This is a genomic window from Mycolicibacterium xanthum (assembly GCF_019710635.1).
GTDB lineage: Bacteria > Actinomycetota > Actinomycetes > Mycobacteriales > Mycobacteriaceae > Mycobacterium > Mycobacterium xanthum.
Window position 1 is genome coordinate 57672 of sequence record NZ_JAIFZS010000027.1, and the last position, 57400, is coordinate 115071.

Below are 57400 nucleotides of genomic sequence, written 5' to 3' on the forward strand. Positions count from 1 at the left end.
CCTGGGTGGCCGCCATCGCCTCGATACAGGTTCGGGCCACGTTGTTGAACGGATCCTGCGCAGTCAACGACCAGCCCGAGGTCTGCGAATGGGTACGCAACGACAGCGATTTCGGGTTCTCGGCGCCGAACTCGGCGACCAGCTCGCTCCACAGCAGCCGGCCCGCGCGCAGCTTCGCGACCTCCATGAAGAAGTTCATCCCGATACCCCAGAAGAACGACAGCCGGGGGGCGAACTTGTCGATGTCCAGGCCGGCGTCCTGCCCTGCCTTGAGGTACTCGACGCCGTCGGCCAGCGTGTAACCCAGCTCGAGATCCGCCGTCGCGCCGGCTTCCTGGATGTGATAGCCCGAGATGGAGATGCTGTTGAACTTCGGCATCTTGGCGCTGGTGTAGCCGAAGATGTCGGAGATGATCCGCATCGACGGCTTCGGCGGGTAGATGTAGGTGTTGCGGACCATGAACTCCTTGAGGATGTCGTTCTGGATGGTCCCGGCCAGTTTCTCCGGCGGCACGCCCTGTTCCTCGGCGGCCACCACGTACAGCGCGAGGATCGGCAGCACCGCACCGTTCATCGTCATCGACACGCTCACCGCGGACAGGTCGATCCCGTCGAAGAGCTGGCGCATGTCCAGGATCGAGTCGATGGCCACGCCCGCCATCCCGACGTCACCGGCGACCCGCGGGTGGTCGGAGTCGTAGCCGCGGTGGGTGGCCAGGTCGAACGCCACCGACAGGCCCTTCTGTCCCGCCGCCAGGTTGCGGCGGTAGAAGGCGTTGGACTCGGCGGCCGTGGAGAACCCGGCGTACTGGCGGATGGTCCACGGCTGGTTGACGTACATCGTCGGGTACGGCCCGCGGATGAACGGCGGCTCCCCGGGGAAGCTGTCCAGCGGATAGCCCTGCGCCACCGCCTCGTCACGGTCGGCGGCGGTGTACACCGGCTTGACCTCGATGCCCTCCGGGGTGACCCAGTCCAGCTGCTCGGCGGTGTAGCCGTGGGCCGCGGCTGCGGCGGCGGTGAGATCGGCGACGGCTTCGGCCGTCGGTGCATCGGGCGCGGGCCCGCCCTGCAGGGGCACCTCGGCGAAGCTGGCGATCCCGGCCGGGGTGCCGGTCGGAGCCACACCGGCGGCGACATTGGATGCCGGAGCCGCACCGGCGGCGACATCAGATGTAGTCATATGGATCACGCCCCCAATCGGGTGAGCAGGGTCGACAGCGCATCGACCGCGTCGATCTTGGCGGTCAGATAGCCGTCCGGTTTGGTGGCGGCCGCTGCCACGGACTTGTCGGGTCCGGCCAGGTAGACCTGTTCGACCCCGGCGTCGTAGGCGGCCGCGACGACGTCGGAGGCTTCCGCGCCGTAGCGGGTGTCGGTGCCGCAGATCACCGCGATCTTCGGCCCGCCGGCGGCGGCGACCGCGGCGGCCACCCCGGCGACATCAAGCGAGCCGGGGTTGACCGCCTCGATGCCACCGGAGGCCAGCAGGTTGGCGGCGAACGTCGCACGAATGTTGTGCTCGGCCAACGGGCCCAGCGGCAGCAGCAGCACCGCGGGCCGGGCGCCGTGGGCCGCCAGATAGGCGTCCGAGCGGTTGCGCAGCTCCTCGAAGGCCGCCGCGTAGAACTTCACGTCCGGTCGGGTGTCCGTCTGTGCCAGCGGCGGTTCGGACAGATTCGGAAACTCGTTGATCCCGGTGACGGCCGTGCGGCGGTGTCTGATGTCGGCGTCCCGAGCCGAGGCCACCGCCGCGATCTCCGCGGTGAGGAATCCGGTGGCCGCCGAGAACCCGCCGCGCGACTCGATGGCCTGGAAGTTCCTCCACGCACCCTGCGCCAGCTCGGCGGTGAGATCCTCGATGAACCAGGAGCCCGCTCCCGGGTCGAGGACCCGTCCCAGATGCGATTCCTCCAGCAGCAACAGCTGGGTGTTGCGGGCGATCCGGCGGGAGAAACCGGCCGCCATGCCGGCCGCACCGTTGGGGATCGCGGCGTCGAACGGAACCACCTCGACGGTGTCGGCTCCGCCGACCCCGGCACCGAAAGCCGCCAGCGTGCAACGCAGCATGTTCACCCACGGGTCACGCTGGGTCATCATCGGCCAGGCAGTCGTCGCATGGACGGTGGCCGCACCGGCCTCCGGAGCCCCGGCGACCTCGGCGACCCGAGCCCAGAGTTGGCGGGCCGCACGGAATTTGGCGATCGACATGAACTGGTCGTCATCGGCGGCGAACCGGAAGCTGATCTGGCGCAGCGCATCGGCGACGTCCAGGCCGGCGGCGGTCAGCACACGCAGGTACTCCACCCCCGCGGCGATCGCCCCGGCCAGCTCCCAGGAGGCGTTGGCACCCTGCCCGTTGAGGAGCGGACCGTCCACGGTGATGGCCCGCACCCCGCCGCCGAACCCGGTGAGTTCGGTCGCGAGCCCGATGACCTCGTCGAGCGGCGGCGAGGACGTCGCCGCGTCCAACCCGGAGATCAGTGGGTCGGCGCCGAAGTCGATCGACAGCCAGGCCCGTTGATCGGCATCCAGCCCGGCCAACAGCGACAGCACGGTATCGGCCGCGGCGCGGTAGTCGGCGCCGGCCGCCAGCACGATCGGCACGAGGTCGAGGTAGACGCCCTCGAGTAGCGCCCGGAGTCCGGACACGTCGACCCCCGCGGCCCCGACGACGAGCCGCAGCCCACTCACTCCGTCGGACAGCGCGCCGAGGACCGCGGCGTTGTCCCGTTCATGGAGGTCCGTACCCGCCGGGAAGCTTTCCACGACCTTCCAGCCCGACAGCACGTCGCGGGTGGCGTCACCGCCGCGGGTGAACGGAAACCGACCGGGCAGCGGAAGCTCGGGCCGGGCATCCAGCGCGGTGTAGAGGGGACGCACCGCGAAGCCTTCGTAGGTGGGGGTGTCGAGCAACCGTTCGGGCTCGGCGGGCAGATCCGCGGGGTCGCGCCGGCTGCTCTTCGCCAGCACGCCGGCCACTGCGGAGCGCCAGCGCTCGCGATCGGATTCAATGACGCTCGAGGACACTCGCGACTCCTGGTTATCGCCTTGTCTGACCAAGTGTGACTAGACCACCCAAGACATGAGGCTAAATGATCGCCGTCGCGCCAGTGCGCGGTGGTCGTCACGCCGATGCGTCGTAGTCACCGTGATGTTTGACCACGCCACCGGGGGCCACGGCCACGCCCCGTACTGTTGTGAGGCGTGAAAGCCGTCGTCAGCTCGCTGCGCACCGTTCGGGCGGCGGTGACGACCACCCTCAGGTCGGTTCCGCCGACCCGGCTGGCGGCGGTGACCACCGCGATTGTGATCCTCGTCGCAATCGCGGTGTTCGTACCGCTTCCCACCGCGGTGCAACTGCGGGACTGGGCCACCTCGGCCGGGGCGTGGTTCCCGCTGGTCTTCTTCGCGGCGCACGTCGTGATCACGGTGTTCCCGTTCCCCCGGACCGCGTTCACGCTCGCGGCGGGTCTGCTGTTCGGCCCCTATCTGGGCATCCCGATCGCGGTGGCGGCCAGCACGGTGAGTGCACTGATCGCGGTGGTGCTGGTACGTGCGGCAGGGTGGCAGCTCAGCCGCTGGATGCACCACCCGCGCATCGAGGCGATCGACGCCCGGCTCCGCGCCCGGGGCTGGGCGGCGGTGCTGGCCACCCGGCTCATCCCCGCGGTGCCGTTCTCGGTGCTCAACTATGCGGCGGGCGCCTCGGCGGTGCGGATCCTGCCCTACACGCTGGCCACCGTCGTCGGCCTGCTCCCGGGTACCTCGGCGGTCGTGATCCTCGGCGACGCGCTGACCGGCAACGTCAGCCCGCTGCTGTTCGTGGTGTCACTGGGCACCGCCAGCCTCGGAATCGCCGGGTTGATCTACGAGATCCGCAGCCACCGCCGCGACACGCGACACCACGCCGATCAGATCGAGTGCGCGCCGCCGCTTCGCTCGGGCGGGGGCGGCGGTACCGGCGGAGCACCGAGTTGTGCCGTCGGCGCTGCGGGCGTCGACGACGACAGGTAACCCGGGCCTGCGACGGGTGTGCGCGCCTCGGCTTCGGCCTTGGCCACCGCCTGCGCGATCGCCGGGTCGGTCTCGGTGGAGAACCAGTCGGCGACCTCGTCGGAGTCGTCCTCGGGCCGGGCCAGATCCTGCTCGACCGGTGACGGGGTGTAGCGGAACACGCCGTCTTCGCCGGGCGCACCGAGCATTTTGGTGAAGCCCTGCAGCGCCGCGCCGAAGTCGCTGGGCACCAACCACACCTTGTTGGCCTCGCCCTGGGCCATCTGCGGCAGGGTCTGCAGATACTGGTAGGCCAGCAGCTCCGGCGTCGGGCGGCCGGCCTTGATCGCGGCGAAGGTCTTCTCGATCGCCTTGGCCTGCCCCTGCGCCTGCAGGTAGGCCGCGGCGCGCTCACCCTGCGCCCGCAGCATCCGGGACTGCCGGTCGGCCTCGGCGGCCAGGATGGCGGCCTGCTTTGCGCCCTCCGCGGCCAGGATCTGGGCCTGCTTCTGCCCCTCGGCCTGTTTGATCGCGGCCTCGCGATTGCCCTCGGCGGTCAGGATCATGGCGCGCTTCTCGCGGTCCGCGCGCATCTGCTTCTCCATCGAGTCCTGGATCGACGGCGGCGGGTCGATGCTGCGCAGCTCGACGCGAGCCACCCGCAGCCCCCACCGTCCGGTCGCCTCGTCGAGCACCCCCCTGAGCTGATTGTTGATCGAGTCGCGCGAGGTCAGGGTCTGCTCCAGCGTCATGCCGCCCACCACGTTGCGCAGCGTCGTGGTGGCCAACTGCTCGACGCCGACGATGTAGTTGCTGATCTGGTAGACCGCCGCCTGTGGGTTGGTGACCTGGAAGTACACCACCGTGTCGATGTTCACCGTCAGGTTGTCCTCGGTGATCACCGGCTGCGGCGGGAACGACACCACCCGCTCGCGTAGGTCCACCCGCGCCCGGATCTTGTCGACGAACGGCAGCAGCAGCGTCAGCTGCCCCGACACCGTCTTGCTGTAGCGGCCCAGCCGCTCGATGACGGCGGCCTCCGCCTGTGGGATCAGGGCCACCGACTTGGCGACCACCACCACAGCGAACAACACCAGGACAGCCAGCAGCACCAGTCCTGCGACTGCACCCTCCATGACGGGCTCCTTCCTCGGCGAACTCGGGCTAGACGATCTTGGACACGACCGCGGTGGCCCCATCGATATGCACGACGGTCACCTGATCGCCGGGTTCGTAGACATCGTTCTCGTTGAAGGGCCTCGCCGTCCATACTTCGCCGTCGAGTTTCACCTGCCCTTCATGGCGGGCGACCCGGTCGAGCACCAGCGCGCTCTTGCCCTCCAGCGCCCTGGCCGGCTCCGGCATGCCCTTCCCGGACAACATCCGCCGGCGCAGCGCCGGACGGACACCGACCAGCAGCAGCACCGAGGCCAGCAGGAACACCACCCCGTCGACCACCAGATTGTCGAACACGAAGCTGGAGCCGACCGCGGCCAGGGCACCGCCCGCCAGCATCAGCAGGAAGAGGTCGCCGGTCAGCGCCTCCGCGCCGGCCAGCGCCAGTGCCGCGATCAGCCAGATCAACCAGACGGGCATGCCATCACCCTATCGTGCAGCCGACTGGACGAGCTGCGAACAACTACACTGCTGCCATCATGTGGAGTCCCAGTGTTTCGCTGTCGGTGTGGGCCAACGCCTGGCTGGCCGGAGCCGCCGCGCCCGATGACGTTCTCGACGCGTTATCCCAGTGGACAGCAAGACATTCGGTGACGGCCTACGATTCGGTGGCCGCCCGGCGCACCGGGCTTCCGTGGCCCGATCTCGACGACGCGGGCCCGGTGGCGCTGCTGCAGACGATGCGCACCGCGGCGGGTCCGGCCGGGTCGCACCCGATCCTGGCGCTGGTGCTGCCGGTCCCCGGCGACACCCGGGGCCTCCCGCCGGGCACCCAGTTCGGCAGGGACGCGATCGCCGCAGGTGAGGCGATAGTCGTCGGACGGCCGGACGCCATGGTGGGCCTGGTGCCCGACTTCGAGTACCCGGACGGCGATGCCGAGTCCGGCCACGCCGAGACCTTCGATCCGCAGCTGTGCTCGCTATCGTGGACGGTGTATTCGCTGGACTCCGCGCCCACCGCCGAACATTTCGACCTCGGCGAGGCGGAGTACGCGTTGCGCGATGCCGTCCGCTCGGCCGCCGATGCGCTCGGTGCGCTGCGGGCCGGCGCCACCGGTGGCGAGATCGCCGACCCGCGCAGGCTGGTGGAGCAGGTACTGGACTCCACGCTGGCACATCGGCTTCCCGATCACGCTCCGACCCGCGCGGTGCGGGTGCTGGAGAATGCGGCGCACGTCGACGCGATCATCACCGTCAGCGCGGGATTGATCCCGAGCGGGCTGCAGAGTTCCTCCGAGGTCGAGCTGGCCAGCGACGCGCTGCGCCCGCTGACCGCCGTGGTGCGTTCGGCCCGGCTTGCCGCCGTGGATTCGATCCTACAATCCGCCTGGCGCGGTTAGGGATTCAGACCGAGCAGGCCGGCGTGCACGGTGTGCCGTTGATGCTGGAGCCGAACCCGGGGACCGGATCCTGCGCCACGATCCGCGCGGCCGGCCGGCCCAGCCGGACCTCGTCGAGCAGATCGAGCACCAGCCGGGCGAACCGCGGCTGGGCGTTGGGTGTCGACGCTCGCGCCATCGCGATGCCGTACCCGGCCGCCTGCGCTGCCAGCTCGTTGTCCAGATCCCACACCACCTCGATGTGGTCGGCGACGAAACCGACCGGGCAGACGATCACGGCCTCGGTCCCGCCCTGCGCCAACGCATCCAGGTGGTCGCCGATGTCGGGCTCCAGCCAGGGCACCTGCGGCGGGCCGGACCGCGACTGCCAGACCTGGTCGTAGTCGGCGTAGCCTGCGGCAGCGGCGACCAGCCGGCAGGTGTAGCCGACCTGACGCTGGTAGAGGTCGGGACCGCAACGCGAGGCGGCACGCAACGGGATCGAGTGCGCGGTGAACACCAGCCGCGCCCGCTCGCGCAGGTGCTCGGGCAGCGTGGCCGCGGCGTCGCCTATCGCCTCGGCGAACATCGCGATCAGCAGGGGGTGGTCGAAGTACTGCCGGAGCTTGATCAACTCGGGCGCCTCCGGCCCGGCTGCCGCCCGTCCCCGTGCGATGTCCTCCTGATACTGGGCGCATCCCGAGTAGCCGCCCCAGGCCGACGTGGTGAACACCGCGGCTCGCCGAATCCCGTTGTCCCGCATGTGCACAACCGTTTCCTCGACGTAGGGCTCCCAGTTGCGGTTGCCGAAGTAGATCGGCACGGCCTGGCCGCGGCGCGCCAACTCGGCCTCGATCTCGATGATCAGGTCGCGATTGATCCCGTTGATCGGCGACACGCCGCCGAAGTGCAGGTAGTGCTCGGCCACCGATGCCAGCCGCTCGGCGGGGATGCCGCGTCCGCGGGTGACGTTCTGCAGGAACGGCATGACCTGCTCGGGCCCTTCGGGACCGCCGAACGACAGCAGGAGCAGCGCGTCGATGCGCGTCACAGCAGCTGGGTGCTGGCGCCGCCGTCTGCGTAGATGATCGTGCCGGTGGTCGCGGGCAGCCAGTCGGACAGCAGCGCACACACCGTCTTGGCGACCGGGGTCGGGTCCTTCATGTTCCAGCCCAGCGGGGCGCGCTGATCCCAGCCCTCCTCGAGCAGCTGCATCTGCGCTCCGGCCTCCTCACCCAGCGCGCCACCCACGATGGCGCTCATCGCCAGCGTCCGGATCGGTCCCGCCGCAACGAGGTTGGAGCGGACACCGACCTTGCCCGCTTCCCGCGCGACGAATCGGTTCACCGACTCCAGCGCGCTCTTGGCGACCGTCATCCAGTTGTAGGCGGGCATCGCGCGTGTCGGGTCGAAGTCCATGCCGACGATGCCGCCGCCCGGATTCATCACCGGCAGTACGGCCTTGGCCAGCGATGCGTACGAGTAGGCCGAGATGTGGATGCCTTTGGCGACATCCTCGTAGGGCGCATCGAAGAAGGGGTTGATGCCCATGCCGGTCTGCGGCATGAAGCCGATGGAGTGCACGACACCGTCGAGCTTATTACCCTCCCCGATCTCGGCGGTGATCCGGTCGGCCAGCGTGTCCAGATGCTCGGTATTCTGCACGTCGAGCTCCAGCAGCGGCGCCGGGTTGGGCAACCGGTCGGCGATCCGGCGGATCAGCTTCATCCGGTCGAACCCGGTCAGCACCAGCTCGGCGCCGGCCTCCTGGGCGACCTTGGCGATGTAGAACGCGATCGACGAGTCGGTGATGATCCCCGTGACGAGGATGCGCTTGCCTTCGAGAAACCCTGTCATTTCAGTCCTTTGCTCCTAGTGAGGCGGTGCCGTCTGGGGTCTGGTGAGCCGGTGTCGTCGGGGGCCTGGTGGCCCTGTGCCTTCTGGGGCCTGGTGGCCCTGTGCCTTCTGAGGGCTAGTGGCCCATACCCATGCCCCCGTCGACCGGGATCACCGCGCCGGCGATGTAACTCGCATCCTCGGAGGCGAGGAAGCTGACCGCCCCGGCGACCTCTTCGGCGGTGCCGACGCGCTTGGCCGGGATGAAGTCCAGCGCCCCGGCCTGGATCCGCTCGTCCAGCGCGCGGGTCATCTCGGTGTCGATGTAGCCGGGGGCGACCACGTTCGCGGTGACACCGGCCTTGGACAGTTCCCGGGAGATCGAGCGGGCCATGCCGATCAGACCGGCCTTGGCGGCCGCATAGTTCGCCTGGTTGCCGATGCCCCACATACCCGACACCGAACCGATGAAGATGATCCGGCCGAACCGCTTGCGCTGCATGCTGCGGGAGGCCCGCTGGGCCACCCGGAACGCTCCGGTGAGGTTGGCGTCGATGACGTTCTGGAACCTCTCCTCGGTCATCCGCATCAGGAATGCGTCCTGGGATATGCCGGCATTGGACACCAGCACCTCGACCGGCCCCTGATGCTCCTCGACCTCCTTGAACGCGCGGTCGACGGCAACGCTGTCGGTCACGTCGCAGACGACGCCGAACAGACCCTCCGGGGCGCCGGAACCGCGGTGGGTGACCGCCACCTTGTGACCGTCGGCGGCCAGGCGCTGCGCGATCGCCAGGCCGATCCCCCGGTTGCCGCCGGTCACCAGCACCGAACGGGAGACGAACGGGGGCCGCCCGCCCACTTTCGCCTCGGCGGTGTCGGCGGAATTGTCGGTCTCAGCGTCCGCAGTGGTCATGCCGCCAACTTAGTGCCTGGCGATCATTCTCAATAAACCGCCTTGGCCTCAGTTGGGCAGTCGCCGGTTGATCAGCAGAGCCCCCAGCGCCGCGATGGCCAGCACCAGCGCGCCCAGACGCAACCAACCCACGCTCGCGTCGCCCCTGATCGTCTCGTAGCCGATCTGCTCCTGCAGGTTGGTGAACACCTGCTTGAGCTGCTCGAGGCTGGCCGCGGTGAACGCGTCCCCGCCGGAGAGGTCGGCGATCTTCTTGAGCATCTCGTCGTCGACCGGGACCGGCTGGCGCTGATCGTTGATCTCGACGTAGCCGTACGGGGTGCCGAACGACACTGTCGAGATCGGCACGCCCTGGTCCTTCGCCGTGCGCGCCGCGGTGAAGGCGCCCTTGGGGTTGTCCGGGTTGGACGGCACGGTCTCCTTGCCGTCGGACATCAGCACGATGCGCGCGGGCGGCGGCTCGTCGCCGCCCCCGATCACCGCACCCACGGTGGCGATGGCCTGCAGCGCGGTGAAGATCCCCTCACCGGTCGCGGTGCGGTCGGCCAGCTGCAGCTTGTCGATCGCGTTCTTGGTCGCCTCCCGGTTCGTCGTCGGCGACACCAGCACCGTCGCCGTGCCCGCGTACGCGATCAGGCCCAGGTTGATGCCGGGGGTCAGCTGACCGGCGAACTGCTTGGCGGCCTCCTGCGCGGCCACCAGCCGGTTCGGCGCGACGTCGGTGGCCCGCATCGACTGCGAGACGTCCATCACCAGCATCACCACCGCACGGTTGCGCGGAATGCGGACGTCGTGGGTCGGACCGGCCATCGCGATGGTGAACAGCACCATCGACGCCACCAGCAGGATCGCCGGCAGATGGCGCCAGCGGCTGGGCCGGCTGGGGGCGACGCTCTCCAGCAGCTCCATGTTGGCGAACCGCAGTATCCGCTTCTGGCGGGCCGCCTGCACCACGACGTAGAGCGCGATCAGGCCGAGGATCACCAGGAAGAACAGGAAGAACCACGGATGTTCGAAGCCGGTCAGCGACATCGGCCCGAGCAACGGTAAAGTCATGTGCTACTTGTCATTTCGTGTTTTCGCTCATGGTCTGGGCAGCTCATCGGGGCCTTCTGCTCTTCGCGCAAGCGCTCATCGCCGCCTTCTGCTCTTCATCGATGGCTCCTCGCCCGAGGGCTCGTCACGGCGCAAGCGCTCCTCGCCCGAGGGCTCGTCACGGCGCAAGCGCTCATCGCGCCGCCGCCAGGGCACCGCGGCGGCGGCTCGCGACGAACCGGACGACGTCGGCGATCCAGTCCCGGTCGGTCCGCAGGGTCAGCAACGGCGCGTCGCACCGACGAAGGGTGCGGGCCACCTCGGCCCGGTGTGCGGCCGCGGCCCTCTCGAAGTCGGTCCGGAGCTGCTCGTCGATGCTGAACTCGCGGGTGCGGCCCGTCTCGGTGTCCTGCAGGATGACGTCGCCCACCGCGGGCAGCTCGATGTCCCGCGGATCGAGGATCTCGATGCCGAGCACCTCGTGCCGCCCGGAGATCGCGCGCAGCGGGCGCATCCAGTCGATCGGCCCGAGGAAGTCGCTGATGATGACCGCCATGCCGCGGCGGCGCTCCGGCCGGCGCAGAGCGTCGATCGCCGCGGCCAGGTCCCCGCGCACGCCCGTCGGTGCCCGCGGCGTCGTCGCGATCGCCCGCAACAGCTCTTGTTCGTGCATCCGCCCGGACAGCGCGGGCACCCGGCGCATGGTGTCGCCGTTGGAGATGACCGCCCCCAGCCGGTTGCCGCCCCCGCTGTTGAGGAACGCGATCGAGGCCGCCGCGGCGACGGCCAGGTCACGCTTCTCGCATCCGGTGGTGCCGAAGTCCAGGCTGGCCGACATGTCGACCACCAGCCAGGTCTCCAACTCGCGGTCGGCGATCATCTGGCGCACGTGGGGTGCGGTCGTACGGGCGGTCACCGACCAGTCCATCCGACGCACGTCGTCGCCGGGCTGATAGATCCGCGACTCGCCCGGCTCTGTGCCGGGACCGGGCAGCAGCCCGAGGTGGTCGCCGTGCAAGACGCCGTCGAGCTTGCGGCGCACCGTCAGCTCGAGCTTGCGCAGCGCCGCCGTCAGCGCCGGGTCGCGGATCTCCCCGCGCTGCAGTGACGGCAGGTCGACGTTGTGGCTGGACCTGTTCGGCCCGGGAGAACCTGTGGGTGATCTCACGAAGTGCGCCCGCTACCGGCTCAGCGCCCGCCCGCCGCGGCCGCCGCCGGGACGGCCGGGGGCGCCGCAGGCCCCTGCTGCGGAATGGCGTTCACCTGCGGCAGCGCCACCGTCTGCATGATGCGGTTGACCACGGTCTCCGAGGACACCTCGTCGGCCAGCGCGTCGTAGGTCAGCACCAGGCGGTGCCGCAGCACGTCGGGGATGACCTCGACGACGTCCTGCGGGATCACGTAGTCGCGACCGCGGACCAGTGCCAGCCCGCGCGCAGCGGCGATGATGCCCAGCGACGCACGCGGCGACGCGCCATAGGCGATCCACGCCCTGGCGTCGGGCATCCCGAACTTCTCCGGCTCGCGGGTGGCGGTGACGATGCGGACCACGTAGTCCACCAGCGCGTGGTGCACGAACGTGTTGGCGGCGACCTCCTGCAGCCGCTGCAGGTCGTCGGTGGTCAGGATCGCCTTGGGCTCCGGCGGCTTGACGCCCATCCGGTAGATGATCTCGCGCTCCTCCTCGGGCGAGGGGTAGTCGACGTTCAGCTTGAACAGGAACCGGTCACGCTGGGCTTCGGGCAGTTGGTAGACGCCCTCCTGCTCGATCGGGTTCTGCGTGGCCATCACCAGGAACGGGCTGGGCAGCGGGAACGTCTTGCCACCGATGGAGATCTTGCGCTCGGCCATCACCTCGAGCAGCGCGGACTGCACCTTGGCGGGTGCACGGTTGATCTCGTCGGCGAGCAGGAAGTTGACCACCACCGGGCCGAGCTCGATGTCGAATTCCTCGCGGCCCTGGCGGTAGATGCGGGTGCCGATGATGTCGGTGGGCACCAGGTCCGGGGTGAACTGGATGCGTGCGAAGGTGCCGCCGACGACCTTGGCGAACGTCTCGACCGCCAGCGTCTTGGCCACCCCGGGCACGCCCTCGAGCAACACATGCCCCTTGGCGAGCAGGCCGACCAGCATCCGCTCGACGAGCTGGTCCTGGCCGACGATGATGCGCTTGACCTCGAAGATCGCCCGCTCCAGGGTGTGCACGTCGTGCTGCAGGCCACCGTTGGACAGCGCCGAACCGGCCGGTCCGGAGTTCGGGGCGGCGTGCGCACCGGTATACCCCAGCGCCGGAGCCTGCCCGGGAAATCCTCCAGGACCCTGCGGCGGCCCACTCGGTGCGGTCATCAACGTTCCTTCCACATGCGCGGTACCAGCTGGTGTGTGCGGCGCCGGCCCGATCATGGCCGTGCGCTCGCCGTCAACTATTCCAGGCGCCCCGAGATCCGTCGACGTCGCCCGGGGTTGGCCGGGGCGCGCGCCACCATTCACCAATTGTGCTCAGGTTTAACTCAGATCACACTCAGGTTCGATGATGCGTGCCGCATTCAGGATTCGATGATGCGGACCGCGTACGGCTGTAGGCCGGCGGTCCGCACCGCGCTCACCGAGACCTTGCCCGCGCTGCTCGCGGATTCGAGCATCTTGCCGCCACCGAGGTACATCGCCACGTGCTGGCTACCACCAGGGCCCCAGAACAGCAGGTCACCCCGCTTGGCCTGGGACACCGGAACCTTGCGGCCGGTGTCGTACTGGTCGCCGGAGTACTTCGGGATCAGCACGCCGACCCCGGCGTAGGAGAACTGGGTGAACCCGGAGCAGTCGAAGCCGACGGTGTTGGCGCCCGAGTCGACGCCGCGGCTGGGGCCGGACGGCTTCCCGCCGCCCCACGAGTACGGCACGCCCATCTGGCTGCCGCCGCGCCGGATGGCGTATTCGATGGCCGCCGGACCACGGACGCCACCGGGGGCGACGCTGGTCGCATCCTTCGGCGCCAGCCCGATGCTCTGCAGGAACTTGTGGCCCAGGTTCATCGTCACCTGGGTGGCCTGCGCGGTCGCGGCCAGCGACGCGTTGGCGATGGCCAGCGGATCACCCGGCGCGCCGGCACTGATCAGCTTCGGCAGCGTGGGATCCCACTGCCCGGCGTCGGGCTGGGCAACGGCCGGCGCCGCCGAGCCGATGAGCAGCCCGACGGCGGTGAGGACCGCGCCGACGACGCGACGCAGCCTCATCACCACTCGATCATCCGGGTCACGTACGGTGTCATGCCGCTGGTGCGCACCGGCGAGATCTTGACCACCGAACCGGTGTAGGGCGCCTCCAGCATCTGTCCGTTGCCGAGGTACATCGCCACGTGCTGACTGGCGTTGGGACCGTAGAAGATCATGTCGCCGCGGCGCATCTGCGACGACGGCACCTTGCGGCCGGCGTTGTACTGCGAGCCCGAGTAGTGGTCGAGCTTGATGCCGACGCCGGCGAACATGTAGAGCATCAGGCCCGAGCAGTCGAAACCGACGGTGCCTGCGCCCTGGTCGATGCCACGGCTCGGTCCGGACGCGTTGCCGCCGCCCCAGGAGTACGGCACGCCCAGCTGCGACATGCCGCGCCGGATCACCAGCTCGGTGGCCTGTGATCCGTAGACGGGGGGAATCGCGCCGTTGGTGATGCCGGTCTCGGTGGGCAGCAGCCCCAGGCTCTGCAGGAACTTGCGACCGAGATTCTGGGTGACCTCCACCGACGTGTTGATGATCGTCAGCACCGCGTTGATGATCTGGATCGGGTCGCCGCTGGCGAACGCGCCCGGAATCTGGGGCAGCGTCATGTCCCAGGCGGTGTCACGGTTGCCGGTGGCGGGGTCGACGTCCCAGTCCGGGTTCACCCCGCCCGGCGACGGGGCGGCCGCCGACGAGCGGCCGGCTCCGGGTGCGGCTCCGGTCGGCTGCGCGGGTACGCCCCCGGGCTCGGGCGCGGCCAGCGTGCGCGCCTCCGCCAGCTTGGCCTGGGCCTGTTCTCGCTCGGCGACCAGCCGATCGAGCTCGGCCTGCTGCGTCTTGAAGGTCTCCTGGGCGCCGGTCAGCGCCGCGACCGCGTCCTGCTGGCTGTTCTCGGCGGCGGCCACGGCGTCGTCGGCCTGTTGCTTGGCCAGCCGGGCCGCGGACGCCTTGTTGACCTGTTCGGTGCGGGCGCGCTGAAGGTCACCCATCACCTTCTGGGAGCTGATCGACAGCGTCTGTGCGGTGGCCGCGGTGTTGAGGATGTCGGCGGGATCCCCGGCGGTCAGGTAGGAGCTCGACGGGCCGTTGACGTACATCGCCGACGCGAAGGTGTCGAACCGCTCCTGCGCTGCGGCGATCGCGGTGTTGGCATCCTCGACCCGGCGCGCGCTGGTATCGACCTCCTGGGCGGCGGCCGCCGCGTTGTCACGCGCGGTCTTCACATCCAGGATCGCTTTGTTGACGCTCTCCTGCTTCGACTGGATCGCCGCGCCGAGGTCCTGCAGCTTCTGGTTGACGTCGGCGACCTCGGTCACCAGTTCGGCGACGGTGTCGGGGCTGGCAGGCTGCGCGTGGGCGAGGCCCGGCTGCAGATTCGGGACCGTCATCAACATGCCGAATGCCAGGGACACCGCGCCCAGCCGCGAAGCGGAGGCGCCGCCAGGGGTGCGTCTCATCGGACTCGAAATCTCCTAAGGCTCCACGCGAACGTGCCGGCAGATCTTCCGGCGCCTCCGGACAGAAGAGCACAAAGCCACATAAAGCTCATCTGTAACAACAGGCACCGAGTGCACCGTATGTCACATCTGACGCTAATGAAACTTTAGTAACAAATTACAACGATGTAATTGGCGATAGCGTTATCAAAAGGAGATATTTGAATTTGCGAGAGACGCGCGCATCGCTCAATCAATGCTGCCAGAAGGCGATTCCGAAGCAGCCGCCCGTTTGCCCCAATTCTGCAGCAGGCGCGTTGCGACCACCGCCGACAACACCCCGATAACGACGACAATCGTGAATGGCGTCCAGGCAAAGTGCGGGTCGTTCAACTCGCCGAGAAAATTCTCCGCGGACTGCAGCGGGTTTCCGGTCTCCGCGATGTCCTCCCCCGCCTCGAGCGTCACGCGGTCGAACGCGGTGCTGTAGGTGCCGGCGAAGGACGGGCTCATCGCGAGCACCGTCGACCCGGGGTTGGCCTGGCCGACCTCGGTGGCGATGTCGCGCAGCGGGGTGTCGATCGGCGGGTTGAAATCGATGGCCACGATCTTGAGGTCGACGCCCTCGGCGCGCGCCTGGTCGACCACCTGCAGCAGCCCCGGGATCTGATCCTGGTAGATCGGTGCGACGCTGACACCGTCCTCGGCGACATCGGCCTGCACCTGGTTCATGTCGATCTCCGGCGGGATGTACGCCGGCAGGAACGGGATGAACTGCGGTCCGATCACATGAGCACGGTACGCGACCGGCCCGTCGCCGACGGCGACGACACGGTCACGACACGGTCGCCCGACGGTGACGACGCGGTCGGTCGGGAATGCGGGTACCCGTTGAGGTGGCAGTACGGGCGACCACCGACAAGACTGGTAGGACACCCTGGGTTATCTTGCAGGACAAGCGTACTGTTAGGGTCGGAAACCGCCGCCGACACAGCCCGTCGCGGCGACGAATACAGCCGGGAGTTGATGTGAGCAGCAAGAATTCATCCCTGAACTCGTTCGGAGCGCGCGACACGCTCACGGTCGGAGACAACAGCTACGAGATCTACCGCCTCGACGCGGTTCCCGGCACCGAGAAACTCCCCTACAGCCTCAAGGTGCTCGCGGAGAACCTGCTGCGCACCGAGGACGGCGCGAACATCACCAAGGACCACATCGAGGCGATCGCGAACTGGGACCCCGGCGCCGAACCGAGCATCGAGATCCAGTTCACCCCCGCCCGCGTGCTGATGCAGGACTTCACCGGCGTGCCCTGCATCGTCGACCTGGCCACCATGCGCGAGGCCGTGGCGACCCTCGGAGGCGACCCGGAGAAGGTCAACCCGCTCTCGCCCGCCGAGATGGTCATCGACCACTCGGTGATCCTCGACGTGTTCGGCCGCGCCGACGCCTACGAACGCAACGTCGAGCTCGAATACGAGCGCAACGGCGAGCGCTACCAGTTCCTGCGCTGGGGCCAGGGCGCGTTCGACGACTTCAAGGTCGTCCCCCCGGGCACCGGCATCGTGCACCAGGTGAACATCGAGTACCTGGCCCGGACGGTGATGGTCCGTGACGGGGTGGCGTACCCGGACACCTGCGTCGGCACCGACAGCCACACCACGATGGAAAACGGCCTCGGTGTGCTGGGCTGGGGCGTCGGCGGCATCGAGGCCGAGGCGGCGATGCTGGGCCAGCCGGTCTCGATGCTCATCCCGCGGGTGGTCGGCTTCAAGCTGACTGGCGAGATCAAGCCCGGCGTGACGGCCACCGATGTCGTGCTCACCGTCACCGACATGCTGCGCAAGCACGGCGTGGTCGGCAAGTTCGTCGAGTTCTACGGGCAGGGCGTGGCCGAGGTGCCGCTGGCCAACCGCGCCACCCTGGGCAACATGAGCCCCGAGTTCGGCTCGACTGCGGCGATGTTCCCGATCGACGAGGAGACCATCAACTACCTGCGGCTGACCGGGCGCACCGAGGAGCAGCTCGCCCTCGTCGAGGCCTACGCCAAGGAACAGGGCATGTGGCACAACCCGGATCGCGAGCCGGTGTTCTCCGAATACCTCGAGCTGGACCTGTCCACCGTGGTGCCGTCGATCTCGGGTCCCAAGCGCCCCCAGGATCGCATCGAGCTCTCCGACGCCAAGAACGCGTTCCGCAAGGACATCCACAACTACGTGGAGGAGAACCTCCCGACACCCGAGACCAAGCTCGACGAGGCGGTGGAGGAGTCGTTCCCGGCCAGCGACCCGGTGTCGCTGTCGTTTGCCGACGACGGGGCGGTCGACGTGATGTCGGCGGCCAACGGTGCCGACGGCAGGCCGAGCAAGCCCGTGAAGGTGGTCTCCGAGGAGCGCGGTACGTTCGTGCTCGACCACGGCGCGGTCGTCGTCGCCGGCATCACCTCGTGCACCAACACCTCCAACCCGTCGGTGATGCTCGGCGCGGCGCTGCTGGCCAAGAAGGCCGTCGAGAAGGGGCTGACCACCAAGCCGTGGGTCAAGACCAACATGGCCCCCGGCTCGCAGGTCGTCACCGACTACTACAACAAGGCCGGACTGTGGCCCTACCTGGAGAAGCTCGGCTACTTCCTGGGCGGCTACGGGTGCACGACCTGCATCGGCAACACCGGGCCGCTACCCGACGAGATCTCCAAGGCCATCAACGACAACGACCTTTCGGTGACCGCGGTGCTGTCGGGCAACCGCAACTTCGAGGGCCGCATCTCCCCCGACGTGAAGATGAACTACCTGGCCTCCCCGCCGCTGGTCATCGCCTACGGCATCGCGGGAACCATGGACTTCGACTTCGAGAACGATCCCCTGGGCTTGGATAGTGAAGGCTCCGAGGTCTATTTGAAGGACATCTGGCCGACCCCGGCCGAGATCCAGGAGACCATCGCCTCGTCGATCAACCGGGATATGTTCACCGACTCCTACGCCGACGTGTTCAAGGGCGACGAGCGCTGGCGCTCGCTGCCCACCCCGGAGGGCAACACCTTCGCCTGGGACGAGGCCTCGACGTATGTGCGCAAGGCGCCCTACTTCGACGGCATGCCCGCCGAACCGGAGCCGGTCACCGACATCAAGGGCGCCAGAGTCCTTGCACTGCTGGGCGATTCGGTGACCACCGACCACATCAGCCCGGCCGGCAGCATCAAGAAGGGCACCCCGGCCGCCCAGTACCTGGAGGCCAACGGCGTGCAACCGAAGGACTTCAACTCGCTGGGGTCGCGGCGCGGCAACCACGAGGTGATGATCCGCGGGACGTTCGCCAACATCCGGCTCAAGAACCAGCTGCTCGACGATGTCTCCGGCGGCTACACCCGGGACTTCACCCAGGATGGCGGGCCGCAGTCGTTCATCTACGACGCATCGGTCAACTACAAGGCGGCCGGCATCCCACTGGTCGTGCTCGGCGGCAAGGAGTACGGCTCCGGCTCGTCGCGCGACTGGGCGGCCAAGGGCACGGTGCTGCTCGGCGTCAAAGCCGTCATCACCGAGTCCTTCGAGCGCATCCACCGCTCCAACCTGATCGGCATGGGCGTCATCCCGCTGCAGTTCCCGGCGGGTGAGTCGGCGGCCTCGCTGAAGCTCGACGGCACCGAGGTCTACGACATCACCGGGATCGAGGAGCTCAACGCCGGCAAGACGCCCAAGACGGTGCACGTGACGGCCACGAAGGAAGACGGGTCGAAGACCGAGTTCGACGCGGTGGTGCGCATCGACACCCCGGGCGAGGCCGACTACTACCGCAACGGCGGCATCCTGCAGTACGTGCTGCGCAACATGCTGAAGTCCTGAGAAAAGTTCAGTCGGGCGACGAACGCTTGCGTGGGGAGGGTGTGACCCGATGCCCCGGGTGACCGACGATCATCTGGCGGCTCGCCGCCGCCAGATCCTCGACGGTGCCCGGCGGTGTTTCGCCGAGCACGGCTACGACCGGGCCACCGTGCGGCGCCTCGAGCACACGATCGGGCTGTCGCGTGGGGCGATCTTCCACCACTTCCGCGACAAGGACACGCTGTTCTTCGAGCTGGCGCGCGAGGACGCCGAGCGGATGGCCGAGGTGGCGGCGCGGGAGGGGTTGATCCAGGTGATGCGCGACATGCTCGCCGCCCCGGAACAATTCGACTGGCTCGCCACCCGGCTGGAGATCGCCCGCAAGCTGCGCAACGACCCGGCGTTCAGCCGGGGCTGGGCGGAACGGTCCAAGGAGCTGTCGGCGGCCACCGCCGAACGGTTGCGCCGCCAGAAGCAGGCCGGGTTGCTGCGCGACGACGTTCCCGCCGAGGTGCTGCGCACCTATCTGGAGCTGGTTCTGGACGGCTTGGTGGCGCGGCTGGCGTCCGGTGACGATCCCGAGAAGCTCAGCGCGGTGCTCGACGTCGTCGAGGCATCGGTCCGCCAGGAGTGACGTCAGGGCCTGCGGCGGTGATTGGGGCCGCCCCTGCTGCGCATCGTGGTGCCCGACTCTCGCAGCATGCTGTGGATCGAACCGTAGGACCGGCCGGTGGACGCCGCCAGCGACCGGATGCTCGCCCCCCGCTCGTACGCGCTGCGGAGCTCGGTGAGCAGCTGGTCTCTGGTCTCGGTGTTCTTCATCGGCGCCTCCCACGTTGTGCACCGACCTCATACCCAGCCTAGCGGGCGTTGACACCCCTCAGGCGAGCTCGATCAGATCCCGGTACTCCTCGGACCAGAAATCCTCGGTCGCGTCGGGCAGCAGGACCACCCGCTGCGGATCCAGTGCCTCGGCGGCGCCGGGGTCGTGGGTGACCAGCACCACCGCGCCGACGTAGCTGCGCAGTGCGTCGAGAACCTGCTCCCGGGATGCCGGGTCGAGGTTGTTGGTCGGCTCGTCGAGAAGCAGCACGTTCGCCGTGGAAGCGACCAGGCCGGCCAGCGCCAGCCGGGTCTTCTCGCCGCCGGACAACGTGCCGGCCGGCTGGTCGAGCTGTGGTCCGGTGAACATGAACGCCCCGAGCAGACCACGCAGGTCCTGTTCGCCGGTGTCCGGCGCGGCGTGCCGGATGTTCTCCCAGACCGTAGCGCCGTTGTCCAGGGTGTCGTGCTCCTGGGCGAAGTAGCCGATCTTGCATCCGTGCCCGGGCTCCAGTCCCCCCGCGTCGGGGGTCTCGACACCGGCCAGCAACCGCAGCAGCGTGGTCTTGCCCGCACCGTTGAGGCCGAGCACCACCACCCGCGAGCCGCGGTCGATGGCCAGATCCACCCCGGTGAACACCTCCAGCGAGCCGTAGGTCTTCGTCAGGCCCCTGACCACCAGCGGGGTCTTTCCGCACGGAGCCGGCGTGGGGAACTTGATCCGCGCCACCTTGTCGGCCACCCGCTCGGCGTCCAGCGCCGCCATCATCCGGTCGGCGCGGCGGAGCATGTTCTGCGCCGCGACCGCCTTGGTCGCCTTGGCGCCCATCTTGGCGGCCTGGGTGCGCAGCGCGGCGGCCTTGCGTTCGGCGTTGGCGCGTTCGCGCCTGCGCCTGGCCTCGTCGGTGGCCCGGGCGTCGAGGTACTTGTGCCAGCCCATGTTGTAGACGTCGGCCTCACCGCGCACCGCGTCGAGGAACCACACCCGGTTGACGACGTCGGCGAGCAGGTCGACGTCGTGGCTGATGACCACCAGTCCGCCGGCGTGGTTCTGCAGGAAACCGCGCAGCCACCCGATCGAGTCGGCGTCGAGGTGGTTGGTGGGCTCGTCGAGCAGCAGCGTGGTCGCCGAGCCCGCGGCGCCGCCCGCGTCCTCACTGGCGGCGAACAGGATCCGGGCGAGTTCCACGCGGCGGCGCTGACCGCCCGAGAGCGTACGCAACGGTTGGGTGAGCACCCGCTCCGGCAACCCCAGGCTGGCGCAGATACGGCCCGCCTCGCTCTCGGCCGCATAGCCGCCGAGGGCCGCGAAACGCTCCTCGAGTTGGCCGTAACGACGCACCGCCTTGTCCAGGGCGGAGTCGTCGGCCACCTCGGCCATCAACACCTGCTGCTTTTCCAGGTCCGCGAGCAGCGTGTCCAGGCCGCGGGCCGAGAGCACCCGGTCGCGGGCCAGCATGTCGAGGTCGCCCTCACGGGGATCCTGGGGCAGATAACCCACCTCCCCGGTGCGGGTGATGGTGCCTGCGTACGGTTCGCCTTCGCCGGCCAGGATCCGCATCGTGGTCGTCTTGCCTGCGCCGTTGCGGCCGACCAGGCCGATCCGGTCACCCGGCTGCACCCGCAGCGCCGAGCCCTCGATGGACAGCAACGTGCGCGCGCCGGCGCGGACCTCGAGGTCCGTTGCGGTGATCACGCTCGTCTTCCCTGCCTACTTGTCGTCGGTGAATTCCGGTGTCCGGTTCTGCGCGCGCGCAGCGACCGCTTCTTCGAAGTTGCCGGTGAGCAAACGAATGAAAAGCTGTCCCAGACCCTCGGCCTGCATGTGCCCTTCCAGGCTAGCGGCGTCCAGTCCACTCCATAGTGTGCGCTTGGTCAACTCGACCCCCGGCCGGGAGAACGACGCGATGCGCTCGCCCATCTGCAGGCAAACGTCGAGCAGGTCGGTGTCGGGCACCGTACGGGACACCAGCCCGATCCGTGCGGCCTCCTCGGCGTCGACGTCCCGGCCGGTCAGCATCATCTCGAAGGCCCGCGATGTGCCGATGGCCCGCGGCAGCAGATACGACAGCCCCAGCTCGCTGGCCGTCAGCCCGTTGTTGATGCCCGCAGCGCGGAAATAGGCGCCGGCGGCGGCGACCCGGATGTCGCAGGCCAGCGCGAGACACAGCCCGCCGCCGATGGCCGCGCCGTTGACCGCGGCAATGACCGGCTGGTGCATCCGGCGCAGGCCCAGGATCACCTCGTCGAGCACCCTCATGGAGCGCAGCGCGAAGGTCGGCCTGGTCAACCCTTCGACGTGTGGCACCGCTCCGGCCGACTTGTGGTCCGCGCCCGATGAGAAGCCGCGGCCCGCGCCGGTCAGCACGACCGCGCGCACCTCGTTGTCGTAGCTCAGCTCACCGAGCACCTGCTGCAGAGGCACCATCACGTCGAAGGCCATCGAGTTCATCCGCTCGGGACGGTTGAGCGTCACCAGCGCGACGTGCGGTGTCGGTCGGTCGACGAGAACGAAGCGGGAATCCCCGGTGTGCGTGGTCACGGCAGCACGCTATCGCGCGCTCACCCCGCGATGAGGCCGTCAGGCCTGTTCGGGTTCTCCCTGCGCGGCGATCGCGGCATCGATGTCGAACTCCTTGATCTTGGCCACCAGGTCCTCCAGCGCCGCCGGCGGGAGGGCACCGGCCTGGTTGAACACCAGCTTGCCCTTCTTGAACGCCATCAGCGTCGGGATCGAGCGGATGTCCGCGGCGGCGGCGAGCTGCTGCTCGGCCTCGGTGTCGACCTTGGCGAACACGACGTCGGGGTGATTCTCCGACGACTTCTTGTAGGTCGGGGCGAACGCCCGGCACGGACCGCACCACGACGCCCAGAAATCGACCAGGACGATCTCGTTGTCGTTGATGATGTCGTTGAACTGCTCGGCAGTGATGTCTTGGGTAGCCACGTAACTGCCAACGTCGCCGGCCGGTGCTGTGTTCCCCGGGTCCTCCGGTGGCCGGGACGATCAGCCGGGCGACGCGGCGAGGTCGGCGTTGGCCAGCAGCCGGCGTTGCCGCCCGGGCCACCAGAGCAGCTCCGCCGCAAGCGCTGTGAGGTAGATCCCCGACGCGACCAGATCGCCCCATGAACCGAAGACGGCATCCCATCCGGCGGCCGCCACCGCGACGACGAGGACGACGAGCAGCAGCCACCGCAGCGGGCGCGCATCGTCGGCGGCCTCGTGCAGTCCCCGGGCGCACTCCGCAACCGACGCCGAGAGCCGGGCGTCCGGGACGCGTTCGCCGCGGCGGGCGGCCCGCACCACCGCCACCCGTTGCGCAGCGCTCAGGCGCGCCGATCCCGGCCAGTACCGCGTCATCCGCCGAGACATCAAGAGACCGAAGCACCCACCGACGATCACGGCCACGATCAGCCCGCCGACGACGAACCCCGAGTCCAGCCAAGCGAGAACGCCCACGGTCAGACCGCTTACCGCACCGATCGTCAGCGCGCGCCGTACCCCGCCACCCCGCCACACGACGGCGGGAAGGGTGACCACGAACGAGTCTTTCCCGGCCGCGGCGCGGTTACCGGTACTCGGGGTTGACGAAGTCGTACCGGCACCCGGCATCCCAGCCCGATCTGAGGTTGCCGTACGCGGGCATCCCGCCCGCCGACTTGAGCATGCGGGCCAGGTGCATCAGGTTCCACGTCATGAACGTGGTGTTGCGGTTGGTGAAGTCGTTCTCCGGCCCGCCCGAGCCGGGATCCAGATAGGACGGCCCCGGTCCGGCCGCCCCGATCCAACCCGCGTCGGCCTGCGGCGGGATCGTGTAGCCGATGTGCTGCAGCGTGTAGAGCACGTTCTGCGCACAGTGCTTCACACCGTCCTCGTTGCCGGTGATCAGGCAGCCGCCCACCCGGCCGTAGTACAGATACTGTCCGTCCGCGTTGAGCAGATGCGACCCGCCGTAGAGCCGCTCGTGCACCTTTTTCATGACCGAGCTGTTGTCGCCCAGCCAGATCGGGCCGGCCAGCACCAGGATGTCGGCGGCCAGCACCTTGTCGAAGATCGCCGGCCAGTCGTCGGTCGCCCAGCCGTGCTCACGCATGTCCGGCCACACGCCGGTCGCGATGTCGTGGTCGACGGCCCGCACCACGTCGACCCCGACACCGTGCTTGGCCATGATCCCGGCGCTGATCCCGATCAGCCCGTCGGTGTGACTCATCTCCGGTGAGCGTTTGAGGGTGCAGTTGATGAACAACGCACGCAGGCCACTGAAGTCGACATCGATATCGATATCGGTCACGGAGCGCTCCTGTCCAATTCACCTCTGCCGCGCCGGAAGAACTCCGCGACGTCCGACGTGAGCGCGTCCACGTCGTGCGCCGGATCCAGGGCGAGCAACGCCCCGAACGGGGCGTTCCAGAAAGCACCGTTGCGCTGCTTCCACGGGCCCACATACGCATACGGCCCGGGGTGGTGGTCGTCGCCGGCCGAGACGCCGTAGTTCACCTCGTCGGCGCTCACCGCGACGTCGAAATGCTCCGGCCAGAGGATCGGATGCTGTTCGGGCAGAAACTGTTTCAGCGCGTAGCCACCGGCGTACAGACTGCGGTAGAGCAGCTCGGCGGCCGCGGCGTCGATATCGAGGATCGCGCCGTCGGGCAGTGCGTCGACGATCTCGTAGACGCCTTCGGGCGGGCCGGGATCCACCCCGGACGCCCGGGCCAGCTCCACGACCGGCCCCGCGAGCGGCGCCGACCCGTCCGGCCACACCAGCGCGCGGCCGCGGACCGACATCGGCAGTGCGGTGCCCGAGAAGCCGTCTGGGCGAACAGCCAGCCTGATGGTCCCCGCCGAGCGGTATTGCGGGCCGGCGATCAGGCTCTCGGCGACCCCGCGCAGCTGTCGGCGGGTGTCGGCGTACACGTGCTCCCAGCCCTGGGCCATCCCGGCTCCTCTCCGGCGTCTGGGTCTGCAGTGCCGCGACCGATGCACAGCGTTACACGGATGACCCCGCCCGCACGTGGAGATGCGATCCTTGACGACGTGAATCGCCCGTCGGTCCTCGTCTTCGATGTGAACGAGACGCTCATCGATATCGAGGCCCTCGCACCCGGATTCGAGGCGCTCTTCGGCGATCGCTCGGTACTGCGCGAATGGTTCGCACAGCTGGTGCTGTACTCGATGACGGTGACGCTGTCCGGCCAGTACGTCGACTTCGTCACCCTCGGCCGGGCGGTGCTACGCATGATCGGCGACATCCACGGCGTCGTGGTGACCGACGAGGATGTGGATCGACTCGCCCGCCGGATGCGGACCCTGCCAGCACACCCCGACGTCGCCGAGGGCCTGGCCCAGTTGCAGTCGCACGGCTACTGCCTGGTCACGCTGACCAACTCACCGCCCACCGCCGCGGGGGCGACGCCGCTGGAGAGCGCAGGCCTGGCCGGGTTCTTCGAGCGTCAGTTCAGCGTCGACGCGCTGCGGGTGTTCAAACCGTCCCCGCCGCTTTACACCGGGGTCGCCGCCGAACTCGGGGTCGCTCCGGCGGACTGCATGATGGTCGCCGCGCATGTCTGGGACACCATCGGCGCGCAGGCAGCGGACATGTCGGGCGCGTTGCTCACCCGGCCGGGAAACGCGGTGTTGCCGGTGGCCGAGCAGATGCGCCCGACGGTCGTCGCCGCCGATCTCGTCGAGCTGGCCGAGCTGCTGAAGTAGGCGGTGCGCCCAGCGTGAACGTACTGCGAGAATCCGGGAGGAGTTTCGCAGTGTGTTCACACTCGGCGACATCTAGACGGTGAAGCCGAGCGCCCGCAGCTGCTCGCGGCCGTCGTCGGTGATCTTGTCCGGACCCCACGGCGGGTTCCACACCCAGTTGATCTTGATCTCGTTGACCAGACCCGCACCCACGAGCGCGGTCCGGGACTGATCCTCGATGACATCGGTCAGCGGGCAGGCCGCCGATGTGAGGGTCATGTCGATCAGCGCGACCGGCCCGGCGTCGCCGTTCTCGACGCCGACGCCGTACACCAGACCCAAGTCGACGACGTTGATCCCGAGCTCAGGGTCCACCACGTCGTGCATGGCCTCCTCGATCTCGGCCAGCAACTCGTCGTTCGGTGCAGCGTTGTCACTCATGAACTCTCCTCCGAAACCTCTGCCCCCGATGCGCCGGCCTCCGCCAGCGCCGTACCCGATGCGCCGGCCTCCGCCAGCGCCGTGCCCGATGCGCCGGCCTCCGCCAGCGCCGTGCCCGATGCGCCGGCCTCCGCCAGCGCGGCCTTGAACGCGGTCCACCCCAGCAGCGCGCACTTCACCCGCGCCGGATACTTCGCCACCCCGGCGAACGCGATGCCGTCGCCGATCACGTCCTCGTCACCCTCGACCCGGCCCCGCGACGACACCATCTCCGAGAACGCCGCCACCGTCTTCAGCGCATCCCCGACGCTCTGCCCGATCACCTGATCGGTGAGCACCGAGGTCGCGGCCTGGCTGATCGAACAGCCCTGCCCGTCATAGGACACGTCGGCGACGGTCTGGCCGTCGTCGGACAGTGTGACCCGCAACGTCACCTCGTCGCCGCACGTCGGGTTGACGTGGTGCACCTCGCCGCCGAACGGCTCGCGCAGGCCGCGGTGATGAGGATGCTTGTAGTGATCGAGGATCACTTCCTGATAGATCTGCTCGAGCCTCATCCGTCCCTGCCGAAGAACTCCACCGCCCGGCGCACCCCGGAGACCAACCGGTCCACCTCGTCGAGGGTGTTGTACACCGCGAAGGACGCCCGGGCGGTCGCGGCGATGCCGAACCGGCGGTGCAGCGGCCATGCGCAATGATGACCCACCCGCACGGCGACGCCCTCGTCGTCGAGCACCTGACCGACGTCGTGGGCGTGGATGCCGTCCACCACGAACGACACCGGCGAACCGCGGTCGGCCATCGAGGCGGGTCCGACGATGCGGACCCCACCGATCTCCGACAAGCCCGCCAGCGCGGCGGCGACCAGTTCCCGCTCGTGGCCCTCCACCGCCGGCATGCCCAGCGCGCCCAGGTATCGGGCGGCCGCCGCCAGGCCGACCACCTGTGACGTCATCGGGGTGCCCGCCTCGAAACGCTGTGGTGCGGGCGCGTAGGTGGAGGCCTCCATCGTGACGGTCTCGATCATCGAGCCGCCGGTCAGAAACGGCGGCAGCGCGTCGAGCACCTCGCGCCTGCCGTAGAGCACGCCGATGCCGGTGGGTCCGAGCATCTTGTGTCCGGAGAACGCGGCGAAGTCGACGTCGAGGCCGTGAAAGTCCACCGGCTGATGCGGCACCGACTGGCAGGCGTCGAGCACGGTCAGCGCCCCGACCGCCCTCGCCCGCGCCACCAGCTCGGCCACCGGCGCCACCGCGCCCGTCACATTCGAATGATGGCTGAACGCAACGATCTTGACCCGTTCGTCGAGGTCGAGCGACTCAAGGTCGATCCGGCCGTCAGGGGTCACCCCGTACCAGCGCAGCGTCGCCCCGGTCCGCCGGCACAACTCCTGCCACGGGATCAGATTGGCGTGGTGCTCCAGCTCGGTCGTGACGATCACGTCGCCCGGCCCGACGGCCCGGTCGAACCGGGAATCGCCGACGGTATAGGACACCAGGTTGATGGCCTCGGTTGCGTTCTTGGTGAACACCAGCTCATCGGGGTCCGCGCCGACGAACGCCGCGATGCCCTCGCGGCCCTGTTCGTAGGCGTCGGTGGACTCCTCCATCAGCTGGTGCGCCCCGCGGTGCACCGCACCGTTGGACGTGATCAGGAACTCGCGCTCGGCGTCGAGGACGGCCAGCGGCTTCTGCGATGTGGCACCCGAATCCAGATACGCCAGCTGGTTGCCACCGCGCATCACTCTGCTCAGGATCGGGAAATCCGCCCGGATCCCGGTGACGTCCAACGTTTGTGCGGCGGTCACGTCAGGCTCCAGCGGCGGCGGCCTGCGTGAAGCGCTCGTAGCCGTTCTCCTCGAGTTCGTCGGCCAGCTCGGGGCCGCCGGACTCGATGATCCGGCCGTCGACGAAGACGTGGACGAACTGCGGCTGGATGTAGCGCAGGATGCGGGTGTAGTGGGTGATCAGCAGCACGCCGCCGTCCTCTGCCTCGGCGTAGCGGTTCACGCCCTCGCTGACCACCCTCAGCGCGTCGACGTCCAGACCGGAGTCGGTCTCGTCGAGGATGGCGATCTTCGGCCTGAGCAGGCCCAGTTGCAGGATCTCGTGGCGCTTCTTCTCGCCGCCGGAGAATCCCTCGTTGACGCTGCGTTCGCCGAACGACGGGTCGATGTCCAGGTCGGCCATCGCGGCCTTGACCTCCTTGACCCAGTGCCGCAGCTTGGGCGCCTCACCCCGCACGGCGGTGGCGGCGGTGCGCAGGAAGTTCGACATCGACACCCCCGGCACCTCGACCGGGTACTGCATCGCCAGGAACAACCCGGCGCGGGCGCGTTCGTCGACGCTCATCTCCAGCACGTCCTGGCCGTCGAGGGTGATCGAGCCCGACGTCACGGTGTACTTCGGATGGCCGGCGATCGCGTAGGACAGGGTCGACTTGCCGGACCCGTTCGGGCCCATCACGGCGTGGGTCTCCCCCGACTTCACCGTCAGGTTGACCCCCTTGAGGATCTCTTTCTCCTCGCCCTCGGGCGTGTGCACCGAGACGTGCAGGTCTTTGATCTCCAGAGTGCTCATGGTCAGAAAGTTCTCGATTCGGTAATGGCTAGTTCTCGTTCAATTGCTTCGGTCAGGCGCTCCCGTACCGCGGGCACGGCGATCTTGGCGATGATCTCGCCGAAGAACCCGCGCACCACCAGCCGGCGGGCCTGCTCCTCGGGGATCCCGCGGGCACGCAGATAGAAGATCTGCTCGTCGTCGAAACGTCCGGTGGCACTGGCGTGCCCGGCCCCGACGATCTCGCCGGTCTCGATCTCCAGGTTTGGCACCGAATCGGCCCGGGCACCATCGGTGAGCACCAGATTGCGGTTGACCTCGAAGGTGTCGGTCCCGGTGGCTTCGGCGCGGATCAACACGTCGCCGATCCAGACCGTGTGCGCGTCGGGCTTCTTCGAATCCGGATCACCCTGCAGCGCCCCCTTGTACAGCACATCGGACTTGCAGTTCGGGTGCGCATGGTCGACCAGCAACCGGGACTCGAAGAACTGGCCGTCGTCGGCGAAGTAGGTGCCGAGCAGCTGTGCCTGCCCGCCGGGCGCGGCGAACCGCACCGTCACCGAGGTGCGCACGACGTCGCCACCGAGGGTGACGTTGACATGCCCCAGTACCGCGTCGCGGCCCACCTTCGCGTGATGGGCACTGACGTGGACCATGTCGTCGGCCCAGTCGGCGATCCAGATCACGCCCAGGCCCGCGGAGTCACCGACGATGATCTCGACGTTGTCGGCATACGTCCCACTGCCGCGCAGATCCACGACGACGATCGCGCGGGCGAACTCCTCGACCCGGATCTGCAGGTGCCCGTAGGCCACCGCCCCCTCGCCCGGACCGGTGACGGCGATCTCGATCGGCTCGGCGACCTCGGTCTCACGGGCCACCGTCACCACGGTGGCCGAGTCGAACGACGAGTAAGCCTGGGCCGCAACACGATCGGTGGGCACTCCACCCTGGCCGAGCCGCTCGTCGTGGCGGCCGACGGTCTGCACCGTCACCCCGGGGCGTTCGGTGACCGTGATGCCGGCGGCACCGGTCGCGACGGCCGACCCGTCGTGCAGCCCGCGCAGCCGCTTCAGCGGGGTGAACCGCCACAGCTCGTCACGGCCGCCGGGGACCTCGAAGGCGTCGACGTCGAACGAGGCGAACAGCTCGCCCTTGTTCAGGTTGAGCGCCGAGCCGCCCTTTGCCGCACCCTCGGCGGCTTCGGTCAGATTCGAACTCACTAGCCCACCGCGCCTTCCATCTGCAGCTCGATCAGGCGGTTGAGCTCCAGTGCGTATTCCATCGGCAGTTCCTTGGCGATCGGCTCGACGAAGCCGCGCACCACCATCGCCATCGCCTCGTCCTCGGTCAGGCCGCGGCTCATCAGATAGAACATCTGGTCCTCGCTGACCTTGGACACCGTCGCCTCGTGACCCATCGTGACATCGTCCTCACGGATGTCGACATACGGGTAGGTGTCCGAGCGGCTGACCGTATCGACAAGCAGCGCATCGCATTTGACGCTCGACCTGGACCCGTGTGCACCTTTGTTGACTTGGACCAGGCCACGGTACGACGCCCGTCCGCCGCCTCGGGCGACCGACTTGGACACGATGTTGCTCGACGTGTGCGGTGCCAGGTGCAGCATCTTGGCACCGGTGTCCTGGTGCTGCCCCTCGCCGGCGAAGGCCACCGAGAGCACTTCACCCTTGGCGTGTTCGCCGGTCATCCAGACCGCCGGGTACTTCATCGTGACCTTGGAGCCGATGTTCCCGTCGACCCACTCCATGGTCGCGCCTGCCTCCGCGCGGGCGCGCTTGGTGACCAGGTTGTAGACGTTGTTCGACCAGTTCTGGATCGTCGTGTAGCGGCACCGCCCGCCCGCCTTGACGATAATCTCGACAACCGCCGAATGCAGCGAGTCGCTCTTGTAAATGGGAGCAGTGCAGCCCTCCACGTAGTGCACATACGCACCCTCGTCGACGATGATCAGGGTCCGCTCGAACTGGCCCATGTTCTCGGTGTTGATCCGGAAGTAGGCCTGCAGCGGGATGTCGACGTGCACGCCGGGCGGCACGTAGATGAACGAACCGCCCGACCACACCGCCGTATTGAGGGCCGAGAACTTGTTGTCGCCGGCCGGGATCACCGTGCCGAAGTGCTTCTTGAAGATCTCCGGGTGTTCGCGCAGCCCCGAGTCGGTGTCCAGGAAGATGACGCCCTGGGCCTCCAGGTCCTCACGGATCTGGTGGTAGACAACCTCCGACTCGTACTGGGCGGCGACCCCGGCCACCAGTCTCTGCTTCTCGGCCTCCGGGATGCCGAGTCGGTCGTAGGTGTTCTTGATGTCCTCGGGCAGGTCCTCCCAGGACGCGGCCTGCTTCTCGGTCGAACGCACGAAGTACTTGATGTTGTCGAAGTCGATCCCGTCGAGGTCCGAACCCCACTTCGGCATCGGCTTCTTGTCGAACGTGCGCAGCGCCTTGAGGCGGATGTCGAGCATCCATTCCGGCTCGTTCTTCTTCCCCGAGATGTCGCGGACCACCGCCTCGGACAGCCCCCGCTGAGCGCTGGCGCCCGCGACGTCCGAGTCCGCCCAGCCGTAGCCGTACTTGCCCAGGGAGGCGATCGCCTCCTCCTGGGTCAGGACCTCGGCTGCGGTCCCGGCCTCCGGTGTGAGTGTCATTGCGACACACTCCTTCTGCTGTCGTGGTGTCTCCGGTGCGGGCTGTGCGCCGGAGGATCGTTCTCGGTCGCGCGCGTGTCGGTCGTCACCGCCCCGCCGGACTCAGCGGGACGTGGGTGGTGCAGGCACAGTCGCCGTTGACGATGGTGGCCAACCGCTGCACGTGGGTACCCAGGACCTCGGCCATCGCCTGCTGCTCGGCCTCGCACAGTTCGGGGAACTCCTCGGCCACATGCGACACCGGGCAGTGATGCTGACAGATCTGCACGCCGCTCGCCGGACCGCCCACGCGCGTCGTGGTGGTCGCGTATCCGGCGTTGCTGAGTGCCCCGGCGATCCGGTCGGCGGCCGCCTCGACGTCGTCGTCGGCGTCCGATGCCGGCTCGACACCGGAGAGGATGGCGTCGATGCGCCGGCGGGCGAAGGTCCGGATGGCCTCCTCCCCACCGATCTCACGCAGCTGACGCATCGCCGCCGAGGCGAGATCGTCGTAGGTGTGCTCCAGCTTCGCCCGGCCTGCAGCGGTGAGCTGGTAGCGCTTGGCGGGCCGGCCCCGGCCCTCCTGCTGCCAGGCGGCCGCGGCGTTGGCCTGCGCGTCACCGGCCTCGATCAACGCATCGAGGTGGCGACGCACACCGGCGGCCGACAGGCCCAGTTGTTCGCCGATGCGGCCCGCGGTGGTCGGCCCGGACTCCAGCAGCAGCTGGATGATCGCGCCCCGGGTGTGACCGTCGGCAGCGTGCGCCGGCGCCGGGGTGGGCACGGCCGATCGCTGCTCGCCGATTTTCACAACACCAGTGTGACGCAATTCCGCAGACGGGTCCAGGAAGGGCACCCTTAGCGGTTGAGTCGGATTGCTCACATCGACTTGTCCGGGATTGGCGGGCAATTCCGGCAGCTACGCTGCCAACGTGGCAGCCCGCCTCCGTTCCCTCAGCACGTCGATCGCCGGCTGGCACGGCGACGAACGCGCGGTCGGGACGCCGCTGAACGACGCCGAGCTCATCGCGATGCGCCGGACCAGGCTCTTCGGCGCGACCGGCACGGTGCTGATGGCGATCGGGGCGCTGGGCGCGGGTGCGCGGCCGGTCATCCAGGACCCGACGTTCGGGGTGCGGCTGCTCAACCTGCCGTCACGAATCCAGACGGTGTCGTTGACGATGACCACCACCGGTGCGGTGATGATGGCCCTGGCCTGGCTGATGCTGGGCCGGTTCACCCTCGGCAGGCGCCGGATGACCCGGGGCCAACTGGACCGCACGCTGCTGCTGTGGGCGCTTCCGCTGCTCATCGCGCCGCCGATGTACAGCAAGGACGTCTACTCCTACCTGGCACAGAGCGAGATCTCGCTGCAGGGCAACGACCCCTACCGGGTCGGCCCCGCCCCCGGTCTGGGCCTGGACCACGTGTTCACACTGTCGGTGCCCAGCCTGTGGCGGGACACGCCGGCACCGTATGGACCGCTGTTCCTGTGGATCGGTCGCGGCATCTCGGCGATCACCGGCGAGAACATCGTCGAGGCGGTGCTGTTCCACCGGGTCGTGGTACTCATCGGCGTCGGGCTGATCGTATGGGCGACGCCCCGGCTCGCGCGTCGCTGCGGGGTCGCCGAGGTGAGCGCGCTGTGGCTGGGCCCCACCAATCCGCTGCTCTTCATGCACCTGGTCGCCGGGATCCACAACGAGGCGCTGATGCTGGGCCTGATGCTGACCGGCACGGAGTTCGCACTGCGCGGCATCGCCGGCCTGCGGGCAGGCAACCCGCTGCTGCCCCGGCCGCCGGCGTGGCCGCGCTCCCGCGAGCAATGGCGGCCCTGGTACCCGCTGGGCATGTTGCTCGCCGGCACGGTGCTGATCACGATGTCCTCGCAGGTCAAGTTGCCCTCGCTGCTGGCGCTGGGGTTCGTGGCGATGGCACTGGCCTGCCAGTGGGGCGGCACCCTCAAGGCCTTCATCACGGCCAGCACGTTGCTCGGCACGGTGTCGCTGGCGGTGATGGCCCTGATCGGCTGGGCCAGCGGCCTCGGCTTCGGCTGGCTGTTCACCCTCGGCACGGCCAACGTGGTGCGCAGCTGGATGTCGCCGCCCACGCTGCTGGCGCTGGGCACCGGGCACGTCGGCATCCTGCTGGGCCTCGGTGATCACACCACCGCCGTGCTGGCGCTGACCCGCGCCATCGGCGTCATCCTGATCGCGGTCATCGTCACGTGGTTGCTGCTGGCGGTACTGCGCGGCCGACTGCACCCGGTCGGCGGGCTCGGCGTCGCCCTCGGCGCCACGGTTCTGCTGTTCCCGGTGGTGCAGCCCTGGTATCTGCTGTGGGCGATCATCCCGCTGGCCGCATGGGCGACGCGTCCGGGTTTCCGGGCCGCGGTCATCGTGGTCACGCTGGTGGTCGGCATCTTCGGGCCGACCGCCAACGGCGACCGCTTCGCGCTGTTCCAGATCGTGCTGGCGACGCTGGCCAGCACGCTGATCGTGCTGCTGTTGATCGCGCTGACCTACCGTCGGCTGCCGTGGCGGGCGCTGCCCGACCCCGACCCCAGCGGCACCGGCGACCCGGCCGACGGCCCGCAGGCGGACCCGCTACCACCACCGGCACCACCGGCTGCCAGGACCGACGCCTACGCTGAATCCCCGTGACCGTCCGCCCCTCCACACCGGTGCTGCTGCGCGGGGTCAGCAAGCAGTACGGATCCACCACCGCGGTGTCCGGCCTGGACCTCGAGGTCGGGGCCGCCGAGGTGTTCGCGCTGCTGGGCCCCAACGGCGCAGGCAAGACCACCACCGTGGAGATGTGCGAGGGCTTCACCAAACCCGACACCGGCTCGATCGAGATCCTCGGCCTGGACCCGGTCACCGACAACGCCGAGGTCCGCACGCGTACCGGCGTGATGCTGCAGGGCGGCGGGGCCTACCCCGCCGCGCGGGCCGGCGAGATGCTCAACCTGGTGGCCGCGTACTCCGCCGACCCGCTGGACCCGCAGTGGCTGCTGGACACCCTGGGGCTCACCGAATCCGCCCGAACCCCCTACCGGCGGCTGTCCGGCGGACAACAACAGCGGCTGGCGCTGGCCTGCGCCGTGGTCGGCCGCCCCGAGCTGGTGTTCCTGGACGAACCGACCGCCGGCATGGACGCCCACGCACGCATCGTGGTGTGGGAGCTGATCGACGCGCTGCGCCGCGACGGCGTGACCGTGGTGCTGACCACCCACCAACTCGCCGAGGCCGAGGAACTGGCCGACCGCATCCTGATCATCGACCACGGCAGGGCGGTCGCCACCGGAACCCCTGCGGAGCTGACCCGCGACGGGGCGGAGAACCAACTGCGCTTCCGCGCGCCGCGCAAGCTGGACCTGACGCTGCTGATCTCGGCTCTGCCGGAGAGCTATCGGGCGGTCGAGGCCGCTCCGGGCGATTACCTGGTCGAGGGGCACATCGATCCCCAGGTGCTGGCGACCGTCACCGCATGGTGCGCCCGCCTCGACGTGCTGGCCACCGACATGCGCGTCGAGCAGCGCACCCTCGAGGACGTCTTCCTCGACCTCACCGGACGGGAGTTGCGTTCGTGACCGAGAACCGATTCGCGCCGGGGACGTTCACCCCCGACCCGCGGCCGGCGCCGGTACCCGACATGCTGGCCGCACAGTTCGGCCTCGAGCTGAAGCTGCTGCTGCGCAACGGTGAGCAGCTGTTGCTGACGATGTTCATCCCGATCACGCTGCTGGTCGGGCTCACGCTGCTGCCCCTCGGGTCGTTCGGCACGAACCGGGCCGCGGTGTTCGTCCCCGCCATCATGGCGCTGGCGGTGATCTCCACCGCCTTCACCGGCCAGGCCATCGCGGTGGCCTTCGACCGCCGCTACGGCGCGCTAAAGCGGCTGGGCGCCACCGCGCTGCCGGTGTGGGGGATCATCGCCGGCAAGTCGATGGCGGTGGTCGCCGTCGTGATCCTGCAGTCGATCCTGTTCGGCGCGATCGGCGTGGCGCTGGGCTGGCGGCCGCCGATCACCGGACTCGCGCTGGGCGCGGTGATCATCGCGCTGGGCACCGCGGTGTTCGCCGCGCTCGGGCTGCTGCTGGGCGGCACCCTGCGCGCCGAGATCGTGCTGGCCGTTGCCAACCTGCTGTGGTTCGTGTTCGCCGGGCTGGGCGCGCTGACGCTGGAGGGCGGCATGCTGCCGGCCTCGGCGGCGTGGGTGGCTCGGCTCACCCCGTCGGGCGCGCTGACCGAGGGACTGTCGCAGGCGATGGCGCTGTCAGTGGACTGGTTCGGGATCGCTGTGCTGGCGGTGTGGGGCGCCGTCGCGGCGGTGTGCGCGTTGCGCTGGTTCCGGTTCACCTGAGATATCGAGGCCCGGCAGCAGATATTCGAGCTGACCGACCTCCTCGATGTTGTGCCTGACCCACGCACGGGCCTTGTCGTCGGGAAAACGGCGACGGATCACCCGGTTGGCGGGGGCCATCAGCCGGGAACGGGCGCCGAGGTCCATGACCGTGACGTAGTGCGCACCATCGTCGCCCGCCGACCAGGTGTGCTCGAGCTGGAAGACCGCGATACCGGCGATCCGCAGCACCAGCCGGATGCCTGTCTCGTCGAGCTTCTCCACCCGCGCGACCTCGTCGACGAGGTACTCGGGCCGCGCACCGAACGCCTCCACCATGTGAAAGCGTGCGCCCTCGGCAGCCCCGCCCCCGCGCGCCGGCCGGGCCAGTTCCCACCGCACGTGGTCGATCGGATGCCACGCGAGATAGCGGTCGACGAGCCGCCCTCCGTAGCGGATGGTGCCGTCAAGATGGGTGAACCAGTCGAGCAGCATCGCGGGCGTGACACCGGCCAGCGGCCGGTGGTCGATGGTGATGCGACGACGGCAATGCGGGTGCTCGCTGAACTGCACCGTCGCGGATTCGACCGGGCGCATCGGATACAGCACGGGCACGGACACGGTAACCTCCAAGATACGTATTGGTTTCTTATTTGGATGAACCGTACGACGAGGCATTAAGATACGCAACAGTTTCTATACTTCTTCTTTTTTCGATGACGAGGGGCAGCGATGATCCGCAGGCGGGGCGCCGAGCTGGATGCCGCCATCCGCGCTGCTGCCCTGGATCTGCTCGCGGAGCACGGCCCTGACGGAGTGACGATGGAGGCGGTCGCGATCGCGGCGCGCACCAGCAAGCCGGTTCTGTACCGGCGCTGGCCGGACCGGCGTGCGCTGTTGCGCGACACGCTGCTCGGTGTCGCCACCGGGGCGATCCCTGTCGCCGACACCGGCAGCTATCGCGGGGACATGCTCGCGATATTGCGGGGATGGGCAGCTCTGTTCACCGGCGAGCGCGCGGCGCTGATGCGTTCGATCGTCGCCGCGGCGGTGGCCGATCCCGAGCTGCAGGAGGCTTTTCGCACCGATGTCATCGGCTGGCGCAAGAGCGAGATGAACGCACTGCTGGCCCGCGGCATCGAGCGCGGTGATGTACGTGCCGACGTGCCGATCGAGCTGGTGCGCGAGCTCGGCCAGAGCGTGCTGTGGCACCGGCTGTTGATCACCGGTGACCCCATCACCGACGACGTCCTGGTGCAGCTGGTCGACGAGGTGCTGATACCGGTCGCCCGCCCCTACTACGGGACGTAGTTCGGCAGCCTCTACCATCTCAAGCGTGCCCGCCGGACGATTCCTACCCAGGCTGTTCGTCCGCGCCGTCGACCTCCTGCCCGAACCGAGCCTGCGGGTTCAGCGCCTCGTCGCCGCGGCGGTGATCCTGACCCAGGGCGGCATCGCGGTCACCGGGGCGATCGTCCGGGTCACCGCCTCCGGGCTGGGCTGCCCCACCTGGCCGCAGTGCTTTCCCGGCAGCTTCACCCCGGTCCCGCACCCCGAGGTCGCCGGGATCCACCAGGCCGTCGAGTTCGGCAACCGGATGCTGACCTTCCTGGTCGTGCTGACCGCGACCGCCGCCGTCATCGTGGTGACCCGTGCCCGACGCCGGCGGGAGGTGCTGGTCTACGCCTGGCTGATGCCGGCCTCCACGGTGGTCCAGGCGGTGATCGGGGGCATCACCGTGCTCACCGGGCTGCTCTGGTGGACGGTCGCGATCCACCTGCTGGCCTCGATGACGATGGTCTGGCTGGCGGTGCTGCTGTACGTGAAGGTCGGCGAACCCGACAACGGGGTGAGCGTGCGTCGGGTGCCTCGACCACTGCGGCTGCTGACCCTGCTCAGCGCCGTCACGCTGTCGGCCGTGCTGGTGACCGGAACCATGGTCACCGGGGCGGGCCCGCACGCCGGGGACAAGAGCATCGACCGGCCGGTGCCCCGGTTGCAGGTCGAGATCACCACGCTCGTGCACATGCACTCCTCGCTGCTGGTGGCCTATCTGGCGTTGCTGGTCGGACTGGGTTTCGGGTTGGTGGCGGTGCACGCCCGGCGCGCGGTGCTGAGCCGGCTCGGCGTGCTGGTGGCACTGGTCGCCGCCCAGGGCATGCTGGGCGCGGTGCAGTTCTTCGCCGGCGTACCCGCGGTGCTGGTGGCGTTTCACGTGGCCGGAGCCGCGGCCTGCACGGCGGCCACCGCGGCGCTATGGGCGTCGATGCGAGAACGGACCGAGCCCGAACTCGTCGAGAGCTGATTCCACGCCGAGCGCGAACAGGCGCTGCTGGCGGTGCCGGTCGGCGGCGCCGAGTTGGCGCCACCCCAGCGACGGTTCGACCAGTTCGAGCTCGAGCAGGCTGGGCGAGTCGGCGCCACCGAGCACGTCGACCCGCGCGTAGAGCAGGTCGGCGGGACGGATGCCCAGGCGCGCGCCGGCCGCCGCCAACGCCGCATGCCCGACGTCCCAGAGCTCGAAGTCCGGATCGGCCGGCGTCAGGCTCTCCTCGGCATAGGTGCCCGACGCGTCGAACACCGGCGCGGTGCCCGGCGGGGGCAGCATCGGGCCCTTGGTGAACGCGTGCGACTGCTCGCCACGCAGAAAGACCAGCGCGGTCTCACCGTCACCGACGCGTGGGTCGTAGGGCTGCACCAGCGCCGTCTGCCCGGTGGCCTGCAGTTCCGCGGCATGCCTGACCGCCCGGTCTGCTTCCGAGAACCGCAGCGCCCCAACCGAACCCGCACCGACCGCCGGCTTGACGACGACCTCACCGCCGGCCCCGAAGACCGGGATCTCGACCCGCTCGCCCGGCGCGAAGAACGCGCTCGGCACGGTGGGAACACCCGCGGCGGCCAGCTCGGCCAGGTAGCGCTTGTCGGTGTTCCAGGCCACGACCTCCGGCGCGTTGAGCAGCCTGGGCACCCGCCGGGTCCAGGCCAGGAATTCGTCGAGCCGGTCGATGTAGTCCCACGCGGCCCGCAGGATCACCAGGTCGGCACGCTCGGTGTCCGGGTCGTCCCAGGACAGCCAGCGGGCGTGCAGCCCGCGATCGCGCAGGGCGGGTACCAGGCCGGCGTCGTCGCCATCACCCTCCGGCAGCGCCGGGCAACCGGCGAACACGATCCGCGGGTGGAAGAGGTCGGGGCGGGCGAGTTTCATGACGGATTCGATGCTAGCGAGAAGGCATGATGGCGGTATGTACGCCATCGAAGTCGCCGAGACCGGCGGGCCCGAGGTCCTGTCCTACGTCGAGAAGCCCAAGCCCGAACCCGGGCCCGGCCAGGTGTTGATCCGGGCGGAGGCCATCGGCGTGAACTTCATCGACACCTACTTCCGGTCGGGGCTCTATCCGCGGCCGCTGCCGTTCGTCGTCGGCAGCGAGGTGTGCGGCGTCATCGAGGCCGTCGGACCGGACGTCGCCGCCCTGACCCCCGGCGACCGGGTCGTCACCGACAAGTCGCTCGGCGCCTACGCCGAATACTGTCTGGCCCCGGCGGATTTCGTCGCCTATGTGCCGAACGGAGTGCGGCCGGAGGTGGCCGCCTCGTCGCTGCTGAAGGGCATGACCGCGCACTATCTGCTGAAGTCGACCTACCCGGTCGCACAGGGCGACACGGTGCTGATGCACGCGGGCGCCGGCGGCGTCGGCCTGATCCTGACCCAGTGGGCCACCAGCATGGCCGCCAAGGTGATCACCACGGTGTCCACACCGGACAAGGCCACGCTCTCCCGCGAGGCCGGCGCTATCGAGGTACTCGACTATCCGAGCCGGGAGGACGGCGGCGCCGCGGAATTCGGCGCGCGCATCCGGGAGCTGACCGACGGCAAGGGGGTGGCGGCGGTCTACGACGGGGTGGGTGCGTCGACGTTCGAGGCCAGCCTGGACAGCCTGGCCGTGCGCGGCACACTCGCGCTGTTCGGCGCGGCCAGCGGACCGGTCCCGCCCGTCGACCCGCAGCGCCTCAACGCGGCCGGCTCGGTCTACCTGACCCGGCCGAACCTCGCCCACTACACCCGAACGGCCGACGAATTCTCGTGGCGGGCGGGCGAACTGCTCACCGCGATCGCCGACGGCACGTTGACGGTCACGGTGAGCAACAGCTATCCGTTGCGCGACGCCGAACAGGCCCACCGCGACCTGCAGGGTCGCAAGACCGTGGGATCGGTGGTCCTGGTCCCCTGGTAGCTGCCGGAATCTGCCCGGACGAAGTTGTCCGGGGTGACCGGCACGGTCATACCGTCAGCAGGGCGGGAAGGGCGAGCGCGGAGTCCACCGCAAGGGCCAGGAACACCGCGGCCAGGTAGTTGTTCGACTGCAGGAACAGCCGCAGCGGCTTGACCGGCTCACCGCGGCGGACGCCCGCATAGAGCTGGTGGGCCATCACCAGGAACCAGGCCCCGGCCAGGATCGCCACCGTGGCGTACAGCCAGCCCGCGGCCAGCGCCAGCACCAACGTGGCCGCCACGGTCAGCCAGGTGTATACCAGGATCTGCTTTGTCACCTGCTGTTCGGTGGCCACCGCGGGCAGCATCGGCACGCCGGCGGCTTTGTAGTCTTCCTTGTAGCGCATGGCGAGCGCCCAGGTGTGCGGCGGTGTCCAGAAGAAGATGATGAGGAACATCACCAGCGCGGGCCATTGGATGGTGCCGGTGACCGCCGACCAGCCGATCATCACCGGCATGCAGCCGGCCGCCCCGCCCCACACCACATTCTGCGATGTCCGGCGCTTCAGCAGCAGCGTGTAGACCAGCACGTAGAACGCGATCGTGGCACCCGCCAGATGCGCGGAGAGCATGTTGGTGGTCCACCACAGCCAGAAGAACGACGCCACCGACAACGTCAGTCCGAACACCAGTGCGTGGCTGCGCGGCACCGCGGCGCGGGCCAGGGGCCTGCGTTCGGTGCGCTTCATCACCTTGTCGATGTCGGCGTCGGCGACGCAGTTCAGCGTGTTGGCGCCCGCGGCCGCCAACAGGCCACCGACCAGGGTGTTCAGGATCAGCAGCGGGTCGACGGTGCCGCGATGGGCCAGCAGCATGGCCGGGATCGTGGTGACCAGCAGGAGCTCGATGACGCGGGGCTTGGTCAGCGCCAGATAGCCCAGCAGCGCGGTACGGACCCGGTTCGGCGATGCGTGCGCGGAATCCCCCGAGGCGTCGTCGACGAGGTGGCCTCCGCGAATGTTCACGCAACCAACTCCTCAAGTACACACACGTGCGACGCCGTCAGCTTCTACTACAGAGGATGGTAGACCGCCGAGGTGGGTACCCGGAACCGCAGGGTCGATTCCGCGCCCATGCGCTCTGCGTCGGCGAGCCGATCCACACTAGGGTGGTTGATGCGGATCGACTCGCCCCGCCTATCCAAGGAGTGCGCCTCGTGACCACGCTCGAAGAGATCAACGCCCTCACCCGGCCGAATCACCCGGAGGACTGGACCGAGCTCGATTCCCGTGCGGTCGACACCGTCCGCGTGCTGGCCGCCGACGCCGTTCAGAAGGTCGGCAACGGCCACCCGGGCACGGCGATGAGCCTGGCACCGCTGGCCTACACCCTGTTCCAGCGCCAGATGCGTCATGATCCGAGCGATGTGCACTGGCTGGGCCGCGACCGGTTCGTGCTGTCGTGCGGGCATTCCAGCCTGACCCTCTATATCCAGTTGTATCTGGGCGGGTTCGGGCTGGAGTTGTCCGACATCGAGTCGTTGCGGACCTGGAAGTCCAAGACCCCGGGGCATCCCGAGTTCCGGCACACCGCGGGGGTCGAGATCACCACCGGCCCGCTGGGTCAGGGGCTGGCGTCGGCGGTCGGGATGGCGATGGCGTCGCGGTACGAACGTGGCCTGTTCGACCCGGACGCCGCGCCCGGCACCAGTCCGTTCGACCACTTCATCTACGTGATCGCCTCCGACGGCGACATCGAGGAGGGGGTGACCAGCGAGGCGTCCTCGCTGGCCGGCACCCAGCAACTGGGCAACCTGATCGTGTTCTACGACAAGAACCAGATCTCCATCGAGCACGACACCGACATCGCGCTCTCCGAGGACGTCGCGGCCCGCTACCGGGCCTACGGGTGGCATGTCCAGGAGATCGAGGGCGGCGAGAACGTCGTCGGCATCGAAGAAGCAGTGCAGGCGGCCAAGGCGGTCACCGACAGGCCGTCGTTCATCGCGGTCCGCACGATCATCGGCTATCCGGCGCCCACCAAGATGAACACCGGTGGCGTGCACGGCTCCGCGCTCGGCGATGAGGAGGTCGCCGCGACCAAGAAGATCCTCGGCTTCGACCCGGACAAGACCTTCGAGGTCAGCGAGGACGTCATCACCCACACCCGCGGCCTGGTGGCCCGCGGAAAGCAGGCCCACGAGGCCTGGCAGCAGGACTTCGACGGCTGGGCCGCGCGAGAACCGGAACGCAAGGCGCTGCTCGACCGGCTGCTGGCCCAGGAACTGCCGGAGGGCTGGGATGCCGACCTGACCTACTGGGAGCCGGGCTCCAAGGCCGTCGCGACCCGCGCCGCGTTCGGCCAGGTTCTCAACGACGTCGCGCCGAAGCTGCCCGAGCTGTGGGGCGGCTCGGCCGATCTTGCCGGCAGCAACAACACCACCATCAAGGGCGTGAAGTCGTTCGGCCCGCCGTCGATCTCGACCGAGGACTTCACGGCCGACTGGTACGGCCGGGTGCTGCACTTCGGCATCCGCGAACACGCGATGGGCTCGATCCTGTCGGGGATCGTGCTGCACGGCCCGACCCGGGCGTTCGGCGGTACGTTCCTGCAGTTCTCCGACTACATGCGGCCCGCCGTGCGGCTGGCCTCGCTGATGAACATCGACACCGTCTACATCTGGACGCATGACTCGATCGGCCTCGGCGAGGACGGCCCGACGCATCAGCCCATCGAGCACCTCGCCGCGCTGCGGGCCATCCCGAACCTGTCGGTGGTGCGGCCCGGCGATCCCAACGAGACCGCCTACGCGTGGCGCAGCATCATCGCGCGCGGCAGCGGTAGCGGCCCGGTCGGTTTCATCCTCACCCGACAGGGAATACCGGTGCTGGAGGGCACATCCGCCGAGGGCGTGGCCCGGGGTGGGTATGTCCTGGGCGGGGACACCTCCGAGGCCCCCGACGTCATCCTGATCGCCACCGGTTCGGAGTTGCAGATCGCGGTGGAGGCCAAGAAGTCGCTGGCCGACAAGAACATCACGGCACGGGTGGTGTCCATGCCCTGCATGGAGTGGTTCGAATCGCAACCCAAGGAATACCGCGACAGCGTGCTGCCGCCCAGCGTGTCGGCTCGCGTCGCCGTCGAGGCCGGGATCGCGCAGTGTTGGTACAAGCTCGTCGGCGACACCGGCGAGATCATCTCCATCGAGCACTACGGCGAATCAGCCGACGACAAGACACTCTTCCGCGAATTCGGCTTCACCCCAGGGGCAGTGGTGGCCGCGGCGGAACGCACCATCGCCAACTAGCCGAACGACAACCGTAAGGACCTGACCATGACTCAGAACGCGAACCTGGCGGCGCTGTCCGCCGCCGGCGTATCGGTGTGGCTGGACGACCTGTCCCGGGAGCGCCTGCAGACCGGCAACCTGCAGGAGCTGATCGACACCAAGTCGGTCGTCGGCGTCACCACCAACCCGTCGATCTTCCAGGCTGCACTTTCCAAGGGCTCCGCCTACGATGCCCAGCTCGAGGAGTTGGCCGAGCGCGGCGCCGATGTCGATGCCACGATCCGCACCGCGACCACCGATGACGTCCGCAACGCCTGCGACGTGCTGGCCAAGCAGTACGAACTCTCCGACGGCGTCGACGGCCGGGTGTCCATCGAGGTCGACCCGCGGCTGGCGCACGACACCGACAAGACCATCCTGCAGGCCATCGAGCTGTGGAAGATCGTCGACCGGCCCAACCTGTTGATCAAGATCCCGGCGACACTGGCCGGCCTGCCGGCCATCACGGCCGTCATCGCCGAGGGCATCTCGGTGAACGTGACGCTGATCTTCTCCGTCGAGCGGCACCGCATGGTGATGGACGCCTACCTGGCCGGTTTGGAGAAGGCCAGGGACGCCGGCCACGACGTGTCCCGGGTCCATTCGGTCGCTTCGTTCTTCGTCTCCCGCGTCGACACCGAGATCGACAAGCGGCTCGAGGCGATAGCCAGCGACTCCGGAAAAGATGAAGCGCTGGCACTGCGCGGTAAGGCCGGTGTGGCCAACGCCCGATTGGCCTACGCCGCCTACCAGGAGGTCTTCCTCGGCGGTGAGCGCTATGCCGCGCTCAAGCCCGCGGGCGCCCGGGTGCAGCGACCGCTGTGGGCCTCGACCGGAGTCAAGAACCCGGACTACTCCGACACGCTGTACGTCACCGAGCTGGTCGCGCCGGACACGGTGAACACCATGCCGGAGAAGACACTCGACGCGGTCGCCGACCACGGCGTGGTCACCGGGGACACCGTCACCGGCCTGGGGGCGGCGTCCCAGGAGACCTTCGACGAACTGGCCGCCGTCGGCATCGACCTGCCCGACGTGTTCAAGCTGCTCGAGGACGAGGGCGTGGAGAAATTCGAGAAATCCTGGCAGGAACTACTCGAGGCCACCCAGGGCCAACTCGACGCCGCCAAGAAGTGACCCAGCGGCCATGACGACACCGTGGCGGAACCCCCTGCGGGACAAGCGCGACAAGCGGATGCCCCGCATCGCCGGACCGTGCGGTGTGGTGATCTTCGGCGTCACCGGAGATCTGGCCCGCAAGAAGCTGATGCCGGCGATCTACGATCTGGCCAACCGGGGGCTGCTGCCACCGTCGTTCGCACTGGTCGGGTTCGCCCGGCGGGACTGGGCCGACGAGGACTTCGGCCAGATCGTCTACGACGCGGTCAAGGAACACGCACGTACCCCGTTCCGGCAGGAGGTCTGGGACCGCCTTGCCGAGGGGATCCGGTTCGTGCAGGGCACCTTCGACGACGACGACGCGTTCCAGCGGTTGGCCGAGACGCTGTCCAAGCTGGACGCCGACCGCGGAACGGGCGGCAATCACGCGTTCTACCTGTCGATTCCGCCGAAGGCCTTCCCGGTGGTCTGCGAACAGCTGCAGAAATCGGGGCTGGCCCGCCCGCAGGAGGATCGCTGGAGCCGGGTGGTCATCGAAAAGCCGTTCGGCCACGACCTCTCCAGCGCACGGGAACTCAACGCGGTGGTCAACAGTGTGTTCCCGGAGGATTCGGTGTTCCGCATCGACCACTACCTGGGCAAGGAGACCGTCCAGAACATCCTCGCGCTGCGGTTCGCCAACGAACTGTACGAACCGATCTGGAACTCCAACTACGTCGACCACGTGCAGATCACGATGGCCGAGGACATCGGGCTGGGCGGCCGGGCAGGCTATTACGACGGTATCGGTGCCGCACGCGACGTGATTCAGAACCACCTGATCCAACTGCTGGCGCTGACCGCGATGGAGGAGCCGGTCAGCTTCAGCCCGCACGAGCTGCAAACCGAGAAGATCAAGGTGCTTTCCGCGACCCAGCCGATGGAGCCGCTGAACCTGACCACCGCTCGGGGCCAGTACGCGGCCGGCTGGCAGGGCAGCGAGAAGGTCCCCGGGCTGCTCGAGGAGGCCGGCTTCTCGACGGACTCCACGACCGAAACGTTCGCCGCGATCACGCTGCAGATCAACACCCGTCGCTGGGCGGGGGTGCCGTTCTTCCTGCGGACCGGAAAACGGCTGCCGCGCAGGGTGACCGAGGTCGCCCTGGTGTTCAAGCGCGCTCCGCACCTGCCCTTCGACTCCACGATGACCGAGGAACTCGGCAAGAACGCGCTGGTGCTGCGCATCCAGCCGGACGAAGGAATCACCATGCGGTTCGGCTCCAAGGTGCCGGGCAGCACGATGGAGGTCCGCGACGTCAACATGGACTTCTCCTACGGATCCGCGTTCGCCGAGGACTCGCCGGAGGCCTACGAACGACTGATCCTCGACGTGCTGCTCGGCGAGCCCTCCCTGTTCCCGGTCAATGCCGAGGTCGAATTGTCCTGGGAGATCCTCGATCCGGTGCTGGACCACTGGGCTTCCGGAGGGCGGCCGGAGCCTTACGACGCCGGGACGTGGGGTCCGCCCTCGGCCTTCGAGATGGTGCACCGGCTCGACCGGGAATGGAGGCGGCCGTGATGAGCGCTCGCGCGAAGAACCGAGGACACCGATGATCGTCGAACTCCCCGATACCTCGGCCAGCGAGATCAACAAGAAGATCATCGGTCTGCGGGAAGAGGGCGGCGCCCTGACGCTCGGCCGGGTGCTGACCCTGGTGATCGCACCCGACACCGAGGAAGCGCTGCAGAGCGCCGTCGACGCAGCAGTCTTCGCCAGCCGCGAACATCCCTGCCGGGTGATCGCCGCGCTGCCCGTCGACGGTGATGCGCCGAAATCCCGGCTGGACGCCGAACTTCGGGTCGGTCACGACGCCGGAGCGGGTGAGGTCGTGGTGCTTCGCCTGCACGGCGAGCTCGCGGGCCACCCCGCCAGCGTGGTGCTGCCGTTTCTGCTGCCCGACACCCCTGTGGTCGCGTGGTGGCCGACCACGGCGCCCGAGGTGCCGGCGCGCGATCCTCTGGGCAGGTTGGCGATTCGGCGGATCACCAACGCCACCAACGCCACCGACCCACTGGCCGCGATCAAGAGCCGGTTGGCCGGCTACTCGCCCGGGGACACCGACGTGGCGTGGAGCCGGATCACCTATTGGCGCGCGCTGCTGGCCTCGGCCATCGACGAACCGCCGTACGAGCCGATCGAATCGGCGGTGGTGTCCGGCCTGAAATCCGAACCGTCGCTGGACGTCCTGGCCGGGTGGCTGGCCAGCCGCATCGACGGACCGGTCACCCGCACGGTGGGCACGCTCAAGGTGGAACTGCATCGGGCCGTCGACAGCGTCACCCTCAGCCGCCCCCAGGACGGTGTCACCGCGACGCTGAGTCGCACCTCGCGACCGGTGGCACTGGTGCCGCTGGCCCGTCGCGACGTCCCCGAATGCCTGGCCGAGGAGATGCGCCGGCTGGATGCCGACGAGATCTATCACGAGGCGCTGGCCGGGATCGGGAAGGTGTCTTACCAATGAGCCCAACCGTCGAGGTCTATCCGGACACCGAGGCATTGGTGACGGCCACCGGCGACCGACTGGTCGAGGCGATCATGTCGGCGATCGCCGAGCACGGTAAGGCCTCGGTCGTGCTGACCGGTGGCGGCACCGGTATCGGCCTGTTGCGCCGGGTCGCAGAACGCGCCGGTGAGATCGACTGGTCGAAGGTGCACATCTACTGGGGCGATGAACGTTTCGTCCCGTACGACGACGACGAGCGCAACGAGAAACAGGCCCGTGAGGCGCTGCTGGACCACATCGACATCCCCGCGGTGAACGTGCACCCGATGGCCGCCTCCGACGGCGAGTTCGGCGACGACCTCGACGCCGCTGCCGCCGGCTACGAGCAGCTGCTGGCCGAGACGTTCGCCGACCCCGCACCGGATTTCGACGTGCACCTGCTCGGCATGGGCGGCGAGGGGCACATCAACTCCCTCTTCCCCGACACTGCGGCGGTGCGGGAGACCGAGCGGTGGGTGGTCGGTGTGACCGACTCCCCCAAACCTCCGCCCCAGCGGATCACGTTGACCCTTCCGGCGGTGGCCCGCTCACGTGAGGTCTGGCTGGTGGTCTCCGGCAGCGCCAAGGCCGACGCGGTCGCCGCCGCCATCGGCGGGGCCGAGCCGGTCGACGTACCGGCCGCCGGCGCGGTGGGCCGGGACGCCACCGTCTGGCTGCTCGACGAATCCGCCGCAGCCGGAATCCAACCCCGCTGACAGCACCGCGTTCACCGCAGTGTCCGGCGGCGGGGATCGCCTGCCGCGAAAGCGCGAAAGTAGGACGCGCCCGGGCAAGGAGCGGTTCCCCGCGCTGCGCGGGCACGTCATACTTGCCGCATGGCAGACAGAGGTGGCAGACCAGTCCGGACCGGCGGGGAGCGGATCAGGAAGCTCGCTCAGGCGGCGATGAACGCCGACGTGACCGTCGAGCAGGTGGACACCATCCTGGCGGGCCTCAGCGAAACCCTCGAGGATCTCAACAACTCCACCGTCAACCTCGACGCCACCCTCGAACGGTTCAACGACACCATCAACCGGATCAACGAGCTGGCCCCGCGACTGCACGGCGTGGTCGACCGGATGGAGGGCATCGTGGCGCGCGTCGAACGGATCGTCGACATCGGTGAATCCGTGATCTCCCCGCTGACCGCCACCGAACAGGCGGTCCGCGGGGCGGTCAACAAGGTTCGCCGCACCGCGGGCCTGTGACCCGCGCTACCCGCTGTTGCGCAGCGCGGTCGCCAAACCGCTCATGGTCAGCAGGATGCCGCGCTGCACCAGCTCGTCCTCGTCGCCGGACCGGTAGCGGCGCAGCAGCTCCACCTGCAGGTGGTTGAGCGGTTCGAGGTACGGGAAGCGGTTGAACACCGACCGCGCCAGCGACGGGTTGTCGGCGAGCAGGTCCTCGTGGCCGGTGATGAGCCTGTGCATCCGGATCGTGCGTTCGTGCTCGTCGACGATCTTGTCGAACACCCGGTGCCGCAGGTCCTCGTCCTCGACCAGTTCGGCGTAACGCGCCGCCAGACCCAGATCCGACTTGGCCAGCACCTGCGCCATGTTGGACAGCACGGTGGCGAAGAACGGCCAGCGCCGGTACAGATCCTGCAGGACCTTGAGGCGCGCATCCTGGTCCGGGCCGTCGGCGATCCACTCCTCGAACGCGGTGCCGGTGCCGTACCAGCCGGGCAGCATGATCCGCGACTGGCTCCACGCCAGCACCCACGGGATCGCCCGCAGATCTGAGATCTTGGTGGTCGGCTTGCGCGAGGCCGGCCGACTGCCGATGTTCAGCGCGCCGATCTCGCTGACCGGCGTGGAGGCCTTGAAATACTCCACGAAGCCGGGCGTCTCGTGCACCAGCTCGGAATAGGCGCGCTGGGCCCGCGCCGCGAGGTCGTCGAGCACCTCGTAGGCCGGGCCTGCGGCGTCCCCGAGTCCCTCGACGTCGAGCAAGGTCGCCTCCAAGGTGGCCGCCAGCAGGGTCTCGAGGTTGCGGTGGGCGATCCTGGGCTCGGCGTATTTGGCGGCGATGATCTCGCCCTGCTCGGTCAGCCGCAGCGATCCCTGCACCGCGCCGGGCGGCTGGGCCAGGATCGCGTCGTAGCTCGGCCCGCCGCCGCGACCGACGGTCCCGCCGCGGCCGTGGAACAACCGCAGCCGGATCCCGGTCTTGCGGGACATCTCGACGAGGTCCAGCTCGGCCCGGTACAGCGCCCAGTTGGCGGCCAGGTACCCGCCGTCCTTGTTGGAGTCCGAGTACCCGAGCATGATCTCCTGGCTGTCGCCGCGGGCGGTGACCATGGCGCGATACAGCGGCAGGTCGAGCACCGCCTCCATGATCGCCGAGCCCCGCTGCAGATCGTCGATGGTCTCGAACAGCGGCACGATCCCGACCGGGGCATAGACGTGTTCGGACGAGACATCCACCAGCCCGGCCTCTTTCAGCAGGATCGCGGCCTCGAGCATGTCCGACACCGACTGGCACATCGAGATGATGTAGTGGGGCACCGCCTGCGGCCCGAACACCGTCACCGCCCGCGCGGCGGCGTGCACGATGTCGAGTTCCTTGCGCGCGAGCTCGGACAGTTCGGCGTGCGGCCCGATCAGCGGGCGACGGGTGGCCAGTTCGGCGGTGAGCACCTCGACGCGTTCGTCCTCACCGAGCGAGGCGTAGTCGGGGTGCACGCCGGCCCAGGCCAGCAGTTCGGCGACGACCTCCTCGTGCATGTCCGAGTTCTGCCGCATATCCAGCCCGGACAGGTGGAACCCGAACACCCGCACCGCTTCCCGCAACCGGGCCAGGCGGTCGTCGGCCAGCACCGCGCTGCCCTTGGAACGCAGCGATTCGTCGATGACGTCGAGGTCGGCGAGCAGCTCGGCCGGCGTGGCGTACGGCTCCATACCGAGGTCGAGCTCGTGCTCGGGCTGGTGGTCGAGGATCTGCCGCGCCGTGGCGGTCAGCCGCGCGTGCACCACCCGCAGCGCGCGCCGGTACGGTTCGTCGTCGCGGGCCCGCTCGTGGCAGGCGTCGGCCAGTGCGGCCAGCGCCGAGGTGATGTGCACCAGTCGCACCGACATGGACAGCTCCTGCTGCAGTGCGGTGAGCTCGGCGAAATAACGCGCGAACGCGGTGTAGGCGGCGCTGCCGGTGGCCAGCCGCACCACGTCGGCGGTCACGTTCGGGTTGCCGTCCCGGTCGCCGCCGATCCACGAGCCGGGCCGCAGGATCGGCTCGGGCAGCAGGTCGGCGTCCGGCCAGCGCGCCCGCAGCGCCGCCTCGACCTCGGCGTTCACCTGCGGGATCACCTCGAAGAAGGCGGCCGGGTAGTAGCGCAGGCCGGTCAGGATCTCGTCCTGGATCTTCAGCCGGGACAGCCGGATCAGCGCGGTCTGCCACAGCGTGAGGATGTGGCGGCGCAGCTCGCGCTCGATGTCGCGACCGTCCTCGGTCTCGGTCTGTCCATGCAGCCGCATCCGCATCAACTGGGTGATCTGGTGCTGGGTGTCGAACACGGTGCGCCTGCGGGTCTCGGTCGGATGCGCGGTGATCACCGGGGACACCAGCGCGCCGACCAGCGCGTCGGCGACGGTCTCGGCGTCCAGGTCGGCCTCGTCGAGCTTCAGATAGGTCGCCGCCAGGCTGCTGTCCTGGGGCGGCTTCCCCGCCGCCTCGTGGACGGCCCGGCGGCGCTCGCGATGGATGTCCTCGGCGACGTTGGCCAGCAACGCGAAGTGGGTGAACGCCCGGATGACGTGGATGGCCTGGTGCACGTCGATGCCGTCGAACAGCTTGGCCAGATCGGCGCGGTCGATCTCGGAGCGCCGCACCCGGAACGACTCGACCCTGGCGCGTTCGACGACGTCGAACACCTCGTCGCCGTTCTGCTCACGGACCGTCTCGCCGAGGATCGACCCCAGCATGCGGATGTCCTCCCGCATCGGTTCGGAGGCCTCCCGACCCACCTGGGTGCGGAAGACGGAACCGATCGGTGCCAACGCTACATCGGGAGATTCAGCCATCCCTCAAGTATTGAGGCCAAGCCGAAGGGTCGCATGACGAGCACTCCGTGGCCGGGCTCACGCCATCGCGATGATCAGCAACACCCAGGCGATTGCCAGCACGATGCCCGCCGCGGCACCGGCGATCACCGGACCGACTCCGTTGTAGCGCTGCGGCGGCGGCCCCAGCGACCCGCGGCTGAACGTCCACAGCGGCACCTTGTACTCCAGCTCGACCAGCTGGCCGGGGTGCACGAACACGGTGAACTCGGCCGGGCCGACCCGGCGCGGGATGGCGTAGGGCACGAACACCTGCACGTGGTACTGCCCGGGCCAGGTCGGATAGATCACCCGTCCCCATCGCGGCACCCCCATGGGGTAGCCGTTCAGCAGCACCTTCGGTTTGACCAGGGTTTGACCAGCGCGAACGCCCACGACAGCGGGAAGTACCCGGTCGTGATCGCGATACCCTGCCCGGGCGGCTGCTGCGGGTTCAGCCGTACTTGATCTGTAGGGCCATACCGATGATCGCGACGACCCAGATGCCGGTCACGAACAGGGTGAGCCGGTCCAGGTTCTTCTCCACCACCGTGGACCCGGACAGGCTGGACTGCACGCCGCCACCGAACAGGCTGGACAGACCGCCGCCCTTGGCGCGATGCAGCAGGACCAGGAGCACGACCAGCACACTGGTCACGACCAGGATGATCTGCAGGGCCAATTCCATGGCGGTCAGCCTACACGGAGGTGATTTCGGCGTGAAAATCGGCGTCAGCGCCGACAATCACGCCGAAATCGCTCAGGGCAGCGGGCCGCCCGCGGCGATGGCCGACAGCGTGGCGAACTGCTCACCGTCCAGCGAGGCGCCGCCCACCAGCGCGCCGTCCACGTCGGCCTGCCCGACGATCTCGCCCACGTTCTTGGCGTTGACGGACCCGCCGTAGAGCACCCGCACGCCGGCGGCCAGCTCCGGTGACGCCAGCGCCCCCAACTCCTTGCGGATCGCGCCGCACACCTCCTGCGCGTCGGCGGCGCTGGCCACCCGGCCGGTGCCGATCGCCCAGACCGGCTCGTAGGCGATCACGGACTGGCCGATCCGCTCGGTGGACAGCCCGGCCAGCGAGCCGCGCAACTGCTCGACGTTGTACTCCACGTGGTTGCCGGCCTCGCGGACATCGAGGTGCTCGCCGATGCAGATGATCGGGGTCAGACCGTGCTTGAACGCGGCCAGCGCCTTGGCGGCGACCAGCGCGTCGTCCTCACCGTGGTAGGTGCGCCGCTCGGAGTGCCCGACGACGACGTAGGAGCAGCCCAGCTTGGCCAGGAACGCACCGCTGATCTCGCCGGTGTAGGCCCCCGAGTCGTGCTGGGACAGATCCTGCGCGCCGTACGTCAGCCGCAGCTTGTCGCCGTCGACCAGGGTCTGCACGCTGCGCAGATCGGTGAACGGCGGAATCACGGTCACGTCGACCTTGTCGAAATACTTGTCCGGCAACGAGAACGCGATCTTCTGCACCAGGGCGATGGCCTCGAAGTGGTTGAGGTTCATCTTCCAGTTGCCCGCGATCAGCGGTTTACGGGACACGCGTGCTCCTTAATGTGCGATCGGTTGCGATCCGGATCAGTCGAGAACGGCGATGCCCGGAAGGGTCTTGCCCTCCAGGTATTCCAGCGACGCTCCGCCGCCGGTGGATATATGACTGAAACCGTCCTCGGGCAGGCCGAGTTGGCGCACCGCGGCCGCCGAATCGCCGCCACCGACGACGCTGAACGCGCCCTTCTCGGTGGCGCCGATGATGGCCTCGGCCACCCCCTTGGTGCCCGCGGAGAACGCCGGGAACTCGAACACCCCCATCGGGCCGTTCCAGAAGATGGTCTTGGCGTTGGACAGCAGCGCGGTGAATCGCTTCACCGACTCCGGGCCGATGTCGAGGCCCATCTTCGAATCGGGGATACGCTCGGCGGCCACGGTCTCGGGCGGTGAGTCGGCGGCGAACTTCTCCGCGACCACGATGTCCACCGGCAGGTGGATCACGTCGCCGTATTTTTCGAGCAGGTGCCTACACGTATCCAACATCTCCTCCTGCAGCAGCGAGGTGCCCACCGAAAGCCCTTGCGCAGCAAGGAAGGTGAAGCACATGCCGCCGCCGATGATCAGGCTGTCCGCCTTGGTCGCCAGGTTCTCGATGACGGCCAGCTTGTCCGACACCTTGGAACCGCCGAGCACCACCGCATAGGGCCGTTCAGAGGACTCGGTGAGCTGGGCGAGCACCTTGACCTCGGCACCGACCAGCGTGCCCGCATAGTGCGGCAGCAATTTGGCTACATCGTAGACCGAGGCCTGTTTGCGGTGTACGACCCCGAACCCGTCGGACACGAAGGCCGCATCCTCACCCACCAGCTCGACGAGCGCCTTGGCCAGCGCCGTGCGCTCGGTCTCGTCCTTGCTGGTCTCGCGTGGATCGAAGCGGATGTTCTCCACCAGCAGGATGTCGCCGTCGGTCAGTCCTTCGGCACGCGCCAGCGCGTCGGTGCCGACGACGTCGCCGGCCAGCTGCACGTGCCGGCCGAGCCGCTCGCCGAGGTCCTTGGCTACCGGGGCCAGCGAGAACTTCGGGTCCGGCTCGCCCTTCGGCCGGCCCAGGTGCGCCGTCACCACGATCTTGGCTCCGGCATCCGAGAGCGCCTTGAGCGTCGGAAGCGACGCGATGATGCGGCCCGGATCGGTGATGTGGCGGACCCCGTCCTCTCCCGAGTCCAATGGGACGTTGAAGTCGGAGCGCACCAGCACGCCCCGACCCGCAACGCCTTCGGCCAGCAAGTCGTCGAGTGACTTGACGCTCATCGTGCTAGAGGGACTTGCCGACCAGGGCGACCAGGTCGACGAGGCGGTTGGAGTAGCCCCACTCGTTGTCGTACCACGACACCGTCTTGGCCTGCTTGTCGATCACCTTCGTCAGCCCGGCGTCGAAGATCGAGCTGTGCGGATCGGTGACGATGTCGCTGGACACGATCGGTGCGTCGTAGTACTTCAGGATGCCCTTCATCGGCCCCTCGGCGGCGGCCTTCATCGCGGCGTTGATCTCGGCCGCGGTGGCCGTCTTCTCCAGTTCCACGGTCAGGTCGGTGCACGAACCGGTGGGGATCGGCACCCGCAGCGCGTAGCCGTCCAGCTTGCCCTTCAACTCCGGCAGCACCAGCCCGATGGCCTTGGCCGCGCCGGTGGAGGTCGGCACGATGTTCAGCGCGGCCGCGCGGGCGCGACGCAGATCCTTGTGCGGGCCGTCCTGCAGGTTCTGGTCCTGGGTGTAGGCGTGCACGGTGGTCATCAGGCCCTGGATGATGCCGAACTCGTCGTGCAGCACCTTGGCGAACGGGCCGAGGCAGTTCGTGGTGCAGGACGCGTTGGAGATGATGTTCTGGCTGCCGTCGTACTTGTCGTCGTTGACGCCCATCACGATGGTGATGTCTTCGTCGGTGGCCGGAGCGGAGATGATGACCTTCTTGGCCCCTGCGTCGAGGTGGCCCTTGGCCTTGGCCGCGTTGGTGAAGATGCCGGTCGACTCGACGACGACGTCGACGCCCAGGTCGCCCCACGGCAGCGCCGCCGGGCCCTCCTTGACCTCGAGCGCCTTGATCTTGGTGTCGCCGATGACGATGGTGTCCTCGCCCTCGAGGCTGATCTCTGCGGGGAACCGGCCCAGGATGGAGTCGAACTTGAGCAGATGCGCCAGGCTGGCGTTGTCGGTGAGGTCGTTGACGGCCACGATCTCGATGTCGGTGGCCTTGCCTTCGGCCTGCTGGACCGCCAGGGCCCGGTATAAGTTGCGGCCGATGCGGCCGAATCCGTTGACGCCAACCCGGATGGTCACTTGTCTCTCCTCGTGGTTCGAACTTCTCGGGACAACTCGGCAACCAGCCTAGTGCGTTCGGTGCTCGGCGCGCGCGGCAGTCCAGACCGTCTCACAGCGTGGCCAGGCTCTGGTCGGTGTAAGGGTTGCCGAGCCATCGGCGGCGCAGCCGCTGCAGCGTGCCGTCGGACTCCAGCGCGCTCAGCGCATCGCCGATACGGCCGAGAAGGTGGCCATCGTGCGCGGCGACGGCGATCGCGACCGGATCGGTAGACAGACCCTTCTGTACCACGTCGACGCCGGTGAGCGGCTTGGTCGATTCGGTGAGCGCCGGTCCCTGCCCGAACACGGCGTCGCACCCGCCCGACGTCAGCGCCGACAGCGCCGCGCCGATGCCGCCGTCGAAGGTCTCGACCGCGCCCACCCGGCCCGCGGCAGCCAACCGTTGGGCGAGCGGCCGGCCGGCACCGGTGGCGCACACCCCGACCGTAAGGCCGGCCAGGTCGTCGACGGAGCGCACGTGCGGGTGCCGTGCGGTGTCGACGGCCAGTGCCTGCCCGGTGATCAGGTACGCGGGCGTGAACGCGACCACCCGCTGCCGCTCCACGGTGACGGTGATCCCGGCTGCGCAGTCGCAGGCCCCGGCGCACAGCCCGTCGATAACACCGCCGGCATCCGCGCCGGCATATCGGATGAACTCGGCGGATTCCCCCAGCCGCTCGGCGACGGCGGTCATCAGCTCGACGTCCAGGCCGGTATCGCCCGGCATTCCGTTGAACGGCGGGTCCGGGTATGCGATCCCGACACGCAAGGTGCCCACCCGAGAACGGTACCCAGCACCCGGTTGGCTGGCGATACTCGACCCATGACCGTCCGGGTTATCCCGGCCGTCGCCGCATCCGCGAGCCTGCTCGGCACGATGGTCGGCGGTCTCGCCACCTTGCGCACGTCGAAAGTGGCGCACGAGCGCCGGAGCGCCGCCGACGAGGAACTACGTTCGACCTGTTGCGGGACGCGACGAGACGGTTCGTCGCCGCGACGACCGAGATCTCGGTGTCGGACCACGAGTTCGATCCCGTCGACCAGAAGGCGATCGACGCACTGCTCGACCTGTAGGGGTTAAGCGTCCTCGAGCAGGTCCGGTGTCACAGCGGACTCGGTGTCGGGGATGCCGTCCTGCTTGGCCTTGCGGTCGGCCATCGACAGCAGCCGCCGGATCCGGCCCGCCACAGCGTCTTTGGTCATCGGCGGGTCGGCGAGCCGGCCAAGTTCCTCCAGCGAGGCCTGCCGGTGCGCGACGCGGAGGTGACCCGCGGCGGCCAGGTGATCGGGCACCGAATCGCCCAGGATCTCCAGCGCCCGTTCCACCCGCGCGGCGGCGGCGACGGCGGCGCGCGCCGACCGGCGCAGGTTCGCGTCGTCGAAGTTCGCCAGGCGGTTCGCGGTGGCGCGCACCTCGCGGCGCATCCGCCGCTCCTCCCACGTCAGCCTGGTGTCCTGGGCGCCCATCCGGGTCAGCAGGGCGCCGATCGCCTCACCGTCGCGGACCACGACGCGGTCGCTGCCGCGCACCTCGCGGGCCTTGGCACTGACGCCCAGCCGTCTGGCCGCGCCGACGAGCGCCAGCGCGGCCTCGGGCCCCGGGCAACTGACCTCCAGGGACGACGAGCGCCCGGGTTCGGTCAGCGAACCGTGCGCCAAAAACGCTCCGCGCCAGGCCGCCTCGGCGTCGGCCACGCTGCCACCGACGACCTGGGCGGGCAATCCCCGCACCGGCCGGCCGCGCAGATCGAGCAATCCGGTCTGACGGGCCAGCGCCTCACCGTCCTTGGCGACGCGCACCACGTAGCGGGTGCTCTTGCGGATGCCGCTGGCCGACAGCACATGCACCACGGCGTTGTACCCGTACAGGTCGTAGATGTCCTTGCGCAGCCGGCGCGCGATGATGCCCAGGTCCACCTCGGCCTCGACGACGACCCGGCCGGACACGATGTGCAACCCGCCGGCGAAGCGCAGCAGCGCGGCCACTTCGGCGCGGCGCGCGCTCACCGAGTTGACCACCAACCGGCTCAGTTCGTCCTTGACCTCGGCCGTCATCGCCACGGGTGGTCACCTCTCGGTCCGTTGACTGTCGGTGTGGGCACGGTGGGCGATATCGCCTCGGCCGTTCCGCCGGAAGGCGTGCCCTGTCCGAGAACGCCCTCCAACGCCGCGGCCAGCTTCGCGGGGTCATGTAAAGGTGTACCAGGTCGGGAAACGTCAGCAAATTCAACGCGGGCATCGAGGATGCCGGCCGTGCGGCGCAACTGGTCCCGCTCACGTTCGCTGGGCACCCGGCTCGAATCGACGATGATGTTGTGCATGGTGAAACCGGGTGCGTGCTGCGCCAGCACGTGGATGTGCCGCTCGACCGAGACGCCCGCGGTCTCCCCCGGTTCGGCGACCAGGTTGAGCACCAGCGCCCGGCGTGCGGCGGTAGCCTGCAACGCGGCCGCCAGGTCGGGAACCAGCACGTGCGGGATCACGCTGGTGAACCACGAGCCCGGACCGAGCACCACGAGGTCGGCGTTCATGATCGCGTCGATGGCCTGCCTGGTGGCCGGCGGATCGCTGGGCAGCAACCGGACTCTGCGCACCTTGCCCACCGTGGTGGCGATCGCCACCTGGCCGCGGATCGCCCGGCTCACCCTGGGATCGGACTCCAGCCCCGAGACGTCGGCCTCGATGCCGAGCCCGACCGGGCACATCGGCAGCACCCTCCCCTTGACCCCCAGGATGCGGCCGAGTTCGTCGAGCGCGGCGACCGGATCGGCGAGCACCTCGTTGAGGCCGGCCAGGATCAGGTTGCCGATCGGATGGCCGGCCAGCGCGCCACTGCCGCCGAACCGGTGCTGGATGATGGTGGCCCACAGTCGACCGTGCGGGCTGTCGGAAGCCAAGGCCGCCAACGCCATTCGCAGATCACCGGGAGGCACCACGTCCAGTTCGCTGCGCAGCCGACCGGACGAGCCACCGTCGTCGGCGACGGTCACGACCGCGGTGACGTGTGAGGTGATCCGGCGCGCCGCGGACAGCGTCGCATAGAGCCCGTGTCCACCACCGAGCGCAACGATGCGCGGAC

The 57400-nt window shown here is 68.9% G+C and carries 56 protein-coding genes (2 of these 56 only partly in view); 17 read left to right on the forward strand and 39 right to left on the reverse strand.

The features are described from left to right. Together scpA and mutA are read right to left on the reverse strand one after the other, a co-directional pair. A protein-coding gene (gene scpA, locus JDV09_RS12400; RefSeq protein WP_255605242.1) for a methylmalonyl-CoA mutase crosses the window boundary here: on the reverse strand, positions 1-1183 show its 5' portion. It extends 1166 nt beyond the left edge of the window; the window shows 1183 of its 2349 coding nt (coding positions 1-1183); it begins with the start codon at positions 1181-1183; its stop codon lies off the left edge, out of view. 5 nt (positions 1184-1188) lie between these two features. Next, on the reverse strand, positions 1189-3030 hold the full coding sequence (mutA, locus tag JDV09_RS12405) for a methylmalonyl-CoA mutase small subunit (RefSeq protein ID WP_221369431.1): 1842 nt from the start codon (positions 3028-3030) through the stop codon (positions 1189-1191). Positions 3031-3207: 177 nt separating this feature from the next. Between mutA and JDV09_RS12410 the strand changes: the two genes are divergently transcribed. Next, the gene (locus JDV09_RS12410) at positions 3208-4017 is read left to right on the forward strand and encodes a TVP38/TMEM64 family protein (RefSeq protein WP_221369432.1); all 810 of its coding nucleotides are present in this window, start codon (positions 3208-3210) and stop codon (positions 4015-4017) included. Here JDV09_RS12410 and JDV09_RS12415 read toward each other — a convergent pair. Both JDV09_RS12415 and JDV09_RS12420 read right to left on the reverse strand, forming a co-directional pair. Further along, positions 3915-5132 carry an SPFH domain-containing protein gene (locus JDV09_RS12415; protein ID WP_221369433.1) on the reverse strand — a complete coding sequence of 406 codons (1218 nt, stop codon included), beginning with the start codon at positions 5130-5132 and terminating at the stop codon, positions 3915-3917. The genes JDV09_RS12410 and JDV09_RS12415 overlap by 103 nt on opposite strands. A 28-nt stretch (positions 5133-5160) precedes the next feature. After that, the gene (locus tag JDV09_RS12420; RefSeq protein ID WP_221369434.1) at positions 5161-5592 is read right to left on the reverse strand and encodes an NfeD family protein; all 432 of its coding nucleotides are present in this window, start codon (positions 5590-5592) and stop codon (positions 5161-5163) included. A 59-nt stretch (positions 5593-5651) separates the two neighbouring features. Between JDV09_RS12420 and JDV09_RS12425 the strand changes: the two genes are divergently transcribed. Then, positions 5652-6512: an Rv1486c family protein gene (locus JDV09_RS12425; RefSeq protein ID WP_221369435.1), complete on the forward strand. Its 861-nt coding sequence runs from the start codon at positions 5652-5654 to the stop codon at positions 6510-6512. Positions 6513-6516: 4 nt separating this feature from the next. Here the strand turns inward: JDV09_RS12425 and JDV09_RS12430 are convergent, their stop codons facing one another. The 9 genes from JDV09_RS12430 to JDV09_RS12470 form a co-directional block, all read right to left on the reverse strand. After that, complete coding sequence (locus tag JDV09_RS12430) at positions 6517-7542, reverse strand: ferrochelatase (protein ID WP_221369436.1); 1026 nt, start codon at positions 7540-7542, stop codon at positions 6517-6519. After that, complete coding sequence (inhA, locus tag JDV09_RS12435; protein ID WP_221369437.1) at positions 7539-8348, reverse strand: NADH-dependent enoyl-ACP reductase InhA; 810 nt, start codon at positions 8346-8348, stop codon at positions 7539-7541. The genes JDV09_RS12430 and inhA overlap by 4 nt, the downstream gene beginning before the upstream one ends. A gap of 115 nt (positions 8349-8463) precedes the next feature. Next, positions 8464-9243 (reverse strand): 3-oxoacyl-ACP reductase FabG1, encoded by a 780-nt coding sequence (gene fabG1, locus JDV09_RS12440; protein WP_255605244.1) that lies wholly within the window; start codon positions 9241-9243, stop codon positions 8464-8466. A 48-nt stretch (positions 9244-9291) separates the two neighbouring features. Continuing rightward, on the reverse strand, positions 9292-10299 hold the full coding sequence (locus JDV09_RS12445; RefSeq protein WP_221369438.1) for a VWA domain-containing protein: 1008 nt from the start codon (positions 10297-10299) through the stop codon (positions 9292-9294). Positions 10300-10471: 172 nt separating this feature from the next. Continuing rightward, the gene (locus JDV09_RS12450) at positions 10472-11383 is read right to left on the reverse strand and encodes a DUF58 domain-containing protein (protein WP_304619946.1); all 912 of its coding nucleotides are present in this window, start codon (positions 11381-11383) and stop codon (positions 10472-10474) included. 83 nt (positions 11384-11466) lie between these two features. Continuing rightward, entirely contained in the window at positions 11467-12624 is a 1158-nt protein-coding gene (gene moxR1 / locus JDV09_RS12455; RefSeq protein ID WP_221369439.1) for a chaperone MoxR1, read from the reverse strand. A 200-nt stretch (positions 12625-12824) separates the two neighbouring features. Next, entirely contained in the window at positions 12825-13511 is a 687-nt protein-coding gene (gene ripB, locus JDV09_RS12460; protein WP_221369440.1) for an NlpC/P60 family peptidoglycan endopeptidase RipB, read from the reverse strand. After that, the gene (gene ripA, locus JDV09_RS12465; RefSeq protein ID WP_221369441.1) at positions 13511-14950 is read right to left on the reverse strand and encodes an NlpC/P60 family peptidoglycan endopeptidase RipA; all 1440 of its coding nucleotides are present in this window, start codon (positions 14948-14950) and stop codon (positions 13511-13513) included. Before ripA ends, ripB begins: the two co-directional genes overlap by 1 nt. 228 nt (positions 14951-15178) lie before the next feature. Then, on the reverse strand, positions 15179-15718 hold the full coding sequence (locus tag JDV09_RS12470; protein ID WP_221369442.1) for an Rv1476 family membrane protein: 540 nt from the start codon (positions 15716-15718) through the stop codon (positions 15179-15181). 239 nt (positions 15719-15957) lie between these two features. Here JDV09_RS12470 and acnA point away from each other — a divergent pair, with 239 nt between their 5' ends. Together acnA and JDV09_RS12480 are read left to right on the forward strand one after the other, a co-directional pair. Then, positions 15958-18771: an aconitate hydratase AcnA gene (gene acnA, locus JDV09_RS12475; RefSeq protein WP_221369443.1), complete on the forward strand. Its 2814-nt coding sequence runs from the start codon at positions 15958-15960 to the stop codon at positions 18769-18771. 49 nt (positions 18772-18820) lie between these two features. Beyond that, positions 18821-19384, forward strand: a complete 564-nt coding sequence (locus tag JDV09_RS12480) for a TetR/AcrR family transcriptional regulator (RefSeq protein ID WP_221369444.1) — start codon at positions 18821-18823, stop codon at positions 19382-19384. A 2-nt stretch (positions 19385-19386) separates the two neighbouring features. On the opposite strand, the gene JDV09_RS12485 is transcribed toward JDV09_RS12480, so the two are convergent. The 7 genes from JDV09_RS12485 to JDV09_RS12515 are packed head-to-tail and all read right to left on the reverse strand — an operon-like array spanning position 19387 to position 24508. Next, positions 19387-19572, reverse strand: a complete 186-nt coding sequence (locus JDV09_RS12485) for a helix-turn-helix domain-containing protein (RefSeq protein WP_221369445.1) — start codon at positions 19570-19572, stop codon at positions 19387-19389. A gap of 58 nt (positions 19573-19630) precedes the next feature. After that, a complete protein-coding gene (locus tag JDV09_RS12490; protein ID WP_221369446.1) occupies positions 19631-21268 on the reverse strand; it encodes an ABC-F family ATP-binding cassette domain-containing protein in 1638 nt (545 codons plus the stop codon). 15 nt (positions 21269-21283) lie between these two features. Further along, complete coding sequence (locus JDV09_RS12495; RefSeq protein WP_221369447.1) at positions 21284-22114, reverse strand: enoyl-CoA hydratase; 831 nt, start codon at positions 22112-22114, stop codon at positions 21284-21286. A gap of 39 nt (positions 22115-22153) precedes the next feature. Then, positions 22154-22519 (reverse strand): thioredoxin, encoded by a 366-nt coding sequence (gene trxA, locus JDV09_RS12500; RefSeq protein WP_221369448.1) that lies wholly within the window; start codon positions 22517-22519, stop codon positions 22154-22156. A gap of 60 nt (positions 22520-22579) precedes the next feature. Further along, positions 22580-23113: a hypothetical protein gene (locus tag JDV09_RS12505; RefSeq protein ID WP_221369449.1), complete on the reverse strand. Its 534-nt coding sequence runs from the start codon at positions 23111-23113 to the stop codon at positions 22580-22582. A gap of 28 nt (positions 23114-23141) precedes the next feature. Beyond that, positions 23142-23864, reverse strand: a complete 723-nt coding sequence (locus tag JDV09_RS12510; protein WP_221369450.1) for a flavodoxin family protein — start codon at positions 23862-23864, stop codon at positions 23142-23144. Further along, positions 23861-24508, reverse strand: a complete 648-nt coding sequence (locus tag JDV09_RS12515; RefSeq protein WP_221369451.1) for a hypothetical protein — start codon at positions 24506-24508, stop codon at positions 23861-23863. Before JDV09_RS12515 ends, JDV09_RS12510 begins: the two co-directional genes overlap by 4 nt. A 99-nt stretch (positions 24509-24607) precedes the next feature. Here JDV09_RS12515 and JDV09_RS12520 point away from each other — a divergent pair, with 99 nt between their 5' ends. After that, complete coding sequence (locus tag JDV09_RS12520) at positions 24608-25282, forward strand: haloacid dehalogenase type II (RefSeq protein ID WP_221369494.1); 675 nt, start codon at positions 24608-24610, stop codon at positions 25280-25282. A gap of 72 nt (positions 25283-25354) precedes the next feature. On the opposite strand, the gene JDV09_RS12525 is transcribed toward JDV09_RS12520, so the two are convergent. From JDV09_RS12525 to JDV09_RS12555, 7 genes are all read right to left on the reverse strand, one after another. Beyond that, on the reverse strand, positions 25355-25702 hold the full coding sequence (locus JDV09_RS12525; RefSeq protein ID WP_221369452.1) for a metal-sulfur cluster assembly factor: 348 nt from the start codon (positions 25700-25702) through the stop codon (positions 25355-25357). Continuing rightward, complete coding sequence (gene sufU / locus JDV09_RS12530; protein WP_221369453.1) at positions 25699-26259, reverse strand: Fe-S cluster assembly sulfur transfer protein SufU; 561 nt, start codon at positions 26257-26259, stop codon at positions 25699-25701. Before sufU ends, JDV09_RS12525 begins: the two co-directional genes overlap by 4 nt. After that, on the reverse strand, positions 26256-27509 hold the full coding sequence (locus tag JDV09_RS12535; RefSeq protein ID WP_221369454.1) for a cysteine desulfurase: 1254 nt from the start codon (positions 27507-27509) through the stop codon (positions 26256-26258). Before JDV09_RS12535 ends, sufU begins: the two co-directional genes overlap by 4 nt. A gap of 1 nt (position 27510) precedes the next feature. After that, positions 27511-28281 carry a Fe-S cluster assembly ATPase SufC gene (gene sufC, locus JDV09_RS12540; RefSeq protein ID WP_221369455.1) on the reverse strand — a complete coding sequence of 257 codons (771 nt, stop codon included), beginning with the start codon at positions 28279-28281 and terminating at the stop codon, positions 27511-27513. A gap of 2 nt (positions 28282-28283) precedes the next feature. Next, positions 28284-29483, reverse strand: coding sequence for a Fe-S cluster assembly protein SufD (gene sufD / locus JDV09_RS12545; protein ID WP_221369456.1), 1200 nt, complete (start codon positions 29481-29483; stop codon positions 28284-28286). Then, positions 29483-30928: a Fe-S cluster assembly protein SufB gene (gene sufB, locus JDV09_RS12550; protein ID WP_221369457.1), complete on the reverse strand. Its 1446-nt coding sequence runs from the start codon at positions 30926-30928 to the stop codon at positions 29483-29485. Before sufB ends, sufD begins: the two co-directional genes overlap by 1 nt. An 85-nt stretch (positions 30929-31013) precedes the next feature. Continuing rightward, entirely contained in the window at positions 31014-31790 is a 777-nt protein-coding gene (locus tag JDV09_RS12555; RefSeq protein ID WP_221369458.1) for a helix-turn-helix transcriptional regulator, read from the reverse strand. A 16-nt stretch (positions 31791-31806) separates the two neighbouring features. On the opposite strand from JDV09_RS12555, the gene mptB reads away from it, so the two are divergent. The 3 genes from mptB to JDV09_RS12570 are packed head-to-tail and all read left to right on the forward strand — an operon-like array spanning position 31807 to position 35272. After that, on the forward strand, positions 31807-33570 hold the full coding sequence (mptB, locus tag JDV09_RS12560; RefSeq protein WP_221369459.1) for a polyprenol phosphomannose-dependent alpha 1,6 mannosyltransferase MptB: 1764 nt from the start codon (positions 31807-31809) through the stop codon (positions 33568-33570). Further along, a complete protein-coding gene (locus JDV09_RS12565) occupies positions 33567-34499 on the forward strand; it encodes an ABC transporter ATP-binding protein (protein WP_308124103.1) in 933 nt (310 codons plus the stop codon). Before mptB ends, JDV09_RS12565 begins: the two co-directional genes overlap by 4 nt. Next, positions 34496-35272, forward strand: a complete 777-nt coding sequence (locus JDV09_RS12570; protein WP_221369460.1) for an ABC transporter permease — start codon at positions 34496-34498, stop codon at positions 35270-35272. The genes JDV09_RS12565 and JDV09_RS12570 overlap by 4 nt, the downstream gene beginning before the upstream one ends. Here the strand turns inward: JDV09_RS12570 and JDV09_RS12575 are convergent. Then, positions 35186-35872 carry a hypothetical protein gene (locus JDV09_RS12575; protein ID WP_221369461.1) on the reverse strand — a complete coding sequence of 229 codons (687 nt, stop codon included), beginning with the start codon at positions 35870-35872 and terminating at the stop codon, positions 35186-35188. The genes JDV09_RS12570 and JDV09_RS12575 overlap by 87 nt on opposite strands. Before the next feature lie 111 nt (positions 35873-35983). On the opposite strand from JDV09_RS12575, the gene JDV09_RS12580 reads away from it, so the two are divergent. Together JDV09_RS12580 and JDV09_RS12585 are read left to right on the forward strand one after the other, a co-directional pair. After that, positions 35984-36562: a TetR/AcrR family transcriptional regulator gene (locus JDV09_RS12580; protein ID WP_221369462.1), complete on the forward strand. Its 579-nt coding sequence runs from the start codon at positions 35984-35986 to the stop codon at positions 36560-36562. A 25-nt stretch (positions 36563-36587) separates the two neighbouring features. Further along, positions 36588-37556: a COX15/CtaA family protein gene (locus JDV09_RS12585; RefSeq protein WP_308124104.1), complete on the forward strand. Its 969-nt coding sequence runs from the start codon at positions 36588-36590 to the stop codon at positions 37554-37556. Here the strand turns inward: JDV09_RS12585 and JDV09_RS12590 are convergent. Next, positions 37506-38456, reverse strand: a complete 951-nt coding sequence (locus JDV09_RS12590) for an ATP-grasp domain-containing protein (protein WP_221369463.1) — start codon at positions 38454-38456, stop codon at positions 37506-37508. The genes JDV09_RS12585 and JDV09_RS12590 overlap by 51 nt on opposite strands. A 37-nt stretch (positions 38457-38493) precedes the next feature. Here JDV09_RS12590 and JDV09_RS12595 point away from each other — a divergent pair, with 37 nt between their 5' ends. Continuing rightward, complete coding sequence (locus JDV09_RS12595) at positions 38494-39483, forward strand: quinone oxidoreductase family protein (RefSeq protein ID WP_221369464.1); 990 nt, start codon at positions 38494-38496, stop codon at positions 39481-39483. Positions 39484-39529: 46 nt separating this feature from the next. Here JDV09_RS12595 and JDV09_RS12600 read toward each other — a convergent pair whose 3' ends face one another. Then, positions 39530-40486: a heme o synthase gene (locus tag JDV09_RS12600; protein WP_221369465.1), complete on the reverse strand. Its 957-nt coding sequence runs from the start codon at positions 40484-40486 to the stop codon at positions 39530-39532. A gap of 191 nt (positions 40487-40677) precedes the next feature. Here JDV09_RS12600 and tkt point away from each other — a divergent pair, with 191 nt between their 5' ends. The 6 genes from tkt to JDV09_RS12630 all read left to right on the forward strand — a co-directional run bounded on the left by tkt (position 40678) and on the right by JDV09_RS12630 (position 47638). Next, complete coding sequence (gene tkt, locus JDV09_RS12605) at positions 40678-42768, forward strand: transketolase (protein WP_221369466.1); 2091 nt, start codon at positions 40678-40680, stop codon at positions 42766-42768. Between the two features lie 27 nt (positions 42769-42795). Next, positions 42796-43926, forward strand: coding sequence for a transaldolase (tal, locus tag JDV09_RS12610; RefSeq protein ID WP_221369467.1), 1131 nt, complete (start codon positions 42796-42798; stop codon positions 43924-43926). 10 nt (positions 43927-43936) lie between these two features. After that, positions 43937-45466: a glucose-6-phosphate dehydrogenase gene (gene zwf / locus JDV09_RS12615; protein WP_221369468.1), complete on the forward strand. Its 1530-nt coding sequence runs from the start codon at positions 43937-43939 to the stop codon at positions 45464-45466. Positions 45467-45497: 31 nt separating this feature from the next. Next, positions 45498-46409 carry a glucose-6-phosphate dehydrogenase assembly protein OpcA gene (gene opcA / locus JDV09_RS12620; RefSeq protein WP_221369469.1) on the forward strand — a complete coding sequence of 304 codons (912 nt, stop codon included), beginning with the start codon at positions 45498-45500 and terminating at the stop codon, positions 46407-46409. Continuing rightward, a complete protein-coding gene (pgl, locus tag JDV09_RS12625; RefSeq protein WP_221369470.1) occupies positions 46406-47146 on the forward strand; it encodes a 6-phosphogluconolactonase in 741 nt (246 codons plus the stop codon). The genes opcA and pgl overlap by 4 nt, the downstream gene beginning before the upstream one ends. 120 nt (positions 47147-47266) lie before the next feature. Then, complete coding sequence (locus JDV09_RS12630; RefSeq protein ID WP_221369471.1) at positions 47267-47638, forward strand: ATPase; 372 nt, start codon at positions 47267-47269, stop codon at positions 47636-47638. Positions 47639-47644: 6 nt separating this feature from the next. Here JDV09_RS12630 and ppc read toward each other — a convergent pair whose 3' ends face one another. The 9 genes from ppc to yvcK all read right to left on the reverse strand — a co-directional run. Then, positions 47645-50449: a phosphoenolpyruvate carboxylase gene (gene ppc / locus JDV09_RS12635; RefSeq protein ID WP_221369472.1), complete on the reverse strand. Its 2805-nt coding sequence runs from the start codon at positions 50447-50449 to the stop codon at positions 47645-47647. A 57-nt stretch (positions 50450-50506) separates the two neighbouring features. Beyond that, positions 50507-50863, reverse strand: coding sequence for a hypothetical protein (locus JDV09_RS12640; RefSeq protein ID WP_308124105.1), 357 nt, complete (start codon positions 50861-50863; stop codon positions 50507-50509). Between the two features lie 58 nt (positions 50864-50921). Beyond that, the gene (secG, locus tag JDV09_RS12645) at positions 50922-51155 is read right to left on the reverse strand and encodes a preprotein translocase subunit SecG (protein WP_221369473.1); all 234 of its coding nucleotides are present in this window, start codon (positions 51153-51155) and stop codon (positions 50922-50924) included. A gap of 72 nt (positions 51156-51227) precedes the next feature. Next, positions 51228-52013, reverse strand: coding sequence for a triose-phosphate isomerase (gene tpiA / locus JDV09_RS26790; protein WP_308124106.1), 786 nt, complete (start codon positions 52011-52013; stop codon positions 51228-51230). 36 nt (positions 52014-52049) lie between these two features. After that, a complete protein-coding gene (locus tag JDV09_RS26795) occupies positions 52050-53273 on the reverse strand; it encodes a phosphoglycerate kinase (protein ID WP_255605247.1) in 1224 nt (407 codons plus the stop codon). Positions 53274-53277: 4 nt separating this feature from the next. Next, positions 53278-54300, reverse strand: a complete 1023-nt coding sequence (gap, locus tag JDV09_RS12655) for a type I glyceraldehyde-3-phosphate dehydrogenase (RefSeq protein ID WP_221369474.1) — start codon at positions 54298-54300, stop codon at positions 53278-53280. Between the two features lie 91 nt (positions 54301-54391). Beyond that, complete coding sequence (locus tag JDV09_RS12660; protein ID WP_221369475.1) at positions 54392-55099, reverse strand: ABC transporter substrate-binding protein; 708 nt, start codon at positions 55097-55099, stop codon at positions 54392-54394. Positions 55100-55398: 299 nt separating this feature from the next. After that, on the reverse strand, positions 55399-56376 hold the full coding sequence (whiA, locus tag JDV09_RS12665) for a DNA-binding protein WhiA (protein ID WP_221369498.1): 978 nt from the start codon (positions 56374-56376) through the stop codon (positions 55399-55401). After that, positions 56373-57400, reverse strand: the 3' portion of a protein-coding gene (gene yvcK / locus JDV09_RS12670; protein ID WP_221369476.1) for a uridine diphosphate-N-acetylglucosamine-binding protein YvcK. Its footprint extends 4 nt past the window's final position; only the last 1028 of its 1032 coding nucleotides appear in the window; its start codon lies off the right edge, out of view; its stop codon occupies positions 56373-56375. The genes whiA and yvcK overlap by 4 nt, the downstream gene beginning before the upstream one ends.

What these genes read in the sequence shown, in the direction of transcription:
- inhA (WP_221369437.1), bottom strand. Translation starts at nt 8,348, where the DNA reads ATGACAGGGTTTCTCGAAGGCAAGCGCATCCTCGTCACGGGGATCATC.
- JDV09_RS12515 (WP_221369451.1), bottom strand. Translation starts at nt 24,508, where the DNA reads ATGGCCCAGGGCTGGGAGCACGTGTACGCCGACACCCGCCGACAGCTG.
- tal (WP_221369467.1), top strand. Translation starts at nt 42,796, where the DNA reads ATGACTCAGAACGCGAACCTGGCGGCGCTGTCCGCCGCCGGCGTATCG.
- JDV09_RS12630 (WP_221369471.1), top strand. Translation starts at nt 47,267, where the DNA reads ATGGCAGACAGAGGTGGCAGACCAGTCCGGACCGGCGGGGAGCGGATC.
- secG (WP_221369473.1), bottom strand. Translation starts at nt 51,155, where the DNA reads ATGGAATTGGCCCTGCAGATCATCCTGGTCGTGACCAGTGTGCTGGTC.
- JDV09_RS26795 (WP_255605247.1), bottom strand. Translation starts at nt 53,273, where the DNA reads ATGAGCGTCAAGTCACTCGACGACTTGCTGGCCGAAGGCGTTGCGGGT.
- fabG1 (WP_255605244.1), bottom strand. Translation starts at nt 9,243, where the DNA reads ATGACCACTGCGGACGCTGAGACCGACAATTCCGCCGACACCGCCGAG.
- sufC (WP_221369455.1), bottom strand. Translation starts at nt 28,281, where the DNA reads ATGAGCACTCTGGAGATCAAAGACCTGCACGTCTCGGTGCACACGCCC.
- JDV09_RS12525 (WP_221369452.1), bottom strand. Translation starts at nt 25,702, where the DNA reads ATGAGTGACAACGCTGCACCGAACGACGAGTTGCTGGCCGAGATCGAG.
- JDV09_RS12580 (WP_221369462.1), top strand. Translation starts at nt 35,984, where the DNA reads ATGATCCGCAGGCGGGGCGCCGAGCTGGATGCCGCCATCCGCGCTGCT.
- zwf (WP_221369468.1), top strand. Translation starts at nt 43,937, where the DNA reads ATGACGACACCGTGGCGGAACCCCCTGCGGGACAAGCGCGACAAGCGG.
- ripA (WP_221369441.1), bottom strand. Translation starts at nt 14,950, where the DNA reads ATGAGACGCACCCCTGGCGGCGCCTCCGCTTCGCGGCTGGGCGCGGTG.
- ripB (WP_221369440.1), bottom strand. Translation starts at nt 13,511, where the DNA reads ATGAGGCTGCGTCGCGTCGTCGGCGCGGTCCTCACCGCCGTCGGGCTG.
- ppc (WP_221369472.1), bottom strand. Translation starts at nt 50,449, where the DNA reads ATGGCTGAATCTCCCGATGTAGCGTTGGCACCGATCGGTTCCGTCTTC.
- JDV09_RS12590 (WP_221369463.1), bottom strand. Translation starts at nt 38,456, where the DNA reads ATGAAACTCGCCCGCCCCGACCTCTTCCACCCGCGGATCGTGTTCGCC.
- JDV09_RS12425 (WP_221369435.1), top strand. Translation starts at nt 5,652, where the DNA reads ATGTGGAGTCCCAGTGTTTCGCTGTCGGTGTGGGCCAACGCCTGGCTG.
- opcA (WP_221369469.1), top strand. Translation starts at nt 45,498, where the DNA reads ATGATCGTCGAACTCCCCGATACCTCGGCCAGCGAGATCAACAAGAAG.
- JDV09_RS12485 (WP_221369445.1), bottom strand. Translation starts at nt 19,572, where the DNA reads ATGAAGAACACCGAGACCAGAGACCAGCTGCTCACCGAGCTCCGCAGC.
- sufB (WP_221369457.1), bottom strand. Translation starts at nt 30,928, where the DNA reads ATGACACTCACACCGGAGGCCGGGACCGCAGCCGAGGTCCTGACCCAG.
- whiA (WP_221369498.1), bottom strand. Translation starts at nt 56,376, where the DNA reads ATGACGGCCGAGGTCAAGGACGAACTGAGCCGGTTGGTGGTCAACTCG.
- JDV09_RS12445 (WP_221369438.1), bottom strand. Translation starts at nt 10,299, where the DNA reads ATGACTTTACCGTTGCTCGGGCCGATGTCGCTGACCGGCTTCGAACAT.
- JDV09_RS12420 (WP_221369434.1), bottom strand. Translation starts at nt 5,592, where the DNA reads ATGCCCGTCTGGTTGATCTGGCTGATCGCGGCACTGGCGCTGGCCGGC.
- sufU (WP_221369453.1), bottom strand. Translation starts at nt 26,259, where the DNA reads ATGAGGCTCGAGCAGATCTATCAGGAAGTGATCCTCGATCACTACAAG.
- moxR1 (WP_221369439.1), bottom strand. Translation starts at nt 12,624, where the DNA reads ATGACCGCACCGAGTGGGCCGCCGCAGGGTCCTGGAGGATTTCCCGGG.
- JDV09_RS12595 (WP_221369464.1), top strand. Translation starts at nt 38,494, where the DNA reads ATGTACGCCATCGAAGTCGCCGAGACCGGCGGGCCCGAGGTCCTGTCC.
- JDV09_RS12480 (WP_221369444.1), top strand. Translation starts at nt 18,821, where the DNA reads ATGCCCCGGGTGACCGACGATCATCTGGCGGCTCGCCGCCGCCAGATC.
- JDV09_RS12415 (WP_221369433.1), bottom strand. Translation starts at nt 5,132, where the DNA reads ATGGAGGGTGCAGTCGCAGGACTGGTGCTGCTGGCTGTCCTGGTGTTG.
- pgl (WP_221369470.1), top strand. Translation starts at nt 46,406, where the DNA reads ATGAGCCCAACCGTCGAGGTCTATCCGGACACCGAGGCATTGGTGACG.